Genomic DNA, 57,671 nt, shown 5'->3' on the forward strand with positions numbered 1-57,671 from the left:
CAAATGGATGATATCATAAATTGTTTCTTCCTCGATATTATCATTCAATAAATCTTTCAATCCGTCTTTCGAAAAGAATTCTTCTCCATTGAAAATAATTTTCAATCCTGGATTTAAGTAAACATAGTTTTTCAACATTTTGTCTACATATTCTTTTCTGAATTTAAAATTCAAGAAAATCGATTTATCTGGGATAAATGTAATTTTAGTTCCTTTTCGTAAAGATGTTTCTTTTTCATCTTCTTGATTTGCTAAAATCCCTTGCTCAAACTCTGCAATACGTGTTTTTCCATCTCGAATAGATTGCACTCGAAACGATGTTGACAACGCATTTACAGCTTTTGTACCAACACCATTTAAACCAACCGATTTTTTGAAAGCTTGTGAATCATATTTACCACCTGTATTCATCTTAGAAACGGCGTCAACCATTTTTCCAAGCGGAATTCCACGTCCATAATCACGAACCGTTACCTCATCTTCGCGCAGATTAATTTCGATTGTTTTTCCTGCACCCATCACAAATTCATCGATACAGTTATCTACAATCTCCTTCAACAAAATATAAATTCCATCATCTTGAGACGAACCATCTCCCAGCTTCCCAATATACATCCCAGGTCGCATGCGAATATGTTCGCGCCAATCAAGGGTTTTGATATTGTCTTCCGTATAATTTACTTGTTGATCTAATTCTGACATTTGAGTTGTTGAGTGTTAAACGAGTTTTACAAAAATAAGAAAAAATTTCCTAAAAATATTAAGGTTCATTGTTTTGATTTTGAGCAAAAACGACCTAATTTACCAATATGATAAAATCTAAACTACCCAATGTTTCGACAACCATTTTTTCGGTAATGAGTCAATTGGCAAATGAACATCAAGCGATTAATTTAGCGCAAGGTTTTCCTGACTTTAATGCAGATTCTGAATTAATTAGTCGTTTAAATTATTATTCAACACAAAATTACAATCAGTACGCGCCAATGACTGGCGTCGAAAAATTGCGTGTATTACTTTCAGAAAAATATTCTAATCTTTATCAATCTGATTACGATTTTCAGAATGAAATTAACATTACGAGTGGTGCAAGTCAAGCGATTTTTAATGTTGTTTCTACATTAATTCATCCAAATGATGAAGTAATTATTTTTGAACCTGCTTACGATTTATATCAACCAACGGTTGAATTATTTGGAGGAAAAATTGTTCCAATTCAGCTAAAATATCCTGAATATTCTATCGATTTTGAAGAATTGAAGAAAAAAATTAATGATAAAACGAAATTAATTATCGTTAATAATCCGAACAATCCAACAGGAAAAATTTTATCCGAAAATGATTTGAAACAATTTGAACAAATCCTAAAAGATTCAAATTGTTATTTACTTGCAGATGAAGTTTATGAGCATATTACATTTGATGGAAAATCGCATCAAAGTTTCGCAAAATTGAAATCGGTAAAAGACAAGATTTTCATCGTAGGTTCTTTCGGAAAATTATTTCACATAACTGGTTGGAAAATCGGTTATATTTTAGCCGAAAAAGAATTGATGAAAGAGTTTAGAAAATGTCACCAATTCAATACTTTTTCTACGCATACACCATCACAATATGCAATTGCAGATTATTTAGAAAAACCTGATCATTACTTGCATTTGAATGATTTTTTTCAACAAAAAAGAGATTTATTTGTTAAAGGTTTAGCTTCAACAAATTTTGAAGTTTTGCCTTGCGAAGGAACTTATTTTGTAAGTGCAAATTATGCTAAAATAAGTGATTTATCTGATGATGAGTTTGCAAAACAGTTAACCATCAAAAATAAAGTTGCGACGATACCAATTTCAGCATTTTACCATGATAAAACAGATAACAAAGTAATTCGATTTTGTTTTGCTAAAAAGGATGAAACACTTTTAATGGCTTTAGAAAATTTGAAAAGTTTGTAGAAAAATAAAAGCTCAATCTTTCGATTGAGCTTTTTATATAGATATAATTTAAATCTTAAACATTAAACAAGAAATGCATGATATCACCATCTTGTACGATGTACGCTTTTCCTTCTACGTTTAATTTTCCTGCTTCACGACATTTAGATTCTGATCCGTATGTAATAAAATCCTCAAATTTGATTACCTCTGCACGAATAAATCCTTTTTCGAAATCTGTATGAATAACTCCAGCCGCTTGTGGTCCTGTAGAACCTTTTTTGATTGTCCAGGCACGAACTTCTTTTACACCTGCTGTGAAATAAGTTTCTAAATCTAACAGTGTGTAAGCAGAACGAATCAAACGATTAACGCCTGGCTCTTCTAATCCTAATTCTTCTAAGAAAATTTGACGTTCATCAAACGTTTCTAATTCATTGATATCAGCTTCAATTTGTGCCGCTAAAATCAACACTTCAGCATGCTCATCTTTTACAGCTTCTTTTACTTTTTCTACCCACTCGTTTCCGTCTTTTGCAGCAGATTCGTCTACATTACATAAGTACAAAACTGGTTTAGAAGTAATTAATTGTAACGAATCTACAATTTCTTGCTCTTTTTCGTCCAAATCCATCTCACGAACATTTTTCAACTCTTCTAAATGAGCGATTACAGCTGTTAAAACTTCTACAACTTTTTGTTCGTCTTTATTTCCCGCTTTTGCTGCTTTTTTAGATTTATCGATACGTTTTGTAACTGTATCCAAATCTTTCAATTGCAACTCAATATCAATTGTTTCTTTATCACGCAATGGATTAATAGAACCATCAACATGTGTAATATTTTCGTTTTCGAAACAACGTAAAACGTGAATAATTGCATTACACTCGCGGATATTTCCTAAAAATTGATTTCCTAAACCTTCTCCCTTACTTGCTCCTTTTACTAAACCAGCAATATCTACAATTTCTACAACCGCAGGCACAACGCGCTCTGGATTTACAATTGCTTCTAACTGATTTAGACGAGTATCTGGTACAGAAACTGTTCCTACATTTGGTTCAATTGTACAGAAAGGATAATTCGCCGATTGCGCCTTTGCATTCGACAAACAGTTAAATAAAGTAGATTTACCAACATTAGGCAATCCAACAATTCCACATTTCATATATGTTGTCTCTTTTTTTTTAATGATTGAATATTAGAACGATGTTCTAATAATTTTGTGCAAAGATAATGATTTCCATTAAATTTATTTAACCGAAGAAACTCTGTTCAATTTTATATTTAATACATTTCCAGAATATGATTTCATTTCACCATAAAAACAATCGCAAGTCGCATTATAAGTTAAATCATAATAATTAGAAGTTTTATCAAGATTTATTTTTCTGAATTTGAGTTGAGGAAAATTAAACACAACAGAATCTGTCACATCTTTTTCATAATCGTCATGAAAATCAAATTCTATTTTTAATTTTGATTTATTTCTTGAAACATCCATAATCGCATCACTTTTCGACAAAGGAACTTCTACCACTTTCGATTTATAATCCAAAAAATCTTGTTTCCATTTTCCTTCAATTGTTTTTATATTATTGGATGCGCAACTCACAAGAAATAGCAAAAAGATAAATCCTAAAAAATGTTTCATAAGTGTTAATTTTTTATTGAAAATACAATTATTTATTTACATTTACTTAAATACTTATTACAATGAAATTAAAAGCCTTAATCGTAAGTTTTATGATTGCTTTCGCAGGAATCGTAAACGCGCAAACAGCAACAGAAATATTAACAAAAGCTCAAAACCAAGCGAAGGTTGAAAATAAAAATGTCTTTTTAATTTTTCATGCTTCTTGGTGCGGATGGTGTAAAAAGATGGAAAAAAATATGGACGATCCAGCTGTGAAACCATATTTTGATGCGAATTATGTCAAAACATTTATTACTGTACAAGAACGTGCAGAGAAGAAAAATTTAGAAACTCCTGGTGGAGATGCTGTCAATGAGAAATTAGGAGGAAAAAATCAAGGTTTGCCTTTTTGGGTAATTTTAGATTCGACTGGAAAAGTTTTAGAAGATTCTCGCGTAAATGGAGAAAATCTTGGTGGTCCAGCTTCTGAAGAAGAAGTAAATCACTTGATTGCAAAACTTGAAAAAACAACGAAAAACGATAAAGTTGATCCAGAAAAAATCAAAGAAGTTTTTATCTTGAAAAAGAAATAATTCACAAAAAAATCCGCTCAATGAGCGGATTTTTTTATTGTGTTAAAACATGAAAAGCTTCTTCCAAGTTTTTATATTGTCCTTTAAATTCTTCTATCGCTTGATCGGCTACAATTTTTCCTTTATTCAAGAGGATTACACGCGAACAAAGCGCTTCTACTTCTTGCATAATATGTGTCGAAAGTATCACCGTTTTTTCTTTTCCAATTTCTTTAATTACCTCTCTAATTTCAATAATTTGATTTGGATCCAAACCATTTGTAGGTTCATCTAAAATCAAAATTTCTGGACTCGAGATAATCGCTTGCGCCAATCCGACACGTTGTTTATATCCTTTTGATAATTGATGAATTTTCTTATGTTTCTCAGGCGATAAACCTACTTTTTCGATGACTTCATCAATTTTTGATTTAGGCACATTTCGAATATTTGTGACAAATTCCAAATACTCTCTTACATACATATCCATGTACAATGGATTATTTTCTTGCAAAAATCCAATCAACTTTTTCGATTCAATTGGTTGCGTCGAAACATTAAAATCATTCACAGAAATTTCACCAGAATCTGCATTTATTGCATTGGTAATACTTTTCATCAATGTCGATTTTCCTGCTCCATTTGGTCCAAGTAAACCAACAACTTCGCCATTATTTATAGAAAACGAAACTTTGTCTAAAGCCATCTGTTCACCGTATTTTTTTACTAAATCTGTAATGATTATTCCCATTTGATGAAAAATTTTCGATAAAATTAGCAAAAAAGATTTGGATAACTGAAAAATTATTTTTTAGATTTGTAGAACAATTAGAAAAACGAAATGGCAACATTCAATTATTTTAACGCATTCTTTTTTTACTTTTTTGGATATTATCCAGGAGAGCAGGGACTGCGTTGTCAAAATTGATTGTTAACATTCATAATAAGATAATATAAAGTCCCGCAATTTGTGGGACTTTTTTTGTGGAAAAAAATGAAAGAAAGAGTTGCAATACAAGGTTACATTGGTTCATATCATCACGAAGCTGCCAATAATTATTTAGGAAATGACATCGAAATTGTAGAATGCGACACATTCAAAACTTTAGCAAAGTCGCTTGCAAAGGGAAAAGTTGAAAAAGCAATCATGGCAATTGAAAACACAATTGCTGGGGCAATTTTACCAAACTATGCATTGCTAACGAAATATAATTTGAAAGTTGTTGGAGAAATTTATTTATCAATTCAACATCAATTGATGGTAAAAAAAGGACAAACTTTAGATGATATAAAAGAAGTTCGTTCGCACCAAATGGCATTGTTACAATGTGATAAGTTCCTTGAAAAACATCCAACATGGCGCGTTGTAAATGATATCGACACTGCATTAACAGCCAAAGATATTATTGAGCAAGATTTGAATGATGTTGCTGCAATTGCCTCAAGAAAAGCGGCAGAAGTATATGGATTAGACATTTTAGCTTCAAGTATTCAGACGTTTCAAGATAATTTTACTCGCTTTTTTGTATTGCAACGCGAGCACAACGATTACGAAGATTTCAATAAAGTTTCGATGCGTTTTTCTGTTCCACATAAAGCTGGTGCTTTAGTAGATGTATTAAATCAAATTGCAGAATGTGGAATAAATATGGACAAAATACAATCTGTTCCGATTATTGAAAAACCTTGGGAATACTCTTTCCATATTGACATTACGTTCGAGCAAAAAGAACAATATTATGAATTGCTTGGAAAAATTGCAAGAAAGTTAACGGATTTAGAAATATTAGGCGAATATAAACTGGGGAAAAAATGATAGCAGAAGCCCAACGATTACAAAGTGTTCAAGAATATTATTTCTCGAAAAAATTACAAGAAATAGCGAACATGAAAACCGACATTCCAATCATTTCATTAGGAATTGGAAGTCCAGATTTACAACCTCATCCAGATGTGATCGAGGAATTAATCAAAAGTTCACGAAACGGAATCAATGGCTATCAAAGTTATCGCGGAATTCCAGAAATGCGCGAAGCAATGGCAAGTTTTTACAAAAACAAATTTGATGTAGACGCCAATCCTTCAACAGAAATTTTGCCACTTATGGGCTCTAAAGAAGGAATTATGCACATTTCGATGGCATTTTTGAATGAAGGTGATAAAGTTTTAATTCCAAATCCTGGATATCCAACTTATTCATCTGTTACAGAATTAGTGCAAGCAGAACCTTTATTCTACGATTTGAAAAATGAAAATGATTGGCTTCCAGATTTTGATCAGTTAGAAAAATTAGCCGAGCAAAAACCAAAAATTATGTGGCTCAATTATCCACATATGCCAACCGGAGCCAAAGCCCCAAAAGACGTTCTTAGAAAATTAGTAGAGTTTGCAACTCGTCACAATATCTTAATCGTAAATGATAATCCGTATAGTTTTATTTTGAACGATGAACCGACAAGCATCTTAGGAATTGAAGGTGCAAAAGATGTTTGTATCGAACTGAATTCATTAAGCAAAACCTTTAACATTGCAGGTTGGCGAGTAGGAATGGTGATTGGAAAAGAAAGTTTTATTAATTCTATTCTAAAAGTAAAGTCAAATATGGATTCGGGAATGAATTTTGCGATACAAAAAGCCGCGACAAAAGCTCTTTTAGTTGATGATTCTTGGTACGATGAATTAACAAAAATTTACGCAGAAAGACGAAGAATCATTTGGGAAATCGCTGATATTTTAAATGTAAAATATAATCCCAATGCAGCAGGAATGTTTATTTGGGCGAAGCTTCCAGAAGGAAAAGATGATAAAAAATTTATTGATGAAATTTTATACAATAAAAAAGTATTTATTACACCAGGAAGTATTTTCGGAAGCAATGGTGAAGGATTTATAAGATTTTCACTTTGCGCACCTGTCGAGAAGTTGATTGAAGTAAAGAGAATATTAGAAGCATGAAAATAATTTCAGTAATCGGTTTAGGATTAATCGGAGGTTCTTTTGCTTTAGCATTAAAAAAAGTTGGTGTTGCCGAAAAAATAATCGGTGTTGATCAAAATATTGAACATCAAATTCAAGCTTTAGAATTAGGAATTGTGGATGAAATCGCTCCTTTGAATGAAGCACTTTCTCAATCAGATTTAGTAGTGATTGCCGTTCCTATTAATTCTATTCAGAAAGTTTTACCAGAGATTTTAGATCAAATTAATGATAAAACGATTGTTATGGATATGGGATCAACAAAAGCTGGAATTTGTAAAAAAGTTGCAAATCATCCCAAAAGAAAACAATTTGTTGCCACACATCCAATCGCAGGAACGGAAAATTCTGGACCAAAAGCTGCTTTTCCTGAGTTGTTTTTAAACAAAGTTGCGATTTTGTGTGATGTTGAAGAAAGCGAAAAAGAAGCAGTAAAAAAAGTAAGAAAAATTTATCAATCGCTCTGGATGAATGTTAAAACAATGACTTCGGAAGCGCATGATGCGCACATTGCGTACGTTTCTCATCTTTCGCACATTACTTCTTTCGCCTTAGGACAAACAGTTTTGGAAGAAGAAAAGAATGAAGATGCAATTTTTGACATGGCTGGATCTGGTTTCGAATCTACGGTTCGTTTAGCAAAAAGTTCTCCTGATATGTGGACACCAATTTTGATTCAGAATCGAGAAAATTTACTCAATGCTATTGATGCTTATCAAACACAAATTTCGAAAATCAGAAAAATGATCGAAGAAAAAGACGCCGAAGATATTCATCAATATTTAAAAAACACAAACGACATACGTCGAATATTAAATAAATAAAGTCATTCTGAACTTGTTTCAGAATCAAATCAAAAATAAAAGTTGAACTAAATTAAGTTTGACAAGAAAATAGAAATAATTACTCTCAAATAAAATAAATATTAAATCTTAAATTTGTAAATGTTATGGAAAACAATAACTGGATAAAAGAATACGATAAACCAATGATTATCGCTGGACCTTGTAGTGCAGAAAGTGAAAAACAAATGATGACAATCGCTGAAGATTTGGACAAAGATTATGTGCAAGTTTTCCGTGCGGGAATTTGGAAGCCTCGTACTAAACCAAACTGTTTCGAAGGAGTTGGTGCAATCGGATTAAACTGGTTGAAAAAAGTAAAAGACGAATTCGGAATGAAAATCGCAACTGAAATCGCCAATGCAAATCACGCAAAATTAGCGTTAGAATATGATGTTGACGTTTTATGGATTGGTGCTCGTTCTACGGTAAACCCTTTTACAGTACAAGAAATTGCTGAAGCTTTACGTGATACAGATAAAACAGTTTTGGTTAAAAATCCTGTAAATCCAGATTTAGATTTATGGATTGGTGCTTTGGAGCGTTTAGAAGGTCAAGGAATCAAAAACTTAGGTGCTATTCACCGTGGTTTTTCAACGTACAAAAAGACAAAATACCGTAACAATCCACAATGGCAAATTGCGTTAGATTTCAAAAACAAATTGCCAAACGTGCCAATTATTTGTGATCCATCACATATTTGCGGAAACAGAACAGGATTGTTCGATGTTGCGCAACAAGCCTTCAATTTCGAATACAATGGATTGATGATCGAAACGCATAACAATCCTGATGAAGCTTGGTCTGATGCAGCTCAACAAGTAACACCAGCTCGTTTATTAGAAATCTTAAAAGATTTAGAAATTCGTGTTTCTGATGATCCAGATGCAATTTACAAAACTGGAATTCAGAATTTACGTCATCAAATTGATGAATTAGATAACTCTATTTTAGATGCAATTGCTCAACGTATGAAAGTTGCAAACTCTATCGGAGAATTGAAAAAAGAACATAATGTGGCAGTTTTTCAGCCAGATCGTTGGAAACAAATCAAAGATAATTCTGTAAAAGCAGGAGTTTCTTTAGGTTTATCTGAAGATTTTGTTGACAAATTATTGCAAGCAATTCACCAAGAATCTGTTGCGCAACAAAACCAAATTATGGTAAAAAAAGAAGAAAAAATTTAAACAATATTGAAAGGAATTGTCATAAAATCTACTGGTAGTTGGTATCATCTTTTAACCGAAGATGGTATAACCTATCAGGCAAGAATTAGGGGAAAATTTAGAATAGCCAATATCAAACATACCAATCCAATTGCTGTTGGAGATGAGGTTGAGTTTGAGATTGACAAAGATGATATTGCTGTCATTACAAAAATTCATGATCGCAAAAATTACATCATTCGAAAATCTGTTAATCTATCCAAAAAAACGCACATTATTGCATCTAACATTGACGTTGCTTTTTTGGTTGTAACGCTTTCTAATCCCAAAACTTCGTTTGGTTTTATTGACCGTTTTTTGATTACTGCCGAAGCTTATCATATTCCTGTTGTAATTTTATTCAACAAAATGGATTCGTACACAGAAAATGAAATGGCTGAGTTAGAAATTTATAAATCAATTTACAATTCTATCGGTTACGAAAGTCTAGATATTTCGGCTGAAACTGGTCTAAATTTAGATCTTGTAAAAGATCGAATGAAAGATAAAGTAAGTTTGGTTTCGGGACATTCTGGCGTTGGAAAATCAACGTTGTTGAATACTTTAAATCCTGATTTAAACTTAAAAACGCACGAAGTTTCTGATTTTAATAGCAAAGGACAACATACCACAACTTTTGCACAGATGTACGAATGGCCTTTTGGAGGTTTTATTATCGATACGCCTGGAATTAAAGAATTTGGTTTGGTTCATATCGACAAAACCGAATTACAAGGTTATTTTCCTGAAATTTTAGATTTAAAACATAATTGTAAATTTGATAATTGTATACATGTTAACGAGCCAAAATGTGCCGTTCGAGATGCAGTAGAAAATGGTGAAATAGCAGTTTCTCGCTACGAAAATTATCTCACTTTTTTAGAAGAAGATATTTATACCGAAAAATAATTAAAAGCCATTTCTTTCGAAATGGCTTTTTTATTTTTTCAAATTACGGTTTCACGTAAAAATAATTCAACTTCTCATTTTATTTTTGTTAAAATTAATTGAATGAGCAATTTATCCGTACAAATCGCTTTAGATTTTGTGGAATGTACAAAGGAACAAAAAGAAAGATTTTTATTGCATTTAGAAGATTTAAATTGGAAACCATTAAATCCAAATAAATTGTGGACTGCTGAATTCGATAATTCTAAAAACAAAGAAAATAAACTAAAAAATATAGAACAAGAACTAATTAATGCAAAACAAATATCGAAGCTCTATGAGCTAGATTATGTGATAATTGCAGATGAGGAAATCTATTTTAACCAACTAACTTAAACCTATAGCGATTGCTTTCTAAACTTAAATTACAACAAGCGTTATAACACATCTAAAAGATGAGTTGTAACGCTTTTTTATTTGTTAATAATTTCTTAAATTTCAATCAATTTAATACCGATTAAAACAATATTTATGCGAGTGATTTTACAGCGTGTGCAACATGCTTCTGTAATGGTGGATGGAGAAATAACTGGAAAAATAGAAAGTGGAATTTTGACCTTGGTTGGCTTTGAACCTGATGATACGAAGGAAGATTTTGAATGGATTTCGAAAAAAATAATTCAACTTCGAGTTTTCAATGATGAAAATGATGTGATGAATTTAGATGTGCAACAAACAAATGGAGATATTTTGGTTGTTTCTCAATTTACGTTACATGCCTCTACGAAAAAAGGAAATCGTCCGTCATATATCAAAGCGTCAAAACCAGCTGTTGCAAACGAACAATATGAAACATTTTTGAACGTTTTAGAATCAAATTTCAAACCTGTACAAAGAGGAATTTTTGGTGCAGATATGAAAGTCGAATTGTTGAATGATGGTCCTGTAACCATTTTTATCGATTCAAAAAATAAAGAATAACTTGATTAACAGATATTGAATGAAACAAACTCTACTTTTTTCAACTTTTTTTATTAGTTCATTTTCTTTTGCGCAAAACTATGCAGTCGATCAAATTCCAGCCGATTTGATAAAAGATGCTTATGCTGTTGTACGAAAAAATGAAGAAAAAATAGAACTTCTAAAAGTTGATGAATTAAAATATACGGAAGACGTTGTCGTAACGGTTTTGAGTAAAGCGGGCGATAATTATGTTGGTGCGCAAGCGAATTATGATGCAAATACAAAAATTGACTTATTCGAGGCAACTTTGTATGATGCAAATGGAAAAGAAATTAAAAAATTCAAGACCAAAGATTTTGGTGACCAAAGTTATGTAACAGGTGGACAAATGTACACGGATGATCGTATAAAATATTTGAATTACACACCAACAAATTATCCTTACACGATACATTATAAAATTATTACAACGAACAAAAATACACTTTGGATTCCGCGTTGGTCACCTATACGAGCAGCGAATTTATCAATCGAAAAATCGTCTTATCAATTTGTAAATAAAACATCTTCAACTATTCGATTGAAAGAAGATAATTTTAAAGGTTTTGACATTGCAAAAACAGGAGATAACAATAATTTGAGCTATTCATTAAACAATGTTTTGGCATTTAATGAAGAAGATCAAATGGTTGGAAGTCAAAAAATATTTCCTCGCGCTATTTTAGCTTCAAATCAAATTAATATCGATGGTGTTAAAGGAAATTTTGACAATTGGAATGATTACGGAAAATGGACTTTTGATAATTTAATTCGTTCAAAATTAGATTTTACTCCATCTCAAAAATCAACTTTTCAAAATATGGTAAAAGATGCAAAATCGGACGAAGAAAAAGTTCAGATTTTGTACAAATATTTGCAAAATAAAGTTCGATATATTGGCGTACAACTGGGAATTGGAGGACTTTCGCCTTTTCCAAATTCTTATGTTGAGAGCAAAAGTTATGGCGATTGCAAAGCCTTATCTAATTATATGATTGGAATGTTAGATGCAGTGAATATCAAATCGTATCACACCATATTATTTGCTGGAAATCCAATTGATATTGATGAACAAATGATGTATCAACAAGGAAATCACATGATTGTTTATATACCTCTAAATGGAAAAGATATTTGGTTAGAAGCAACAAGTCAAACAGCTCCTTATAATTATTTAGGTGATTTTGCAGGAAATAGAAAAGTATTAATTGTTGATGAAAAAGGCGGAAAAATTATTCCTTCGCAACAATTCAAAACAGAAGATAATCAATTATTCGTCAATGGAAATGCAACACTTTTAGCAGATGGAACATTAAATTTTGATTTTTCTGAAACTTCCAAAGGTTTGATTTATGAGAATTTTGCAAGATTTAATCAATTAAGCGAAAAAGATCTTGATGTTCGTCTAAAAAATCGTTTTTCTTATTTGCAAGGAATATCATTCAAAAAGAAAGAATTTAATAATGATTGGAAAAATGCTGTTTTTACTTCAAATTTCGAGTTTTCAGCACCAAATTATGCTAAAATTCAAGGAAATAACATCATTCTGAATATTATTCCAGTAAATAAAGAAGAGACTTCTGTCAAAAAAATGAAAGACAGAAAGTTTGATTTCAACATCGAAACAGGATATGTTGACGAAGTTTTCTATACATTGACGCTTCCTTCTGGTTATAAATTGCCACAAAAATTTGATGCAATTACCGTGAAATCTGCTTTTGGAGAGTATCAATTAGAAATCAATCCAAAAGAAAATAATACATTCGAAATCAAACGAATTTACAAACAATTTTCTGGAACTTTTTCGAAAGAAAAATACAACGAATATGTAGAATTTAGAAGACAAATTTCGGGTTACGACAACACAAAACTAATTTTAGAAAAATTATAACACTATTTATGAAAACAATATTTACAATTGTTGCTACTGTTGCAACCGTTTCGAGCTTTGCACAAGATGTGAAATTTGGAAAACTCTCAAAACAAGATTTCGAGAAAACAAAAAGCTCAATTCAAGCTGATGCTCCTGCTGAAGTTTTATATGCCGACGGAAATTATAAAGTCACTTTTAATACCAGTCAAGGAGGTGTTGAGCAAACAAAGAAAGTTTTTTATAGAATAATTGTATTTGATAAAGATAAAACACCAGATGATGTTTTGAAAGTTGAAATTCCTCTTTACAAAAGTTCTGGCTCTGATCAAGATAAATTAATCTCCTTAAAAGCTATTACTTATAACTTAGAAAATGGTAAAATTGTTGAACAAAAAGTTGAGAAAAAAGATATTTTCTTAGATAAAGTCCATCGTTTTATGGATAAACAAACGTTTACATTTCCTAATGTAAAAAATGGATCGATCCTAGAATATACGTACGAAATTATTTCCCCTTTCTATGGAAATACTGATACGTGGTATTTTCAAGGATCTATTCCTGTAGTTACAAGTAATTTTACGTTCCAAAATCAGGAATACTTTAATTATCAACAAGATTTGAGAGGTGGATTTGCTCCGAAAATTTCAAAAAATTCAAAGGAAGATACGTTTACAAGTACTTCATTTGGACAAAGAGGAGCTACATTTAACGGAGGTATTGGTAAACAAGGAGCCACAACAGAAAATATAAAATTAAAAATCAATACACTAACCTATTCATTAACTAATTTACCTTCTTATTCTCGCGAAGCATATGTACTTAATCCAAGAAATATGTTAGCAAGTGTACAGTTCGAATTAGCTTCTTTTATTGCACCAGGAAGAACTTCAGAAAATTTTTCTACAACATGGGAACGTATTGGTAAAGATTTGATGGATCATGAAGAGTTTGGTCGACAATTAAATGGGAATAATTTTTTAGATGAAACTGTAAACGCTACAATTGTTGGAAAATCTACAAATATTGAAAAAGCTCAAGCAATTTACAATTATGTAAAAAACAACATGGCTTGGAATGATTATTTAGGTCAATATACAGATAAAGGAATCCGAAAAGCATTTAACGAAAAATCTGGAAATTCAGCGGATATCAATCTTATGTTAACAGCTATGTTGCGTAAAGCCGGATTAGACGCAAATCCAATTGTTTTGAGTACGTTGCAAAATGGTTTAATCAATTATTCGTTTCCTTCACGTAGCAAATTGAATTATGTAATTGTTGGAGCAACAATAGATAATGAATTTTATTTAATGGATGCAACTGATAAAAATGCTCAAATTAATTTATTACCAATTCGAGCAATTAACGATCGTGGATTTATGGTAAATGACAAAGGAATAAAAGAAGTTCCTCTTCGTAATTCGGTTATGACCAATGATAAAATATCAATTACGGCAGATTTAAAAGCAGACGGAACATTAACTGGAATTTTTTCGAATGTTCGCGATAATTATTTTTATATGTTTGATAAAAGTGAAATCGCAGATGATCCAAAAGCGTTCGAAAAAGAATTTGTAGAAGATTATAATTTTGAAATTTCAGAATTTAAAACACAAGATAACAAACAAAATGTAATTCGTCATCAATTCAAATTTGATGATGTAAAAGTAGATGTGGCTGGAAATAAAATATTATTCAATCCATTTTTATTTGTTGCGAATACAAAACATAATTTAAATCTAGATCAACGTAATTACAATATTGAGTTTGGTGCACCAACTACGAATACAAATACAGTTAAAATTAAAATTCCAGAAGGTTACAAAGTCGAATCTTTACCAACTGAAAAGCAATTTACAATGCCCGATCAAGCTGGTGGATATGCATATAAAGTAATTGAAAAAGATGGTTTTATTATCGCTCAAGCCCAAAAAGTTATTCCATACAGTATTTTACCTGCACAATACTATAAACCATTGAAAGAATTTTTAACAAATATTATTAATGCAGAAAGTCAGCAAGTGATTTTGGTAAAACAATAAAAAATATTCTAAACATCGAATAAAGCCAACTCCAAATACGAGTTGGCTTTTTATTTTTGTACCTTTAACTTTTAAAATTTAAAATAAGATGAGCCTTAAACAAGCACAAACAGACGTTGATAATTGGATAAAAGAACATGGTGTTCGTTATTTTAACGAATTAACAAATATGGCACAATTAACTGAAGAGGTAGGAGAAGTTGCACGTATTATTGCGCGTCGTTACGGTGAACAATCGGAGAAAGAATCTGATAAAAACAAAGATCTTGGCGAAGAATTGGCAGATGTTATTTTTGTAGCGCTTTGTTTGGCAAATCAAACAGGTGTTGATTTAGAATCAGCTTTTTACAAAAAATTAGATTATAAAACAAAACGTGACCACGATCGTCATCAAAATAATGATAAATTAAAATAAATATGATTGAAATTTCTGCTCTAAAATCTCCGATAAACAATCAATTAGCCATCACAGGTTCTAAAAGCGAAAGCAATCGTTTGTTGTTATTAAGTCAATTATTTGAGAATGTTTTGACATTAGAAAATGTTTCAAATTCTGAAGATTCTCAATTAATGCAAAAAGCGTTAGCGAACAAAAGTGATTTAGTTGATATTCACCACGCGGGAACTGCCATGCGATTTTTAACGGCTTATTTTTCTATTCAAGATGGACGAAAAATAACGTTGACAGGTTCTGAAAGAATGAAACAACGTCCAATAAAAGTTTTGGTTGATGCCTTGAATGAGCTGGGTGCAGAAATTTCGTATCAAGAAAACGAAGGTTATCCACCTTTATCGATTGTTGGAAAAAAAATAACGAAAGATTCTATTACAATCCCTTCTAACATTAGTTCTCAATATATCTCTGCTTTATGTTTGATTGGAACGAAATTAGAAAATGGATTAACGATTAATTTGGATGGAAAAATTATTTCTATTCCTTATATTCAAATGACAATTCAATTATTGAATAAAGTTGGAATTAATGCAATTTTCGAAGGAAATACAATCAAAATTCCTTTTACTGAAAACATCAAAGCTAAAACTTTACAAGTAGAATCTGATTGGAGTTCAGCTTCATATTATTATAGTTTGATTGCTTTATCGCAGAATTCTGAAATTAAAATCTCAACTTATTTCGAAGATTCTTTACAAGGAGATTCAGCTTTGCAACATATTTATGCAGAAAATTTTGGTGTAATTTCAACTTTTGAAAATGGAGTTTTAACATTGAAAAATGAAGATAATTTCATACCAAAATCTATCATCGAATTAAATTTAATCAATACTCCAGATATTGCACAGACAATTGCTGCAACTTGTGTGGGATTGAAAACAAAATGTCATTTAACTGGTTTAGAAACACTAAAAATCAAGGAAACCGACCGTTTAATCGCACTTAAAAATGAGTTGGAAAAATTTGGAGCAATTATAACAATTACAAACGATTCATTAACGATAGAAGGTTATAATAATTTTGAAAAAACGCCTACTTTAGCAACATATAACGACCACAGAATGGCAATGTGTATGGCGCCTTTGTCGCAAATTTACCCAATTCGAATTGAGAATGAAATGGTCGTAGAAAAATCTTATCCAACATTTTGGGAAGACTGGAAACAATTAGGTTTTGAAATTAAATCGATTTAAAATATAACAAAAAAATCCGCTTAAAAGCGGATTTTTTTTAGTTTGTATATACTTCATTTATTCAAAATTCTGCATATTTACCAAATTGGCATAAACACCTTTTTTCTCAATAAGTGAATGATGATTTCCTTGTTCAATAATTTTACCTGCTTCCATTACTACAATTTTATCCGCATTCTGAATTGTTGATAAACGGTGCGCAATAACCAAAGAAGTACGATTTTGCATCATATTATTCAAGGCAACTTGTACCAATTTTTCAGATTTCGTATCCAAAGCAGAAGTTGCTTCATCCAAAACCATAATCGGTGGATTTTTATAAACCGCACGCGCAATACTTAAACGTTGTTTTTGTCCACCAGAAAGCTTGCTACCTCCCTCTCCTACTGACTCTTGATATTTTTCTGGCATTTTTACAATAAACTCTTCCGCATTTGCAATTTGCGCAGCATATTCTACTTTTTCCAAATTTGGAGATTTATCACCTAATGAAATATTATTAAAAATTGTATCATTAAACAAAATAGAATCTTGCGTAACCAAACCAAATAACAAGCGATAATCATTTAATTTTATATGTTTGATATCAATTCCATCAATCAAAATTTGACCTGATTTCACATCCCAAAAACGAGTAATTAAATTCGCCAAAGTCGATTTTCCAGAACCAGATTGCCCAACTAAAGCAACGGTTTCTCCTTTATTAATTGTTAAATTAAAATTCTCGATCACATTATGTTTTCCATAAGCAAATGTGACATTTCTAAACTCAATTTTATCTTCAAACGCATCAATTCCTTTAGCATCTGGAACATCTTTTATCGAAACATCAGCATCCAAAACTTCAAAAATTCTCTTTGCAGAAACTTCTCCTTTTTGTACATCTGATAATGCTTTCGAAAAGCGTTTAATCGGATCTAATAATGTATAAAATGTTGCGATATAAAAAATAAATTGTGATCCTGTTAAACCATTTCCTTCTAACGATAATTTACCACCAAAAAAAACAATTAATCCAATTGTAACAGCACCTAAAAATTCACTTGTTGGTGAAGCCAAAGCACGTTTTTTCATTACTTTTTGAAGATATTTTCGATAACGATTAATCGATTCATCAAAACGACCTTTTACTTGATCTTCTGCGTTAAAAATTTTGATAATCTTAAGCGAAGAAAGTGTCTCGTCTACATAAGTAATAATGTTAGATAATTCGTCTTGCGCATGAGCAGCAGCTTTTTTCAGACTTTTTCCAATCAACGAAATAATTGTTCCCATAATCGGAAAAACCAAAATAGCGAAAATTGTTAATTGATAGCTAACTGTAAATAATACTACAACGAAAACAATAATCATAATTGGCGAACGAACAATCTCTACAATTGAATTTAAGATGTTAGATTCTACTTCGTTTACATCGCTTGAAATACGATTAATCATATCTCCTTTTCGTTTTTCAGTAAAATAAGCAACTGGCAAATCAATAATTTTGTTATGAATATCAACACGTAAATCACGTGTCACACCCGAACGTAAGTCTACCAAACAAGTTTCTGAAAGAAAACTGAAAATATTTCGAAATAAAAATGCAATAATAAATATCACACACGAAATCGCTAACACATAAACTGGTCCTTGAGTTTGAGAAAGCTCATTCATATAATAAGCTGAATAATCTGAAAAAAATTGTTTCAGATTACCCAAATCACCAGAATAAATAGGTTTTGCGATAACTCCAGGTGATTTTTCACCAAACAAAACACTCAAAATTGGCATCATAAAAGCCAATGCAATTACATTGAAAAGTGCATAGAGTAAATTGAATATAATCGCTGTAACAAACGAAGTTCTATATGGTTTTGCGTACGAGAACGCTCTTTTAGTTAAACTCATTGATGTATTTTAGAAAATCAAAACCTTAGTTTTGAAGTTACAAATTTACGTAAAAAAAATAATGACTATTCTTTTAGAAATAGTCATTATAGAGTAAAATTTTGTGGGTTTGATTACTCAGAGTAACCTTTTCGTTTTTGTTTTGATTTTTATTTAACTCGTTGCCAAGTTTGCGTTCTTCCTACAAGAGAAATCCCGATAAAACCTCTTACGTCTAATTTATCATTTCCGTTAAGAGACATTTTTGCTTTGTATTCCTTTCCACTATTAGGATCAATGATTTTTCCACCATTCCATTCTTTTCCATCTTTTTTAAGACCAGAAAGAATTTGCATTCCTAAAATTGGTTTATTTTTTAATGCGCCTGAACAATCTGTACATTTTGCATCTTCTTTTCCTTTTGTTAAAATCTTAGTGACTTTACCATAAAGTTTTCCATCTTTTTCGAAAATCTCTACGTAAGACTTCGCCTGTTTTGTCTCATCATCAATTGTTTTCCAAGTTCCAATTGGTGATTGCGCATACATTAAAGATGTCAACATAAAGAATAATCCGAATAAAATTGATTTTTTCATATTTTTATCCTTTAAAATTTATTTCACTAAAATAACTATTTTTTAGTGTAAATAAAACACTATGCTTTATTTTTTATAAAAATAATCTTTTTTAAACACATAAACCCTTTTATAATATTGATTACTAGTTATTTAATTTGATAAATAATTTTAAATAAATAAAAATAGATTTTATTCATAAAAGTCAAAACAGTGTGTTATTATGCTTACATAGCAATAATAAAAGAGAAAGCATTTTTATGGGTTTTGTCATTTTTTCGACAATTTCTTCTTCAAGAATAAAAAAATGAATACATTTGTCTACTATTTTTATAGAGTTTATAGATTTAAGAATGAATCAGCTTACGAAATACAGTTTACCATTTAGAAAACAAGAAGTAGAACCTTTGATAGAATCCATTATTTATGATGAGATTTTTCAACAACCAAATCCTTTGTACAAGAAAGAAGATTTACTCAATCAATTCAATTCTATTTTGTTAAAAATTGTTCCTGAGGAGAAATCGAATCAAATTAGTTTATATTTTTTTGAACAATTTGCACAACTTAGACAAGAATTAGAGGAACTAATTTTTGTTTTTTATGCAAATGATCCTGCATCTAAATCGGAAATTGAAATCATTTTAGCCTATCCTGGTTTTTTTGCAATTGCAATTCATCGTTTAGCACATATTCTCTACAATTTAAATACGCCTATTCTTCCTCGTTTTTTTTCCGAATATGCACATTCTAAAACTGGAATTGATATTCATCCTGGTGCTTCAATTGGAAAAAACTTTTATATCGATCATGGTACAGGAATTGTCATTGGAGAAACAACATTGATTGGTGATAATGTGAAAATTTACCAAGGCGTAACATTAGGAGCGTTTTATGTTTCGAAGAATTTGGCTAATAAAAAACGTCATCCAACAATAGAAAATAATGTCACAATTTATGCTGGAGCAACTATTTTGGGAGGAACAACAATTATTGGAAAAAATTCTGTAGTCGGCGGAAATGTTTGGATTACAGAAAGTATAGAAGAAGATTCTGTTGTCTATCAAGAGAATCAACCACAAATAAAAAAACAAAAAAAAGAACAACATATCAATTATATCATCTAAAACCTTACAACAATGATTTACAATAATGTATTAGAAACCATAGGAAATACACCAATTATTAAACTGAATAAATTATTTCCTAACCATAACGTTTATATTAAAGTAGAAAAACAAAATCCGGGTGGATCAATAAAAGATCGTATTGCTTTGGCAATGATTGAAGATGCTGAAAAAGCTGGAATTTTAAAACCTGGAGGAACAATTATAGAACCTACTTCGGGTAATACAGGAATTGGCTTATCATTTGTTGCGGCTGTAAAAGGTTACAAAATGATTATCACAATGCCAGAATCGATGTCAATTGAACGTCGTAAAATTATGGAAGCTTATGGTGCTGAATTTGTTTTAACTCCAAAAGAATTAGGAATGAAAGGCGCTATTGCAAAAGCACAAGAATTAGCCGAAACAATAGAAGGCGCTTGGGTTCCGCAACAATTTGAGAATAATTCGAATCCGACAGTCCATTACAATACAACAGCAAAAGAAATCCTTGAAGATTTTCCACAAGGAGTTGATTATTTAATTACAGGAGTTGGAACAGGCGGACATCTTTCTGGAATTGGAAAAGCATTAAAAGAAGTTAACTCTTCAACAAAAGTTATCGCTGTAGAACCAACAGATTCTCCTGTCATTTCAGGAGGAAATCCTGGTCCACACGCGATTCAAGGAATTGGAGCAGGATTTATTCCTACTAATTTAGATACTTCAATCGTTGATTCTTCTACTCAGATTACAAAAGAAGAAGCATTTGAATTTGCAAAAAAAGTGGCTAAAGTAGAAGGTATATTTGTCGGAATTTCTACAGGTGCTTCATTGGCTGCAGTTGCTAAAACTTTGAATGAAGTAGACAAAAACACGAAAATATTAACTGTCAACTACGATACTGGCGAACGCTATTTATCAGTAGAAGGTTTATTTTAAATACTATAAAAATTTTTAAACGAAAGGAGATATTGACAAAATGTCTCCTTTTTTTATTCAACAAAGTCAAAAAGTCAGTTTTTAGGTTTTATTTCTACTTTGGAATTTTTTTTGATGAAATACACCAAACAAAACCAATATAAAAAACTAAAAACCAATGGATTTTAATCAATTTACAATAAAGGGTCGTGAAGCGATTCAAGCAGCGCAGCAAATTGCAGTTGCACAAAAAAATCAAGCAATAGAACCAGCTCATATTTTAGGTGGAATGATAGATGTTGATGAAAACGTGTTATCATTAATCTTAGAAAAACAAGGTGTAAAAATGGATATGTTGAAACCTGAGTTGGATTTAGAAATCAATAAATATCCAAAAATAGAAGGTCAACAAGGAAATCATCTTTCCAATTCATCTAACCAAATTTTGCAATCTGCACAAGAAATTGCAAAAGAGATGAACGATGATTTTATCACCTTAGAGCATTTATTATTAGGTATAATCAAGAATGTATCGCCTGTAAGTCAGTTATTAAAAAATAGAGGTGTAACATTCGACAACACAAAAAAATTAGTAACAGAATTGAGAAACGGAGAAAGAGTAACTTCTGAAAACGCGGAAGGAACATATAATTCATTAAACAAATACGCTAAAAACTTAACAGATTTAGCAAAAGAAGGAAAATTAGATCCTGTAATTGGACGTGACGAAGAAATTCGTCGTGTTTTACAAATTCTATCACGTCGTACAAAAAATAATCCAATCCTTATTGGTGAACCAGGTGTTGGTAAAACCGCTATAGCAGAGGGTTTAGCACATCGTATCATCAATGGAGATGTTCCAGAAAATCTTTTGAATAAACAAATTTTTTCATTGGATATGGGAGCTTTGGTTGCGGGTGCAAAATACAAAGGTGAGTTCGAAGAGCGTTTGAAAGCCGTTGTAAAAGAGGTAACTGCTTCGAATGGAGAAATTATTTTATTCATCGATGAGATTCACACGCTTGTTGGTGCTGGCGGTGGCGGAGAAGGCGCAATGGATGCAGCAAACATCCTAAAACCTGCTTTGGCTCGTGGCGAATTACGTTCGATTGGTGCTACAACTTTGAATGAATATCAAAAATATTTTGAAAAAGATAAAGCTTTAGAGCGTCGTTTCCAGAAAGTAATGGTTGAAGAGCCAGATGAAGAATCTGCAATTTCTATTCTGCGTGGAATCAAAGATAAATATGAGCAACACCATAAAATTGGAATCAAAGACGAAGCAATTATTGCGGCTGTAAAATTATCAACACGTTATATTACAGATCGTTTTTTACCAGATAAGGCCATCGATTTGATGGACGAAGCGGCTTCTAAGTTGAGAATGGAAATGAATTCTAAACCAGAAGATTTAGATAAATTAGATCGTAGAATTATTCAGTTGGAAATAGAAATTGAAGCGATAAAACGTGAAAATGATGAGAAAAAATTGAATCTTTTGAAAGAAGAATTATCTAATCTTCAAGACGAAAGAAATCAATTGAATTCAAAATGGGAAGCGGAAAGAAATCGTGCCGATGAAGTTCAAGATTTAAGAAAATCTATCGAAAATATCAAATTCGAAATTGAGCGTGCAAAACGAGATTACGACTATGCAAAAGCTTCCAAATTAGAGTTTGAAGATTTAGTTAATGCAAAAAATAATTTAGAAGAAGCTGAACATAATCTAGAAGAAAATAAACAAAATAAACTGGTAAAAGAGTTTGTTGATGCGGATGATATTGCAGAAGTTGTATCGAAATGGACAGGAGTTCCGGCTCAGAAAATGATGCAATCTGATCGCGAAAAATTATTGAATTTAGAAAACGAATTACACAAACGTGTTTTAGGTCAAGAAGAAGCAATTATAGCAGTTTCTGATGCCATTCGTCGTTCTCGTGCAGGTCTTAGTGACGAAGGAAAACCAATCGGTTCGTTCTTATTCTTAGGTTCAACTGGTGTTGGGAAAACTGAGTTGGCAAAAGCCTTAGCCGAGTTCTTATTCGATGATGAAAATGCAATGACTCGTATCGACATGTCCGAATATCAGGAGCGTCATGCAGTTTCTCGCTTGGTTGGGGCACCTCCGGGTTACGTTGGTTACGACGAAGGTGGTCAGTTAACAGAAGCGGTTCGTCGCCGTCCTTATTCAGTTATTTTGTTGGACGAAATTGAGAAGGCACATCCAGATGTTTTCAATATTTTGTTACAAGTTTTGGATGACGGACGTTTGACAGACAACAAAGGTCGTGTGGTTAACTTTAAAAATACGATTATCATTATGACATCGAATTTTGGTTCTCATACGATTTTGGATAAATTCTCAAACATTGACGAAAATAATGTGGCACAAGTTTATGATGAAACAAAAGATGTCGTTTTTGAGGAATTGAAACAAAACTTTAGACCAGAATTTTTGAATCGTATTGATGAAATTATTTTGTTCCGTCCGTTGAGCGAAAACCAAATTTCCGGAATCGTGAATATCTATTTAAGCGGAGTTGCGAAGAAATTAGCACAACGCGATATTACATTAGATATTACGCCAGAAGCTGTCGATTATTTAGCAAGAAAAGGCTACGATCCTCAATTCGGAGCAAGACCATTGAAACGAGTTATTCAACAAGATGTATTAAATGAACTTTCAAAAGAAATTTTAAAAGGAACAATAAATGATAATGATGCGGTTTTAATCGATTATTTCGAAGAAAAACCTGGAGATAATAAATTAGTTTTCAGAACTAATCAATAAGTATATTACGATTTTATTCATGTGTAAAAAAATCCGCTCGTTGAGCGGATTTTTTTATTTCTTCTTTTTATAAAGCGGAACAGTGCTACACGCTTCACCAAACATTAACGAACTTACAATTGGTTGTAAACGTTCAATCAACTGAATATAAGCTGATTCTGGTACAGGTTTGTGAGAGCAACCTTTCACAATTATTTTTCCATCAACATAATCTTCATAAGGCAAATGATCTACAATTTCTGTGTACAAAATCGTATCCAAATCTTGTAAACTTCCATGTACAATTCGTTTCGCAATTGGCGACAAATAGGTTGCGACCAACAAATAAGCCCAAGACGGAACAATCGCATCCGCAGTACACGTTAACGCTACATATTTATCTTGATATTGTGTCCAATCATGATTTTTCAGATTTTCTCTAAAATCCTTTTCTCTAAGAATCAATTCTTCATATAACCAATCTTTCAAGTCAAAAACAACACGATCTCCATCAGGATAATAATCTTGTAAATCAATTGTTACTAAACTACTATTGGCAACTTTATTTATAATTTCGTCTGACATTTTTCTTTGTTTGAAAGAGTAAATTTACGCAATAAAAAACATTGAAATCTACTCCACTTATAGATTTCTCCTATCTTTGTAAGAAGAAAAATGATTTCCATTGAAATACTATATCATTGCAGGTGAAGCTTCGGGCGATTTGCACGCATCGAACTTAATGAAAGAATTAAAATTAAAAGATCCACAAGCTAAATTCAGATTTTGGGGAGGAGATTTGATGCAAACGCAAGGCGGAACTTTAGTCAAACATTACAGAGATTTGGCGTTTATGGGTTTTGCTGAAGTTGTAATGAATTTGAGAACGATTTTAGGAAATATTTCGGTTGCTAAAAAAGACATCGAAACTTATCAGCCAGATGCAGTTATTTTAGTTGATTATCCTGGTTTTAATCTCAGAATTGCTGAATTTGTAAAAAGTCTTGGAATTAAAGTTTACTATTATATTTCGCCACAAATTTGGGCTTGGAAAACTGGTCGAGTTCATAAAATCAAAAAAGTTGTAGACAAAATGTTTGTGATTCTTCCGTTCGAAGAAGAATTTTATCAACGTTACGATTACAAAGTAGATTTTGTTGGAAATCCATTATTAGACTCGTTGAATAATCTTCCTCCAATTGATGAACAGCAATTTAGAAAAGATCATAATTTAGACGAAAGACCAATTATTGCTTTACTTCCTGGAAGCCGAACGCAAGAAATTAAAGTCAAATTACCTTTAATGCTTTCTGTTGAAAAAGATTTTCCCGATTATCAATTTGTTGTGGCGGGTGCTCCATCTCAACCAATCGAAAATTATAAAAAAATTGCAGGAAATGATTTGAAAATTGTAGAGAATAAAACCTACGATTTATTGCGCGTTTCTCATGCAGCCTTAGTTACATCGGGAACAGCGACTTTAGAAACTGCTTTACTGAAAGTTCCAGAAGTTGTTTGCTACAAAGGAAATGCTATTTCGTACGAAATCGGAAAACGTGTTGTAAAAAACATTCGTTTTATTTCGTTGGTAAACTTGATTATGGATGAAGAAGTGGTGAAAGAGTTGATTCAATATGATTTAACTTATGAAAATATCAAACGAGAATTAAATTTAATTTTAAATTCTCCTAAACGAGAAAAAATCATGAAAAGCTACGAAGAATTGTATCATAAACTTGGTGGAATTGGCGCTTCAGAAAGAACCGCTTCACTAATTACTGAGGACTTAAAAAAATAATTAAAAAAAAGTAAAAGTTTGACGCAACCTTTTATTGTTTTTTTAATCTTGTAAGCTATAGATGTCATTCAGATCTAATTATTAAAATGTTTCAGGATTGACTTAATTAAAGTTTACACCTATTCTAACAAAGTAATCCTCTTGATTTTCAAGGGGTTTTCTTATTCTATATATTAATTTCTTATTCTTTCACGCAACCTTTTCTAAAATCTATATCTTATTTTTATAACGATTAAAACTCATACAATGAAATTAATGAAAAGATTAAGCATGTTTGCTTTGGTAGGTATTTTAGGTTTATCAACATTTAGTTGTTTAAATAATGATGACTCAGATTATATGAATTATGGTTTTTTAGCAACAACGGCAATTAATGTTCATGAAGACTCTATTCAGCCAGTAGGAAAAACTACAAATATTCGAGTAACGTACGAAAAAACAAATTCTTGTCAAAATTTTATTCAATTTATCTCTTTACAAGGAAGAACAACTTTTAAACACAACATTGGTGTTTATGCAAGTCAAACAAATGGAGCTTCTTGTACACAGGAAACATCTTTAGAATCAAAAACATTAAAATTTACACCTAAAACAGCAGGAGAATATACATTAAGATTCTGGACGGGAAATAAACCAAATTCAACTGAACCAATTTATGACTCAATTGTGTTAAATATCAAAGAAAAATAAAGTCCAATAAGTTTTGAATAGTGACTCTCTTGAAATTTTAATCAAGCAATGTCAAGAACAAAATAGAAAAGCTCAAGAAGAAATTTATATAGAGTTTTCACCTGTTTTGTTCTCGATATGTCTTCGTTATGCCGAAAATTATGAAGATGCGCAAGATATTTTTCAAGAGGGTTTTATTCACATCTTCAATAAAATAAATCAATTCAAATTCGAAGGATCTTTTGAAGGTTGGATGAAACGGATAATGGTAAATCTTAATTTAGAAAAACTAAAAAAGAAGAATAATTTACCTTTTGAAGATTTCGAAAATCTCATTATCACACAGGAAGATGACGACGAAGTTGAAGAAGATTTTGATTATCAACAGTTGTTAGAAGCCGTTCATAATCTTCCACCACAATATAGGCAAGTTTTTAACCTCTACGTTTTTGAAGAATATTCGCACCAAGAAATTGCAGAAATGCTGACCATTTCGGTTGGAACTTCAAAATCAAACTTATCAAGAGCACGAAATTTATTAAAACAAAAACTCAATCAATTAAAAACTGTCACAGAAGATGAACAAATTTGATCAACATATTAAAGATAAACTCTCGCAACCACAACTTCCTCCTTTGGATGCTTGGAAAAATATTCAAGAGAAATTAGACGAGAAAGAAAAGAAAAAACGAATCATTCCTTTATTTTATTGGATTGGTTCTACTGCGGCATGTTTAGTTGCGGGAATTTCTATCTATTATTTTAATCAAAATGATACAATTAACGTTAATCATATGCCGACTAATGAAGTTGTAAAAACAAAATCGACTTCTAAAGAATCTATCAAAAAAGATTGGAATAATATTGAACATACAAATGAAAAGTCTTTTGATAATAAGATTGTTTCTTCTGTAAAAAAATCTTCTAAATCAAATCAAAAAACAATTCAAAGTTCAAGTTCATATTTTGAAAATATAATTGGAGAATCATCTTTATTTTCGAATATAATTCCGGATAAAAAAGAAGATAAAACACAAGAATTATCTCAAACGAATTCAACTCAAAAAGATAATTTTGTACAAAATAATTCTATAAATACTCCAAAAAATGAAGTTTCTGAGAAAGAAGTTAAACCTAACATTTTAGAGGAAAAACCATTAGAATTTGTTCTTCAAGAAGAAGAAAAAAAGAAGGAAAAAGAGAAAATAGAAATCAAACAGAAATCTCCACTTTTGACGGTTTCTTCGTACATCAATCCAACAAAAATGTTAGATTCTAAATCTATTTTAGCGGATGAATTTAACGATCATACTATCAAAAATAATTTGACTGTTGCATACGGTGCAAAGATTTCTGTACGTATAAATGATAAGATAAATGTTCGTTCTGGAGTTGCGAAAGTTGAGTTGGAACAAAATACAACCAATGTCAATTCGGGCATCAACATGGGTGTTTACGCGCTTTCTGCAAGCAATCCGAAAACTGCCAACAACATTACTTATCATAGTAATATTAGAGTTATTCCCCACCAATCATACCAAAATGCTGTAATGACAATGTTGTCTTCTGAAACAAATAATATGGAGCAAAAAGTGCATTATATCGAGATTCCGTTAGAAGTTGAATACAAATTAGCAAGTTTTGATAAATTCAATCTTTTAGCAACTGCTGGTGGAAGTTATTATGTGGTCACAAAAAACACAATTTCTTTGGAAGATGTTAACACAAGATCTCAATATAAATTGGGTGAAGCGAGCAACTTGAATGATATGAGTTATAGCGCGAATGCAGGTGTTAAATTGGAGTATAATTTATCGAATAAATCGAGCATTAATCTTGAACCAAACTATAGATATATGCTAAATCCATTGAAAAATGTTGATGCTAAAAACCCATCTTTATTAGGATTGAATTTAGGTTTTTCAATTAAATTTTAACAAAAAAGACGAAGATTATTCTTCGCCTTTGTTATTGTTTAATTTGATGACAATTGTGTTATTTTCTTCGGTCATTTCTACTTTAGCTTCCTCAAAAGTTGGTTCGCGCAAAATAGGATCCAAGTTTTTCGAAAAACCATAAGGTTCTTTACGAACGCCTAAAAAACTTTTGTCTAACTTTTTGTTATTGTTCGTATCCAAAAAAACTTTTACCGCATAAAATGTTGGTTCAATATCTTTAAAAACCGTTTCATACTTGTCTATATCAGCAACTGGAACGTACAATTTCTTGAATGCATTTTGACCTTTTGTATAATTTTCTACATTTCTATAAAACTCTATCGCCAAATTTCCTTTCATTTTCTTAAGGTTTGTGATTGATAGTTTTACATCGATTTGAGCCATTGCCATTTGCGTAAAAAACAACACAACTAATATAAGAATCTTCTTCATTTCTCTATTTTTTTTAATTAATTCATTTACAAATAATTAAAACCTACTATTTGTAAATAAAATCATAAATTATTAGGATGAAAAAGTATCTCTTTTTTACCCTAACAATTTGTTTCTCAATCGGAATAATTTTATCTGAATTATTAATTCCTGCTACAAATTTACGAATTATATTTTTTTTACTAATTATTCTACTTTTTATCTCTTTGTTAAAAAATAATAATCGTCAAAATATCATCGCTTTTTTGGGCATTTCGATGATTTTAGGCTACTATATTCATCAAAATTATAATCGACATTCAAGAATTGACTTCGAATCTGTTTCAAAAATTCATTTGCTAAAAGTCGTTTATAGTTCTAATTCCTCCGAAAAATACACCAATTACGTTGTAAAAGATATTGAAACGAATGAGCAAATTTTACTTCATATCAAACCTCAACAACAAATTTTATATCCCAATGATGAAATCATAATTTTAGGAGAAAAAAGAGAAATCCAAAAACCGTTAAATCCATATCAATTTGATTATAAACGTTTCTTAAACAGAAAACGAATTTATTCTCAAATCTTTACAAATGAAATTATTTCTATTCACAAAGAAGGAAATGGATTTCGAAATTGGGTTGCCAAATCGAAAGTCAAGATTCGAAAAGAACTAACAGAACAAGGTTATTCCCTTGAAAGTAGAGCGATTATTTCGTCTATGCTTTTGGGTGATAGAACGGAGCTTTCGCAAGAACTCAATCAAAGTTATGTAGCAACAGGAGTTGTGCATATTTTATCCATTTCTGGTTTACATGTGATGATGATTTACATGATTTTACAATTCATTTTACAACCATTATTAAAGCTAAAACAAGGTCGGAAAATTAGAATAATTATTAGCTTAATATTTATCTGGATCTTTGCTTTTTATGTCGAATTACAACCGCCAGTTTTTCGTTCTGCGTTGATGATTACCATTTATTATATTAGCGAATTACTCAACCGACCAAAAAATATTTTCCACACACTTTCACTTTCTGCTTTTATCATTCTAGTTTTTCAACCTAATTATTTGTTTGATGTTGGCTTTCAATTGAGTTTTTCAGCGGTCTTTTTCATTGTTTGGCTCAATCCAATTTTTGAGTATTATTGGAAAGTTAAAAATAGTTTCCTGAAGAAAATCAAGATTATGATTGAAACAAGTTTATCTGCTCAATTAGGAACTTTACCAATTTCGGTCTTGTATTTTAATCAATTTTCAGGATTGTTTTTATTTGGAAATTTAGTCTTGATTCCTGCTTCCTTTTTTATGATTTGTGGCGGTATAATTAGCATTCTTCTCATCATTTTTGATCTTAATATTCCAATCTATACGTGGATTTTCAATCATTTTATCTATTACTCAAATCAATATATTTATTGGTTAGCGAACTTCAAGTTTATTGCAAAAGATGTTTACATCAGTTTATTTACCGCGATTTTGATTGGCGTTATTTTATATGCATCAAAACCATTATTCCTAAAAAAATCTAAACTAGCATTATTTGTTTGTTTAATTTCTTTATTTCTAATTGAATCTGAACGATATTATCAAGTTTATCAACTCAATCATTCGAATGAATTGATCGTTTTTAATCAATATAAAAATAGTATTATCGGAATAAGAAATCAACGAAGTTTAGCAATTTTAAGCGAAAATCCTTTGGATGAAAAAACATATAATTTTACGATTAAACCATATAAAATCCACGAAAGAATAAAAGATGTTAGTTTCTACTCTTATGATTCAGACTTTAAACATCAACATTTTATCAAACATCCAAATTCTATTGAAACGAAGTCATTTAAGCTCTTATTAAATGAAGAACATTCTGATATTCCTTTTTATGTGTTAATTCATCAATCAAGGCTTTATCCTTTCGAAAATAATGAAAATTTAAAAAGGGTAATTGCTGATGCCAGCAACTACCCTTCTATTGTTAGAGAACTTGAAGAAACTTCTGATTCTGTTTTATGGAAAACCTCTCAACAAGGTTATTTCTCGATTAAATTTTGATATCGTTTATGAAATCTGTTGAACTACGATAACCCAAAACGACTTTGTTGATATCTCCTTTTCCGTTCATCAAAACAGTTGCAGGATAACTCAATTGTCCGTTTGTAAAGGCATATGCCATATAATTCGCTTTAGCAGGCGCAATATATGTATACTGAATTCCCATAAATTTTACCATATCCTTTGTTTCTGCATCAAATTTTACCGCAATATAATTTTTGTTTACATAATCTGCGACTTTATTATCTGTAAAAGTTTCTTTGTCCAAACGCTTACAGAATCCACACCAAGTTGTATAAAAATTAATCAATACAGGTTTTTCTGGATGTGCTTTTATTTCCTTTGTTGCTTCGTCTAATGATAACCATTTAATTTCTTGTCCGAAAAGAAATGATGATAAAATTAGGGCAGCGATTGCTAAGCTTGATTTCATAAATTTCAATCTTTATTATTTAACTCCGTGCATCAATTTCTTCATAACTGGATTTAATGCGATAACGATTAAACCTGCTACAATTGGTACAATTGTAAAAATTAAGAAGAAAGTTGATAACGAATATTCTTTTGTAATATTTTCGATTTGACCTCCTAAAATGGCTGCCAATTTGTTACCAATTGCAATTGCAAGGTACCACATTCCGAACATAAATGCAATCATACGTGCTGGAACTAATTTTGATACGTACGAAAGTCCAACTGGAGATAAACAGAGCTCGCCCAATGTATGGAACAAATAAGCTAATACTAACCAGATGATAGAAACGCGAACGCCTTCTGAAATTCCGTAAGAACCGAAAGCTAAGAATCCGAATCCGATTGCCATAATGATTAATCCTAAACCATATTTTACAGAAGCTGATGGGTTGTATTTAGAATCCCAAACACGAGAAACTAATGAAGCTAATGCAATGATGAAGAAAGAGTTTAATGTAGAGAACCAAGAAACGGTAATTTCTACTTGAGAATCTTTAATCTCTGCTACTTTCGCAGGAACAACTTCAGATGGTTTGTTTTGATTTTTATATTCAGTATCTAATTTCACTAAACTTTCTGGAGAAACTAATACAAATTTATCTCCTTCTTTGTGAATGCTAATATCTGAACCTTTTGTTAAAGCGTCTTGAGAAGCTAAATTAATTGTTTCAGTAACAATTTTATCTGTAGAATTTGCAACATAAGAAGCCGTAACTGGTGTTTTATCAAAAACAGGTTGACCTTCTTCGTTCATCACTTGTTTACCAGAGTCGTCTAATTTAGCCGTTTCAATTGCTTGGTAAGAAACATCGTAAGAGTGAGAAGTCCAGTTATAGTTTAACATCCAAATTGCAGCAGCCCAAATTCCTAAGAAAGTAAACGCTAAAACAACATTAGATAAAGCCGCTTTTTTAAATGTTTGTTTTGCTAATAAAATCAATACATACGAGATGAACAATAATGGAACAACTGTTAATAATGTATTGAAAACGTTGAATGCCATTGCAGCACCTCCAATTAAGTTACGTTCTGTATTATCACGCGCAAAGATTACTAATGATGTAGCTCCTTGTTCGAAAGACATCCAGAAGAAGATAACGAAGAAAGCAAAAATAATTACCGCAATCATACGATCACGAACCACTTTTGTATAATTTGCCAAACGACGAATTACCACAAAGAAGAACAAGAATAATGCTACTAAAATAACGACATTTTGTCCTGATAATCCTCCGATAGAGAATGGGAATAAGTTAATTCCACCAATTGCATTTAACGGATCATTGAACGCATATCCTAATCCTAAAAGCGTCATAATAACGATCAATACTTGATCTAATACTGTAAAAGGATTTGGTTTTTCTCCTGGTTCGTATTTTGGTGTATCATCATCAGCAGTAATTTGATTTCCTGTTTTTGAAGGAACCTCACCGATATACCCAAATAATGGTTTTGCTAACCAGAACTGTAATGTTCCTAATAACATGAAGATTCCAGCTAAACCAAATCCCCAGTGCCATCCTACTTTTTCTGCTAAGAATCCACACAACATCATTCCGAAGAATGCACCAGCGTTAACTCCCATGTAGAAAATTGTATAAGCACCATCCTTTTTCTCAGGAAAGTCTTTGTACATTTCTGATAAGATAGATGTCATATTTGGTTTAAAGAATCCTGTTCCGATAACCAAACACGCCAATCCTAAATATAAAAAGATAGGTGTATCAAAAGCCATGAATGCATGACCAAGAGTCATAATAATCGCACCAATTACAACTGCCCAACGATAACCTATGTATTTATCGGCAATAATACCTCCAAAGATGGGCGTAATGTATAATAACATTGCATATGTTCCATATAAAGCAGTTGCTTTTTCTATAGACCATTCCCAACCTGGATTTAACCCAATAACTGCAGCTGTTAAAAACTGAATTAATAAAACGCGCATTCCGTAGAATGAAAAACGCTCCCACATCTCTGTAAAGAAAAGCACGAACAACCCTGACGGATGCCCAAGTACTTTTGAATCAAAGAAATTTTCTGATTTTGAACTCATGTTTGTTTGTTAAAAGTATATCTTAAAAGTTATTTTACGTCTTGCATTAATTTACGAATAAATGGAGACAATACGATGACAATAACACCTGCAACTAAAGAGTAAATTGCCAATTGTTGATAACCATCTGTATAAGCCATTAATTTATCTGTTAAAGATGCTGTTGGACTTGGGTCTGACATTCCAGCTCCTAAGATTCCTGCTAAATATTGCCCGTAAGCAGATGCTAAGAACCATAATCCCATCATCATTCCTCCTAAGTGTTTTGGAGATAATTTTGTTACCATTGATAATCCAATTGGTGATAAACACAACTCTGCAATTGTAACTGCAAAATATGCTAATGCAAATATTTCTAATGATGATAATCCATTTTCGTCAGCAAAAAATCTTAAAGAATAGAAGATATAATAAGCCCCTGCTAACATCAAGAAAGCTAAACCAAATTTTACAACTGTGTTTGGCTCAATTTTCTTTTTCGCCATCCATAACCAAACTAAACCTAATAAAGGTGAGAAAATAATAACATACAATGAGTTTGCACTATTATTCACAATGTTTGGATCTAATGGAACGCTAAATAAAGTTGAATGTAAGTTTTTGTTTGCAAACAAAGCTAAAGAACCTCCTGCTTGCTCAAAAATTGCAAAGAATAAAATAGAGAACGTAATCATGATAAAAGCAGCGATAAACTTACTTTTTTCTTTAGAACTTGGTATTTTATATAATTGAATTAAATAATAAATAATTGCCAATGGTCCTACAATAAACATAAACATATCTGTGTATGCTGTATTATGAATCATGATAAAAATTAAAGGAATACAAACCAATGCTCCTACATATACGGCTACTTCTCTAATTAATCTTTTCTTAGGATCCATTTTTTCAAGTGGAGAATCTCCAATTGGTCCTAGCTCGTTACGGATAAATAAGAATAAAACAACTCCAATTATCATTACGATACCAGCCGCTAAGAAAGCATAATTCCAACCAACTTGTTTACCTAAATAAACACAAACTATACCTCCTAAAAATGCACCTATATTAATCCCTGAATAAAATAAACCGAATCCAGCATCACGTCTTGGATCATCAGCTTTGTACAGTTCTCCAACCATCGAAGAAATATTTGGTTTGAAAAAACCTGTTCCAATAATACTTAATGTAATTCCGTAATAGAAAAATTGATGAGGATCTGTTGCAATTAATAAGTTTCCTGCAACCATTACCAACCCTCCGAAGATTAATGATTTTTTGAATCCTAAGATTCTATCTGCAAAAATACCTCCGATAAAAGTAAATGCATAAACAAAAGCTTGGATTGCTCCATATTTTAAATTTGATTCTGCATCCGTTAATCCCAACATATCTACCATAAAAATGGCAAGAACTCCTCTCATTCCGTAGAAGCAGAAACGCTCCCACATTTCTACCATAAACAAATGCCAAAGCTGTTTTGGGTATTTCCCTTCAAAGTTTTGAATTTGCTCTAAAGTTAATTTTTGACTCATAATTTCTTTAACTAAGCGCTAATATATCATTTAGATTTTATTAGCAATCAACGAAAATAAAAAAAACCTCCGACAATGCAGAGGTTTTTTTTATTTAATGTATGATTTTTGTCAATTTGAATAATGTTTCATCTTATTCATTGGCGTATTCTAATAAATACAGCTTTTTTCTTACAAATTCTTCTTGATAAAGTTTGTCATTTTACGGTAAAGCTGAATACGCGTGTTTCCACCATAAATCCCGTGATCTTTATCGGTATAAATTGCCATATCAAAATCTTTGTTCGCTTGTACCAACGCTTCCGATAATTCGAATGTGTTTTGTGGATGCACATTATCATCAGCAGAACCAGAAATTAATAAGAAATTACCTTTTAAGTCATTTGCATAATTAATTGGTGAATTATCGTCATAACCAGCTGCATTTTCTTCTGGTGTACGCATAAAACGCTCTGTATAAACAGAATCATAATAACGCCAATTCGTTACAGGAGCAACTGCAATCGCCGCTTTGAACACATCATTCCCTTTGAATAATACATTCGAAGCCATGAATCCTCCGTAAGACCAACCCCAAATTCCGATACGAGATTTATCTACATAAGGTAAATTACCAATCTCTTTCGCCGCAGCAATTTGATCCTCTACCTCATATTTCCCTAATTGCAAATATGTTTGTTTCTTGAAAGCTTCTCCTTTGTATCCCGTTCCACGACCGTCAACACAAAAAACGATGTAACCTTCTTGCGCCAACATCATGTGCCAATAATCATTCGAGTTGAAATAAGCATTGTTTACATTCTGAGAACCTGGTCCAGAATATTGATACATCAAAACTGGGTATTTTTTGTTTGGATCAAAGTTTTTTGGTTTGATTACATACGCATTCAATTCATTTCCTGCTGCAGTTTTCAACACAAATAATTCTTTTGTTCCAATATTATCTGTAGTCAATTTATCTTTTAAAGAAGTATTGTCAACGATAACACCCAAATCTTTTCCAGATTTAGATTCTACTAAACTAATTGTTTTTGGAGTTGTTGTATTCGAAAAAGTGTTAATAAAATACGTAAAATTCTTACTGAAAGCAGCCGAATTTGTTCCATTATTTTTCGTCAACATTGTAGTTTTCTTACCATCTAAACTAACCGAAGAAATTTGTCTTTCTGTCGAAATACGTTTTCCATTATTCGAGTTAGATTGATAATAAAGTGTTTTATTACCAGGATTATACCCATAGTAATTCGTTACCTCCCAATCTCCTTTCGTCACTTGATTGATTAACTTTCCGCTATCTGCATAATGGTAAATATGGTTATTTCCATCGCGCTCAGAAGTCCATAAGAACGAATTATCTGCTAAAAATTCTAACGTTAAATTATCCGTTTCAATCCACGCTTTATTTGTTTCTGTAAATAATTTATTTACTTTTTTGGTGTTGATATCATAAAATGAAACATCTACATTATTTTGGTGACGGTTAGACGTTACAACCGTTAATAAATTCGCTTTTGTAGAGAACTTAATTTTCGGAATGTAATAATTCTGAACTCCGCCTAAATTAACATTTGCAGTTGAGTTATTCTTCGTATCAAAAACATGTAACGAAACTTCCGAATTGTCTTGTCCTGCCTTTGGATATTTGTAACGTAATTCTTGTGGATAAAGATTATTGTGGTAAATCGGAATATTAATTTCTTTCACTTTCGATTCGTCAAAACGAACATAAGCCAACGAAGTTCCATCAGCATTCCAATCAAAATTTCTTACGAAACCAAACTCTTCTTCATAAACCCAATCGTTGATCCCGTTGATAATATTATTCTTTTTACCATCAGTCGTAACTTGAGTTACTTTGTTCGATTTAAGATCTTGAATATATAAATTATTCTCAAAAGCAAAAGCTACTTTAGACGCATCTGGTGAAAACAAAGGCTCTTGAATTCCTTTTCCATCAAATAACAATACTTTCGATTTTGTTTGCGTATCATACACTTCAAACTTTGCAGTAAACGAATGACGATAAATTTGATGCGAATTCGTTTGTAATAAAACGTAACGCTCATCAGAACTAAATTCATAGCCTTCAAACTTTCCAGGAACGACAACTACATCAGAAGTCTGACCTTTTTTCAATGTCGATTCGTACGAACGTTTTACCAATCCGTCTTTTGTCAAGATTGTATAATTTTCTCCATCGTTCAATGAGTTCACTCCGTACAATGTATTTTCGCGGTATTTTCCGCCATATATCCCTTCAATGGTTATTTGTTGTGCATAAGAATAAGCGCCCATCGCAAGGACAGCCAAACTTAAAATAAATTTTTTCATATTAATTTTCTAATCATGTGAGTTCAAACAATCAAATATAAACAATTCTATTTTCTCAAATAACACATTTCCTCGAATAATCCATTATAATCGTTCATATAAACGAAAAACTCTTCACTATTTTATATTTTAAACAATTTACAGATAATCGTATTTCATCATTTTTATCAAGAATATTATTAATTCAATCAAAACAATTTAAAATAATCAAATATTTGTAATATAATCATTTAAACAATACAAATTACATTTTTCACAAAAAGTGACCACAAATGTCCGGTTTTGTCCACATTTGTCCACTTCTGTCCTCCAGTATTTTTATCAACAATATGTTTTAGTTAATTGAAACTCCTATACAAACCTCTGTATATCTATGTTTCACATCATATCGAAAAATAGCTCATTTTACTCTTGTTCGACCATCGTTCGACCTTTGTTCGACCGTCCTTCGACGAACTTGCGGAAAAATGCACCTTTGCGAGGACAATGGTCGAAGAACGGTCGAAGAAAACACGAATAAACTCTATAGAGAGTTATAAAAAAAATAATAACGTTGCAGTAAAAAATTAGTACGAAAGAAAAATAATTTTGTCTGATATGAATACCTTCACTCAACGATTAAATGCTTCTTTCAGAGCATTTTAAATTACAAACTTGTTTGTTCAAAACTGCACTCTCACAATATCAAAGTTTTAAGCCATTTCAAAAAGGTGTATAATATTGATTATGTTTAGTAGATGATTAATTAAAAAATAATTTTCAATATTTTGTTATTTAATTCTTTCTTACTATTATTGAGTTAATTAACATTAATCAAACTACTTATGAAAAAATTATTATTATTTATTATAGTGTTATCTCTCAATTTTATTACTTCTTGTGTAGAAGAAGATAATTATACTAAACAGATGAGTTCAGAAAAAGAGCTTTTAAAAAGAGAGGTGATTTCATTATCGGCCATGAATAAACAGCTTTCTCAACAAAATTTTACATCACCTGTTTTAGCTAATAAAAATAATTTAGATTCTTTTATAACTGAAATGGACACTCTGAATATTATTAAATTTTCAACGGATTCAATAACTTCTTATACAATAAAAATTAAAACAAAAGAAAGTTCCAATTCAATATTTAGTAACTTAATTATAAAAGTAAAAAATAATAAAATAAACGAATATATAGTCAATTATTCACCTTCTGAAAATTGGTTAAATTCTTACAGAAATGGTATAAAACTTCCATATAAAGGTAACATTGAAATCACAGATAAAAATGGTAATAAAACAGCAAGTAAAGCCAGTGAGAATTGCACTTGGCACTTAGAAGCAGTTATTGCAAATGACTGTGGTTGTCTTGGTGCTGATTATATTGCTGGTTATGTTTTAGTCATTACATGTCCTGGCGGGAGTGGTGGAGGAACTGGTTCAGGAGGCAGCTCTGGAGGAGGGATAGGCTCAGGCGGTAGCTCTGGAAGTGGTGATGGTTCAGGAGGAGGAACAGGAGGCGGTGGTAGTATAATACCTCCTGATGGTTTACCTACAGAGCCTATATTTTATAGTATAGACACTCAACGACTTGCTACATATATTTATCTTGATGATTTTGAAAAACAATGGTTAACCGATAATCCAATAATTACAGATATATTATTACAATTACTAAAACTAAATAATTATTCTGATCAATCTAAAAACCAAATAAGATGGACTATATCTTATTTAACATCAAATTATGATGCTGGATTATATTTTAGCCAAAATCCACAGGATTTACCAATTTTATTTTCATTGGGTACAGATTTCTTTAATCAAAATCCTAATATTAGTTGGGATTATTTAGAAAATTGGTTTTTCAAAAAACAATTAGAGACAGAGAGCCATCCTGTAATAAATCCAGATTTAATTACTTTTGACACTCCTATTCAACAAGCTTCATTACCTAGTTTTAATACTTTTTTAAGTAACTTTCCCAAAAATGGAACTTATCCAAATTACACTGAATTATTAACTTCTGACGCGTATAAACTAGCTGGAGGATCTCTTTGGGATAGTCATTTAAACCAGAGAGAAGCATATAACAATGCTTGTGCTATCAGAGGTTCTAGAGGTTTATTATATTCAGGTTTTGATATTCCTGTACTTCGTTATAATGGAACACAAAGAACTCAAAAAGGAGGAGATGGGAAAAACTATATATTAGATGCGGTTTCTTTCAATAAATTTATGATTCAAAAGTTCGGAGATACACCTCATAAATTAGAAGGAGCTGATGCTAATGATCCCAAAAAAGTAGCTGATTTACTAAAAAATAAAAATGGTATATATGTAATTATAAACGACAAGTACCCTTCTCAAATCCATTATTCTGGTCATGTTGATACTATCATAAATGGTAAATGTATAGGAGGCGCTTATACTACTCCTAATGGAGGTGTTAAATCAATAAGAATTTGGGTTTTAAATTAATTTTTTATGAAAAATCTAATATTTTGTTTTTTTATTTTATTTTTCTTCCTTTTTATAAAAGGAAATGCTCAATGTAATTTAGAAAAGTTTACTTTAATACGTACAGATACTATTGCTTCGGAAAACTATACTTTGGTTGCGGAAGATGGAATAATAAAAAAACTAGATCCTAATAAATACATTGTTAGTCTCACGTATCATGAAAATTCATATTTTGCTACTTTTTCAATAAAAGGAAAAAAAGGATGGAATGCTATAGATTTTAATGAAAATATTCTATTTGAAGTATATAATATTATTTCTAATGAACCTTCGCCAGATTATTTAATTGAAAATAGAATCAGAATTATTGGAAAAAATAAAAAAATAGGTTTTGCAAACGATTGTGGTAAAATTATTATAAAACCTATTTTTGATTATGCTACAAGCTTTAATAATGGTTATGCTATTGTAGGTAAAAAATGTCCTGATTCCAGTAATAAATGTAATCAATATGGATATATAAATAAAAATGGCAAAATCATTAAAATAGGTAACTATACTTTTGACCAAATACAAAAAGAAATTAATTGGAAAGACATCAATCAAGATTAATTTCTAAAATCTTATAACACCTTTTATGTTAAGTAAAAGGTGTTTTTTATATTTTAGAATATCAATTTTCAAGTGGATATTTTCTTCAAAAAGTTATAGTACAATAACTAATTCTACATTTATTGTGTTTAACCAAATCCACTACTCTACTAAATCGTTAAAAATTAATCAAAAAACAGAAGAAGTATCTTATAACATTCAAAACGTTTGTACTTTTGTCTTATAAAAAAATATCCAATATGAAGCATCAAGCAGTAGAAGGTTTTTCGAAATTATCGAAAGAAGGAAAAATTGAATGGGTTGTCAATGAATATTTGAATGGCGATGAAAAAGCAATTCAAATCATGAAACAATATTGGAATGATGATGCAGATTTACAAAAACTGCACGACGAATTTTCAGAAAATACAGTTTCTAATTTCTATATGCCGTTTGGTTTAGCACCAAACTTTTTAATCAACGACGAATTATATGCCATTCCAATGGCTGTTGAAGAGTCGTCTGTTGTTGCTGCGGCTTCTAAAGCTGCGAAGTTTTGGCAAACACGTGGTGGTTTCAAAACAACTATTTTATCCACAACAAAATTGGGTCACGTTCATTTTATGTACGAAGGCGACAAAGAAAAGTTACAAAATGCATTTGAAACAACGATTAAAAATCAATTAATCGAAACGACAAATGATATCACCAAAAACATGCGTGCGCGTGGTGGTGGTATTTTAGCTTTGGAATTAATTGATAAAACTGCTGATTTAGAAAACTATTATCAAATAAAAGCGTCTTTCGAAACAATGGATTCGATGGGTGCAAACTTTATCAATTCTTGTTTAGAACAATTTGCCAAAACATTACGCAACGAGATAGAAGCTGATTCTACTTTTACAGATGATGAAAAAGATTCAGTTCAAATCGTGATGTGTATTTTATCGAATTATACGCCAGATTGTATTGTTCGTGCAGAGGTTTCTTGTCCTGTTGAGCAATTGGCAGAAGGAAATGTAACGTCAGAAGAGTTTGTAGAAAAGTTTTCGCGCGCTGTTCGCATTGCAGAAATAGAACCATATCGTGCAACAACGCATAACAAAGGAATTATGAACGGAATTGATGCAGTTGTCATTGCAACAGGTAACGATTTCCGTGCTGTAGAGGCTTGTGCGCATACGTATGCCGCAAAAGATGGTCAATATTCTTCATTAACACATTGCGAAGTAAAAGATGGTATTTTCCGTTTTTGGATTGATTTACCAACTGCTCTTGGAACAATTGGTGGATTGACAGCTTTGCATCCTTTAGTAAAATTAGCGATGGGAATTCTTGGAAAACCAAATGCTAAAGAATTGATGGGGTTTGTTGCTGTTGCTGGATTAGCGCAAAACTTTGGTGCGTTGCGCTCTTTGGTTACAACTGGAATTCAGAAAGGTCACATGAAAATGCACTTGATGAATATCTTAAATCAGTTAGAAGCAACAGAAGAAGAAAAGAAATATTTTGTCAATTATTTTAAAGATAAAACGGTTTCACATCACAATGTTATCGAAGAATTTTGCAGATTACGTGGTGTAAAAAATGTAGAAGATATTAAAAAAGATAAATAATCTAACAAATGCGAATTTGGTCTGTTCATCCGAAGTATCTCGATGCAAAAGGAATTGTAGCGCTTTGGCGCGAAACGCTTTTGGCAAAAAATGTTTTGGAAGACAATACAAAAGCCGTTATAAAAATCATCCGCAATTAATTCGCTTCAAAGCTGTCGAAAAACCGCTTGAAGCGATTAATCAATATTTGACAGAAATTTGGGACGAAGCCACAAGACGAGGATATAATTTTGACCGAAATAAAATTGATTTTGATTTTACAAAGATTAAAATTGAGGTTACAACAGGTCAAATGCAATATGAATTCAACCATTTATTAAAGAAGTTAGAACAAAGAGATCCTGAGCGATTCAAACAATTTGAAAACCTCAAAATGGTTGATTGCGCGGAGATTTTTGAAGTAAAAGAAGGAGAGATAGAAAAATGGGAGATCATTTCTTAGAAGAATATTTTGCGAAAGCAAAAGAAAAACAACTCGAACACAAAAAGTTTTTGGAGAAGTTGAAGAAGAAACCACCTAAAAACTTGGATCAGAAAATGGAAGAAATCCACGAAGATGTTTTCAATCGTATTGATTGTCTTTCTTGCGCGAATTGTTGCAAAACAACTGGTCCACTTTTTACACAAAAAGATATTGAGCGTTTAGCGCATGTTTTTCGAATCAAACCAAGTCAATTTATTGATAAATATTTACGAATTGATGAAGATAACGACTACGTTTTACAGCAGTTGCCTTGTCCTTTTTTGGATAGTGATAACTATTGTTTGGTGTACGAAGATCGTCCGAAAGCATGTCGAGAATTCCCACATACCGATCGCAAAAAGTTTTATCAAATAAATCATTTAACGATAAAAAACACATTGATTTGTCCAGCAACTTATGAAGTTGTCGAACAAATGCAGAAAGAAATAAAAGTATAAATGGATACACTCTTAAAAATAATCGCATTTATTATGTTGATATTTCCGACAATTTATCAAGGAATTGCTGGATTTAGAACCAAAGATGCTACTGTTGTAAAAAAAATTGCTTGGCGCGCCGTTTTGATGCAAATCATGGGAACGCTTTTGGCTTATTTTATCTTCATAAAAATTGGTCAAGACAAACAAGTTGCCATTTATGTTGGCTTTATGTTTTTTACGTCGCTTGCAATTTTAGTGCTGATTCAAAACATTTTGATTTACTTAAAAAATAATAGTAATAATTAAAACGTCGTCTATGAGCGACGTTTTTTTAATATCATTAAGCTAATAAATTAACGTATTGTTCTGCTTTTTCGGTTAGTTTAGTTTTTACTTGATCATAATTTGAATCAAAAAAACTTCGTAATCTGAACTTTGATTTTTTGGTTTGAATAGTTAGAATTTGATTGCGATTCAAGCGAAAAATGTCTTCTTCTTCGTACAAATAATAAATTGCTCGATATGGAATTTCATCTTTTTTGAAAATTGTTCTGATTTCGAACGTTTCTTCTTTTAACGTAAATAAGGTCAAATTAAACGTTAAATCGTATAAAATAGACATCGATGCAAGTAAAGAAATCATGAAAACGCCAATGCGTAAAAAAGGTTCGTCTATCCAAAAATTTCCTCCAAACCAAAAAGCTTTGACAAACGTGAAGTTAACCATCATTAATAATAGAAAAATGATGACGAGAAGAAGTGTTTGCCAACTAAGTTTAGATTTTACCATCTCTCATTGGATTTGTACTAATTTACAATTTTTTTGAACAGGTTTAGAAAATTTTTCTACAAATAAGAAACCTCAGATAAATCTGAGGTTCATTATATTAAAAAAAATGTTATGTTATAAAATTTCAATACTAAAACTATGATTGAGATAATTGTTATAATCCAAGATTTATGCCAAACTGAATCATTTTACGATTATCAAATGTGTTATCTTTAAAATAATTGTTCAAATCTTTTCTTACAAAAACATCAATCAATCCTAAACCAATTGTTATTTCAGCTCCGTAGATAAAATTATTCACATTATAATTTCCACGTTCTTTGTTGCGAACACCATCTCCTTTGTAAATATTATTCGATGATAACAACGTTCCTCCATACATATATGCTGCGATATAGTGTTTTCCTTGCGGACGATATGCAAAATCTTCGGTAATATTTTTGACTTTCGAAAAGTTGTATTTAAATCCAACTGGAACCATAAAATAAGCCGAGCGCAACTTCGATTTGTCTAACGATTTGTCATGTTTTATTAAACCAACATCTCCATTTTCATCACGATTAAAACGCATATCATCGTCAATTCTGTAAGTTCTCCAAGAGAATAGTGCTCCTGCTAAAAAGTTAACTGGACTCGTTAAGGATAATTGTCTTTCGTACATTAAACCTGCCGTAATATTACTTGAAAACTTTTCGTGTTTGTTCAATTCTTCGTCTTTTTTACCTGTAAACGCCATGTATCCAAAAGAAGCATAACCGTTAATTTGATTCGCAATTCGGTAACGTTTCGTCACATCTTGTTTTGTTTTTGGCGTAATTGGATCTTCGCCATTCATAATCGAAAATGCAACTTGTTGTTTGATGATATCATCTAAGTTAAAATTCACTTCCTGAATACGATCATTTATCGTTCCCGAATACACATTTGCAATCGCTTCTTTCTTCGCTGTAGCCTCAGAAGCATTCAGTTTTCCTTCTGCTAATTCTTTGTCAACTGCCGCAATTTTCTTTTCCATTGCAGATTTTTCTTCCTGCACAATTTGACGAATCACTAACGTAAATTCGCTGATGCGATCTTTTACAATTGGACTGATTTTTTCGTCATTTTTATCATTCAAATCAAATGTAAATTTTTGAGCATATAGTGATGTAGCTGATAAGCATAATAATCCTGCTACGATAAGTTTTTTTATCATAATCTTGCTAATTTTGGGATATTAATGTTTTACTTGAAGCCGATAGAAACCACGCGCGATTGGTTTGACTCCTTTAGATTTTCCTTATTTTCGATCGAATACAACAACATATTTGGATCTACAAAATTCTTCTTCTTTTTGTTCACTTTTACAGAATCTAATGTTGTGTTAGCTGCAATATTTTTCTTTGGTTGAGCTTCTGATTTTAAATCTTCTTTCTTCTCTACAATAGGTTCTTTCTTCGTTGGAAAAGCCATTTCAACTTGTTGAGATTCTTCGTTTATTGCCACTTGAACTTTACCATGCTGAATTGGTTTCTTCTCTTCTTGTGGTTGGGCTTCAATTTCTTTAGAAGAATCAATCTTTTCATTATTCGCTAAAATAGATTCTGAAGAGTGAATTGTATTCGAATCTAATTGAACTTTTTCAGAATTACTTTTTTCTTGATGATTTACCAATTCTTTTGGTTCATCATTTTTAGATTGATTCGTAAATAAATAAACAGACGTAGTAACTGTAAATAACGCCACAACCGCAGCAGATAACCACCATTTGTAGTTTGATTTTTGTGGTGATGGAGCGACATCCATACGAGCCTGAATTCTGTCCCACGCATCGTGCGAAGGTTTTAGCTCACGATTTTCTAAATCGTTTTTTATATAGTTTGATATTTTATCGTTGTTTTTCATTTGTCATTTTCTTTTTACTTAGAACAATTTCTTTCAGTTTTGCCTTTGCTCGAAACAATTGCGTTTTGCTGGTCGATACCGAAATATTGAGCATTTCTGCAATTTCTTGATGCGAATAATCTTCGAGAATATGAAGATTAAACACCAGTCTATAAGGTTCTGAAAGTTGATCTAACACGTCTTGCACATTAAAATTTAACCATGTTTCTTCTACTTCTTCATCTGCTTCATCATAATTAGAAACTCTTACATCATCAACATAAATCAATGTTTTATTTGCACGTAAAAAAGTTAAACATTCGTTGACCATAATTCGACGCATCCAACCTTCGAAACTTCCTTTATTTTGAAATTTCTCGATATGATTAAAGACTTTACAAAAACCGTTAATCATACAATCTTCTGCATAATGCATGTCTTCGATGTAACTTCTACAAACGCTCAGCATCTTTTTGGAGTTTTGTTCGTAGAGTTCTTTTTGCGCCAAAGCATCGTTCTTTTTTAGTCGTTCGACTAAAATTTCTTCTTTACTTTTTCGATTTAGTACAAATAATTTCACGTGTGTTAATTGCTTTCTTACTTAATAGACTCAAGGTTTGTAAAAAGGTTACAGAAAATTAAAAAAATATTTAAAATATTTAATAAAAAAAATCGTTCTCAGAAACAACAAGTTATAATAATGAATCTAAAAAAATTAGATTATTTCCTTATTTTCCTCAATATACTCATTATTCTTTTTATACCGTTTCTATTATCTAATGGTGGAATTGGAGAGGATTTTAATTATTACATCAATTTAGCTGATAAACTTCCTGCAGTAGAAGATAATTTATTTCCGTTAGGATTTCCATTGTTTCTACGTTTATTCAAAGAAATAACAAACGAATATTTTTACAGCTCGATACTTCTCAAGCTCATTTGTTTCTTATTTATTCTTTGGCATTCTTATAAAAAACAATTTTATTTTAGAGAAGTTCTTCTACTGATGTGTTTAAAATCTACCACTTGGATTTTTATATACCAATGTTCAGAATATATTGGTTTACCTTTTTTATACTTGTTTATTTATTCTATTCATCAATTGTTTTCTGATAAAATATCGAGTAAAAAATTTTTCATTACTGTTTCAATTTTAGGTTTTATCTTGTGCACAATTCGATATGCTAATGTATTTATTTTCATTTCTTCTCTACCATTTGTTTTCTTTTTAAAAGGTTATTCAGAAAGAATAAAATTTACCTTATTTAGCACAATTGTATGTATAGGAATGTTACTTTCTATTTATTTACTTTTTAATTATTTACATATTGGATCATTTGCTTCGGAAAGTAAACGAATAAATAATGAAACTGATCATTTTTGGAAAGACACTTACGTTGATTTCATTGGATTTATTAATCTTTCGAATCCTTTCTTTTATCTCAAAACTTTTGACTATACTACAAAAACAAAACTATTTCTTTCATTTATCTTTATTATAATCGATTTTATCTTTTGGTATATTAGTTTTCGATTACTTAAAAAAACAAAAAATATCTTCGTTAAATATTTAGTTATTGTAGCTATTTTAAATGGAATTATTACTTTTTTTGCTGCAATGGCTCAAGGAATCGAACCATTAGGAATTCGAATTCTTTTTAACTCTTCCTATTTGTTTTATTTTGCTTTGTTAATTGTTATTCGTGAAAACAACGTTTTATCAGATAAAATTTTATTTATCATTTGTTTATTAAGCTTAGTTTATAATTGTTGTTTTATTGTTAAAATTCCATCTAATTTTCTATTCTATAAACATGCTGTAGAAAAGGTTGCTCAAAACAAATCATCTCTTCCTAAATATTATTTTGATGATGACGAAAAAGTAATCGAAACAGTATATACAATTCCAATTATTAATAAAACATTTTATTATACACATGAGAATAAACAACCTAACTATATTTACAAGGCTATTCTAAGACTAATCAATCCTTCTATTATATTTTTAGACAAAGCCCCTCAAGAAAATAACTCTGAAATTATTTATAGTTCGGAGATAAACAATTTTATTGAACATAAAAAATCCGCTGATTGAGCGGATTTTTTAACTATTTCTGAAACGAATCTTTATTCAATTCGTATAATATTTTAAGACCTTTTATCGTGTGTAAACGATCATCAATATCAATTTTATCTGTCAACGATTTGTAAACACCGCCAACTCCTCCTGTCGAAATCACATAACATTGTTCTCCTTCTTCGGCATTGATACGATCGATCATTCCTTCAACCATACTCAAAAAGCCATAAACCATTCCTGATTGCATGCAAGATTCTGTATCAGATCCTAAAACAGTTTTAGGCGCTTTCAGTTCTACTGTTGGTAATTGAGCCGTTTCTCCTACCAATGAATTTAAGGCAGTTATAATTCCAGGAGCAATCACTACTCCACCGACATTTGCCGATTCGTCAATCCCTAAAAAAGTTAACGCAGTTCCAAAATCAATGACAATTTTTTTACCTTGATAATTTTGATAATGTGCAGCTACCGCATTCGCATATAAATCTGTTCCAATTTGGTTTGACTTATGCTTGATTGCTGATGGTGTATTACGATCCACAACCATTGGTTTGAACTTGTGAATTTTTTGTAAAGCAATCTTAACACTTGCTGTAAGTGGTGGAACAACCGAACCAATCACAATATCTGTAATATCATATTTCTCAATTCCGAAAGGTTCGTACATGTTCGAGAATTTTGCAAAAAATTCGTATTCGGTACGATAAGGTTTTGAATTGATTGTCCATGTAATAATCTCCGTTTCACTTTTGAAAACCGCGAAACGAAGATTAGTATTTCCAATATTTACTGCTAATAACATTATTTTGTAAATACGTTATTTTTATCATTTACATCTGCCAAACGTTTTGTTGGATCGATGGTAACTTGTTTAACTTCTTTTGAAACTTTAACGTCATATGTTGGTTTTGTCCAGAACCAATCTTCTAAAATCGTTCTTTTAGCACCTTGATATTCCACTAAATTTTCTGCTGGTTTTTCTCCACGCATTTCACGTAAAGGAATGTAAAATAATTCTTTCGAACCATCTGTATATTCTACCAATAAATCAATAGGCATTGCAAAATCTGATTTGTTTGCAATTGTGATTGTGTTTCCGTTTACAGCTTCTACAGCGTAATCAATTTTGCGTGTTGTGTTCAAGAATAAATTAAAATACCATTTAAGATTAATTCCAGAAACTTCTTCTGCTACACGTTTGAAATCATTCCCTGATGGATGTTTGAATTTCCATTGTTTATAGAATTCTAGGAATGTTTTGTTTAAATTATCATTTCCAATAATATATCCCAATTGAATTGCTAAAACTTGACCTTTGTAATACGCTTCTAAAGAGTATGCATAATTTGTATTATAATAGTCTGCTAATAAACTTGCAGGTTCTTCTTTACCAGAAAGTGCTAAATTAATATATCCTTTGTAGGCATCTGGATTTGGATTTGAAGGCATTACTTTTAATTTATCTACAACATTAAGGTGCGCCATTTGCTCTACATATGATGTAAAACCTTCGTCGAACCACTCGTTGTATGTTTCATTGATACCAAATAATTGTTGGTACCAAGAGTGAGCTGCTTCGTGGAAAATAGTTCCGATTAAGCTATTTAAATTACTTCCTCCAGCAATTAAAGTTGCAGTACCATATTCCATACCACCGTCACCACCTTGAATAATTGAATACGTTTTCCAAGGATATTCGCCAAAGTGTTCAGAATTATAATCGAAGAAACCTAATGCGTAAGGCATTGCTTGTTTCCATGCAGAAGATTTATCATTGTCTTGGTAAACTAAATATACTTCAACACCATGCTTTGATTTTGCATGTTCTACAATAAATTCTTTATCCGCAGCCCAAACAAAATCGTGAATATTTTCAGCTTTGAAATTCCAAGCTACTTTTCCATTCTTTGTTTTGATTGTTGGATTTTTTACATAACCTTTTACACTATTAGGGTCTTGTAATTCTCCCGAAGCTCCCACAACATAATCTTTATCGATGTTGATTGTAACATCAAAATTACCAAAAGGAGCAAAAAATTCGCGACCAACATATTCATCTAAATGCCAACCTTCAGGATCGAATTCTGCCATTTTTGGATACCATTGCGCCATAGAAAATTCTACACCATCTTTCGAATTACGTCCAGAACGACGAATTTGTTCAGGAACTTGCGCATTCCAAATCATATCGAAAGTAGAAGTTTGTCCTTCTGCAATTGGTTTTGCTAAAGTAACTTCTAAGATTGTTCCATCAACTTTATACGAAACGGCTTTACCGTCTTGCTTAAGAGAAGTCACTTTTTGATAACCGATTTGATCTGGTTTTAATTCAGAAATACGGCTAACATATTTTGGATTTTCTTTTGTTCCGACATTCGTTGCCATTCGTTTATCAGGATCTGGAATGTTTTGCAAACGATTATCCATCATACTTCCTGGTTGAAAAGCATTAAAATACAAATGAAAATAAACTTTATTCAGGCTTTGTCCTGAATTGTTCGTGTATTTCAATTGCATTTTTCCATCGTATTGATATGCTTTTTCTTTCATATCAACATCAATCTTATAATCTACCTTTTGTTGCCAATATCCTTTGCGTTGCGCAAAAGCAAATTGTACCAAACAAAGGCAAATTAGTAAAGTAAATTTTCTCATTTCTAACTAATCATTAAACTTTAATCTCTCAAAAATACGAAAAAGCTTGAAACAAGTCAGTTTTGTTTCAAGCTTTTGATTACTTTAAACAACCAAACTCTAATCTTATCAAATCTAATAATTCTTTTATCGATATTAATTCATCAACATTTGGATAATATTCGAGATAGTTCTCTGGATTATAATAATGAATCGTATTTTTTTTATTGTTACTATTAATCAAAATGTAATAACTTACTCCATCAAGAATCGATGTTTTCTTTTTCGTGTTTACGATACTTCCTTCTTCTATAGAATATTGATTTGATTTATTTTTTAGCTTATAGCTTATTTTATCAAAATCTGGCAAGTATAAAATATCTGTATCTAAAATTTTAAACCAAATTAATTCAAGATTACTCAAAGAGTTTAATTTCTCTTTAACAATTCTAATTTTAGTTACATTATCAATTGTTCCTGCTTTTGTTTGATACAGTTCTGCTTTCCAATAATCATCTTTAACATTATAAAGACGAAACATTTCTAAACCTGTCGATGTAGCGTATTTTTTATAAATTCTAATTTCATTTTCATGCAATTTCAATGAATCAATTTTCAATATTCGATTTAATTCTTCAATTTGTTGAGAGAATAATATTGAATGCAAACAAAATACTATAATCGATAAAGTTATCTTCATAAAATTAATTGAACATTTTAGAATGTTAATATACTAAAAAAAGCTCGTGTCAAGTACTTGACACGAGCTTTTAAATAATAAATAATAAAAAACTATATAATAATCATTCTACAATTACCACATTGGCGTTTGCAAAAACGAAGATAATATTCCTGGAAAAATTCCCATCACAATTAAGATAACCATTCCGATGATTAAAAGGAAATTCGTTAATCCGTCTTGTGTTTTTAATTTGTTTTTTCCTTTTTTGAAATACATATAGTTGATGATTTTGAAGTAATAATACATACTCAAAACTGCCATAACCAATGCAATTACAATCAAAAATAGGTTTTTATCGTTTGTTCCTCCAATACTTAATGCCATAAATTTAGCGAAGAAACCTCCTGTTAATGGAATACCTGCTAACGAAATCAAAGAAATTGTCATCGCTGCAGCCAGAACTGGATTTGCTTTTCCTAAACCAATGAAACTTTCAAATTTTGGATTTTTGAATTGATCAATCGTATAGAAAATAATGAAATTCGCAACCGAATAAGCAATCGTATAGAACATCAAAGCCTCTTTAGATGATGAATTGATGTTAAACAAAACAAATAACATGAAACCTGCTTGCGCGATTGATGAATAAGCCATCAAACGTTTGACAGATTTTTGAGAAATTGCTCCGAAGTTTCCGATAAATAACGTCAAAATGATGATTGACGCAAATAATAAACGGTAATATTCGGCATATTCTACATTTGTTGGGAATGATTTTAAGACTAAAATAAATCCTAAAAACGACCCTCCTTTGATGATTGTCGACATAAACGATGTAAACACAGTTGGTGTTCCGTCGTAAACGTCTGGTGTCCATGCGTGGAAAGGTGCCGCAGAAACTTTGAAACAAAATGCAAAGATGATTAGACACCATCCTGCGTAATAAATTGTTTCGAAATCTTTGTTATAGTTCACCAATTGATCAACCATAAAAGTTCCTGTTGCGCCATACAAAAATGTTACACCTAACATCAAAATTCCTGTTGAGAAAGCTCCCATCAAGAAATATTTTACAGAAGCTTCTGTACTTCTAAGACTTTCTTTGTTTGTTCCTGCAATAATGTACATTGGAATTGACATTAATTCGATTCCTAAGAACATAATTACCAAGTTGTGGAATTGTGCTAGAACTGCGATTCCAACGAAAGAGAAGAAAATTAAGGCATAATATTCCGCCACATGTTTTCCTACTTTTCCAAACGAATCTTTGTTCAACAATAAGTAAAAAATTGCCAATCCCGCCAATGCGATAAAGAACGAAACGCCGTAAAGCGACTGTCCAATCATGTTATCGAATTTTCCTGCGAACATTGAGCAACCTTTCAAATCGAAAATTCCTCCTACAATCATTCCGAAAAACAGAACAACAGAAAGTATATTTAAGGCACGATTATTTTTGATGTAGAATCCACTAAACATCAAAATAATACCTGAAAGTGCTGATAAAATAATCGTATTCATATCTATTTATTCAAAAATGATTAATGTGCTAATAAATTAAAAATTGGTGTTGGATAAACTCCTAAAATAATCACGATGATTGCGATTACTGATAAAACTGCAATTGGTCCAAAACCTCCTTTTTGAGCATCTTTTTGTTTGATGTTTTTCACTTCTCCAAACAATAATGCGCTTGATAATCTCAACGTATAAACGGCAGATAAAATAACACCTAAACAAGCTACTACACATAAAACTGGATTGTGTGTAAATAATGCTGAAAGCATCATAAACTCTCCAATGAATGAACTTGTCAATGGTAATGCTACGTTTGCTAAACCGAATATCATGAATAAGATAGATAATGTTGGATCAACTTTCGCTAAACCACCAATCGATTTAATATCTGTCAAATCATATTTTCTTTCCATAATATCTACACATAACCATAATCCTAAAACAACTAAACCATGTGAAAACATTTGAAAATAAGCTCCTGTTACACCATTTGCTAATTCTGAAAATATAGAAACAAAAATTAAAGCTAAGTGAGCAATCGAGCTATATGCAATAATTTTCTTTACATTTTTTGCACTCAAAGCGATTAACGAAGCATAAACTAATCCGAAAATTGCGATGTACGTAATGTATTTGAACAATTCAGAAATCGTTGGGAACATTCCTAAATACCAAGTAACCACTGCAAATAATCCCATTTTTGCCATCAAAGCTGAAAGTACAACTGTTAATGGAGTTGGAGATGTTTTGTAGATGGTTGGTTGCCATGTGTGAAATGGAAAGATTGGAATTTTAATCACAAAAGCGATTAAGAATAACAATGCCAACGCTGTATTTGTTGAATAATGCGGTCCTGTAACTTGTACAACATCTGTTAATAAAAATGATGCTGGTTGTAAGAAAAATCCGATGTAAATAATTCCTCCTAACATAAACATCGATCCTAAAATCGTATATAAGAAGAATGTCATATTTGCGCGAATTTTGTCTTTTCCAATTCCAAATAATCCGATTAAGAAATAAACTGGAATTAAGACAACTTCCCAGAAGAAATAGAATAAAATTAAATCTTCTGCTAAGAAAACTCCGTTTAATCCTGCTAAAGTGATTAACAATAATCCATAGAATGTATTGCTATATTTTTGTTTTGTTGTTGATAAATAAACAAAAAGAGCTAAGTAAGTAAGGTTAGTTAATAGAATCATTAATCCTCCCAAACCTTGAGCATTTAACGCGAAATAAGTTTTAACGCTGTTGAAATTGAACCATTGTGTTTGAAACGTTAACTCGTTGTTTCCACCTTTGCAAGTGATAAACAAGTACAACGCCAACAACGCTCCACCAACGAATGCTCCTAACCATCTTTGTGGTTTTTGACCTTGCATTAATAGCATAAAAACTCCTACTATTAATGGTAAAATGATAAATAAAGATAAAAGCATTACTAACCTATTTTGAAATTAAATACCCCATAAAAAAGATTGCGATACCTGCCACGATTCCTACAACCATTAGCATAATATAGAATCCTACATTTCCGTTTTGTAGCTGACGTACATTTTTTGATGCGCGACCAGAAACAGTTCCAACTCCTAAAACAAAAGCTGCAATTCCTGCTTTTTCTACATATTTTTTCAAGACATCACCCAACTCGAACAATGGTTTTACAATTGCATTGTCATATAACTCGTCGATGTACCATTTGTCTTCAAAGAATTTTGCAATTCCTGTTGCTTCACCATCTACATGGTTTGTGTATTTCTTGATTGCATAATAAATTGCACCAAGTACACAAAGTAATAAAGCTCCCATCATCATCCATTCTGTTGCATGAGAAACATGATGAGCTTCTCCGATTGATACAACTCCACTTAAGAAAGTTTGAAGTTTATGTCCGTCTTGCATAAACAACGCTGGAATTCCGATATAACCTGCAAAAACAGAAAGAACTGCTAAGATGATTAATGGAATTGTCATTGCAGCTGGACTTTCATGCGGATGAGCTTCTTTATCTCTTAAATCTCCTAAGAAAGTCATTGCATATAAACGGAACATATAGAATGCTGTCATCACAGAAACGATAAATCCGATTCCGTAAACAACTGGATTAGAAACAAACATTCCTAATAACATTTCGTCTTTCGAGAAGAAACCTGATAAACCTGGAATACCAGCGATTGCCAAACATCCAATCAAGAAAGTGATATGTGTAATTTTCATGTATTTGCTCAAACCTCCCATTTTGCGCATATCTTGCTCGTGGTGCATTCCGTGAATTACAGAACCTGCCCCTAAGAATAATAATGCTTTGAAAAATGCATGCGTCATTACGTGGAAAACTGCTGCGATATACGCTCCAGATCCAATTGCTGCGAACATTAATCCTAATTGAGAAACTGTAGAATAAGCCAATACTTTTTTGATATCGTTTTGACGCATTGCAATCGTTGCAGTAACAAAAGCTGTTGCAATTCCTACGTACTGAATAACTTGTAATGTGATTGGCGCTGCCGAAAATAATTCGTTGCAACGTGTAATCATAAAGATACCTGCCGTTACCATTGTTGCAGCGTGAATAAGTGCTGAAACTGGCGTTGGTCCTGCCATCGCGTCTGGTAACCAAGTAAATAATGGTAATTGAGCCGATTTACCTGTTGCTGCTAAGAATAACAATAATGTGATTCCTGTTAATACAAAACCTGTAAATGCAGATGGATCAATTGCTAATTGGCTGAATACTTTTACATATTCTAACGTTCCAAATTCTTTAAAAATCCAAAACATTGCCAATAAGAATCCAACATCTCCAATACGGTTCATGATGAAAGCTTTCTTTGCTGCTTTGATATATTCTGGATTTGTAAACCAAAAACCAATTAATAAGAATGAACAAAGTCCAACTCCTTCCCATCCAATAAACATCATTACGAAATTGTTTCCCATCACAAGAATCAACATGAAGAAGATGAATAAATTTAGGTAAGAAAAGAATTTTGCAAATCCTTTGTCTTCGCTCATGTAAGCCGAGCTGTACACGTGAATTAAAAATCCAACTCCTGTAATAATTAACAAAAACAAACTCGTTAATGCATCAATTTGAAATGCAAACGGAACTTGTAAAGTTGGAATATTGATAATATCAAATGCCTTAAAAATTAATGGTTGTGCATCTGCTCCTGATGGAACTGACATAAAAACCATGATTGATAAAATGAAACTTGCCAAAACTGCTCCACTTCCGATGAAAGTCACTAAGCTTTTAGAAAGTACATTTCGTCCTAAACCGTTAATTAAAAATCCGATGAATGGAATCAAAGGAATTAACCATATATACTGCTCCATTCTTAACCTTTTAAACGATTTAACACATTAATATCTACCGAGTATACTTTGCGGAACAATAAAATTATCACTGATAATCCTACAGCAACCTCAGCCGCAGCCACAACCATAATAAAGAATACTAAAAGTTGTGCATCTGTTCCTTTTTCTAATGCTGGATTTGCGTGATAGTGCATTTTTGAGAACGCTACTAACAACAAATTCACAGAATTTAACATCAATTCTATACACATAAAAATGACAATTGCGTTACGACGAATCATTACGCCAGCCATTCCTATTCCGAATAGGATTAATGATAAAGTAATATAATAACTGATTGGTAACATCTTTTACTTTTTATATTTAATCCAATAATTCTTCGTCCTTTTTCGATAACATCACCGCTCCAATCATTGCAGAAATAAACAAAATACTGCTCAACTCGAATGGTAAAACATATTCTGAATACAACAATGATCCTAAGTTGTGAATCAATCCTAAATCACCTGTTCCCATTTCTACAGCTGTGTTTGCAGAAGCTTGATTTTGTGAGAAAATACCAATTGTCAAGGCAACAAATAACAAAGAGATTAAACTCGCTGCTAATATTTTTGCTGGTCGACCAAATGATTTCTTTTCACTATTCAAGTTCATCAACATCACCACGAATAAGAACAATACCATAATTGCTCCGGCATAGACAATGACATTTACAATTGCCAAAAACTGTGCGTTTAGCAATACATAATGTCCGCTGATGCAGAAGAATGTTACGATTAAATATAAAATGGAATGTACAGGATTTTTACTGAACACCATTAGTAGCGCACTTAACACCGTTAAGCTCGACAAAACATAGAATAAAATGATAGGTAATTCCATTAATTTGTAGCTTTTTTCGGGATTAATAAATCTTCTTTCGAATAGATAAAGTTTTGACGTTTGAAACTTGCTGGTGGAACTGTTTGCGATAAATAAACAGCATCTTTTGGACAAGCTTCTTCACAGAATCCACAGAAAATACAACGTAACATGTTAATTTCATATTTCGCTGCATATTTTTCTTCGCGGTAAAGATTTTCTTCACCAGGAAGTCTTTCTGCTGCTTCCATTGTAATCGCTTCTGCTGGACAAGCCAAAGCACAAAGTCCACAAGCCGTACAATTTTCGCGATCTTCTTCATCTCTATTCAAAACGTGTAATCCTCTAAATACAGGACTAAACGGTCTTTGTTTTTCTGGATAACTAATTGTTGCTTTCTTCGAAAAGAAGTGCTTCAATGTAATCATCAACCCTTTTGCGATAGAAATCAAATAGATACTTTCCCAAAAAGTAAGGGGTTTACGTTCTACTTGTTTTACTCTATTTGTAATTGGTTTCATACTTTTAATGATTTTGATGATTCTACTTGTTTAATAATAAAATCACTAAGCCTGTAATTAACATATTGATTAATGCTAAAGGCAATAATTTTTTCCAACCTAAATCCATTAATTGGTCATATCTGAAACGAGGAATCGTCCAACGCACCCACATATAGAAGAAGATGAAGAAACAAGCTTTACCGAATAATGAAAGGAAATTAAGAATTGCCGTTCCATTCACTCCGATAGAGTTTACTAATGTTGCATCGTCTACAAATGGGATATCGTATCCACCAAAATATAAGGTAGAAATTACTACAGAACTGATAAACATGTTGATGTATTCTGCGAATAAGAAGAATCCCATCTTCATCGAAGAATATTCTGAGTGATAACCTCCAATTAACTCATTTTCTGCTTCTGGTAAATCGAACGGAGTACGGTTAGTTTCTGCGAACGAACAAACCAAGAAAATAATAAATCCTAATGGTTGTAATAAGATAAACCACGCATGCTCTTGTTGATAATGTACAATATCACTCAATTTTAAAGAACCTGTCATCATCAAAATTGTGATTAACACTATTCCCATCGGTAATTCGTACGAAATAATCTGCGAAGCTGCACGCAAACCTCCCATTAAAGAGTATTTGTTGTTCGATGCCCAAGCACCAATCATAATTCCATAAACACCTAAACTTAATACACCTAAAATGTATAAAAATCCGAT

The 57,671-nt window shown here is 31.5% G+C and carries 54 protein-coding genes (2 of these 54 running past the window's edge); 28 read left to right on the forward strand and 26 right to left on the reverse strand.

Annotation, left to right across the window (positions count from 1 at the left end):
- A protein-coding gene (locus N5D03_RS00580; protein ID WP_125348938.1) for a DNA topoisomerase IV subunit B crosses the window boundary here: on the reverse strand, positions 1-702 show its start. Its footprint begins 1,149 nt before the window's first position; only the first 702 of its 1,851 coding nucleotides appear in the window; its start codon is at positions 700-702; its stop codon lies off the left edge, out of view.
- A 107-nt stretch (positions 703-809) separates the two neighbouring features.
- Between N5D03_RS00580 and N5D03_RS00585 the strand changes: the two genes are divergently transcribed.
- Positions 810-1,949 (forward strand): methionine aminotransferase, encoded by a 1,140-nt coding sequence (locus N5D03_RS00585; protein WP_114998290.1) that lies wholly within the window; start codon positions 810-812, stop codon positions 1,947-1,949.
- 55 nt (positions 1,950-2,004) lie between these two features.
- On the opposite strand, the gene ychF is transcribed toward N5D03_RS00585, so the two are convergent.
- Positions 2,005-3,096: a redox-regulated ATPase YchF gene (ychF, locus tag N5D03_RS00590; RefSeq protein ID WP_125348936.1), complete on the reverse strand. Its 1,092-nt coding sequence runs from the start codon at positions 3,094-3,096 to the stop codon at positions 2,005-2,007.
- An 84-nt stretch (positions 3,097-3,180) separates the two neighbouring features.
- A complete protein-coding gene (locus N5D03_RS00595; RefSeq protein WP_280050663.1) occupies positions 3,181-3,582 on the reverse strand; it encodes a hypothetical protein in 402 nt (133 codons plus the stop codon).
- A 62-nt stretch (positions 3,583-3,644) separates the two neighbouring features.
- Here N5D03_RS00595 and N5D03_RS00600 point away from each other — a divergent pair, with 62 nt between their 5' ends.
- Positions 3,645-4,157: a thioredoxin family protein gene (locus N5D03_RS00600; protein WP_125348934.1), complete on the forward strand. Its 513-nt coding sequence runs from the start codon at positions 3,645-3,647 to the stop codon at positions 4,155-4,157.
- 34 nt (positions 4,158-4,191) lie between these two features.
- On the opposite strand, the gene N5D03_RS00605 is transcribed toward N5D03_RS00600, so the two are convergent.
- Positions 4,192-4,887, reverse strand: coding sequence for an ATP-binding cassette domain-containing protein (locus N5D03_RS00605; protein WP_219034021.1), 696 nt, complete (start codon positions 4,885-4,887; stop codon positions 4,192-4,194).
- A 243-nt stretch (positions 4,888-5,130) separates the two neighbouring features.
- On the opposite strand from N5D03_RS00605, the gene N5D03_RS00610 reads away from it, so the two are divergent.
- From N5D03_RS00610 to N5D03_RS00660, 11 genes are all read left to right on the forward strand, one after another.
- Positions 5,131-5,952: a prephenate dehydratase gene (locus N5D03_RS00610; protein WP_219034020.1), complete on the forward strand. Its 822-nt coding sequence runs from the start codon at positions 5,131-5,133 to the stop codon at positions 5,950-5,952.
- Complete coding sequence (locus tag N5D03_RS00615) at positions 5,949-7,091, forward strand: aminotransferase class I/II-fold pyridoxal phosphate-dependent enzyme (RefSeq protein WP_280050664.1); 1,143 nt, start codon at positions 5,949-5,951, stop codon at positions 7,089-7,091. The genes N5D03_RS00610 and N5D03_RS00615 overlap by 4 nt, the downstream gene beginning before the upstream one ends.
- The gene (locus N5D03_RS00620; RefSeq protein ID WP_219034018.1) at positions 7,088-7,936 is read left to right on the forward strand and encodes a prephenate dehydrogenase; all 849 of its coding nucleotides are present in this window, start codon (positions 7,088-7,090) and stop codon (positions 7,934-7,936) included. Before N5D03_RS00615 ends, N5D03_RS00620 begins: the two co-directional genes overlap by 4 nt.
- A gap of 125 nt (positions 7,937-8,061) precedes the next feature.
- Entirely contained in the window at positions 8,062-9,141 is a 1,080-nt protein-coding gene (locus N5D03_RS00625) for a bifunctional 3-deoxy-7-phosphoheptulonate synthase/chorismate mutase type II (RefSeq protein WP_115002148.1), read from the forward strand.
- A gap of 6 nt (positions 9,142-9,147) precedes the next feature.
- Positions 9,148-10,068, forward strand: a complete 921-nt coding sequence (rsgA, locus tag N5D03_RS00630) for a ribosome small subunit-dependent GTPase A (RefSeq protein WP_038333226.1) — start codon at positions 9,148-9,150, stop codon at positions 10,066-10,068.
- A 102-nt stretch (positions 10,069-10,170) separates the two neighbouring features.
- Positions 10,171-10,443, forward strand: coding sequence for a hypothetical protein (locus N5D03_RS00635; RefSeq protein WP_038333228.1), 273 nt, complete (start codon positions 10,171-10,173; stop codon positions 10,441-10,443).
- A gap of 135 nt (positions 10,444-10,578) precedes the next feature.
- The gene (dtd, locus tag N5D03_RS00640) at positions 10,579-11,028 is read left to right on the forward strand and encodes a D-aminoacyl-tRNA deacylase (RefSeq protein WP_038333231.1); all 450 of its coding nucleotides are present in this window, start codon (positions 10,579-10,581) and stop codon (positions 11,026-11,028) included.
- A 19-nt stretch (positions 11,029-11,047) separates the two neighbouring features.
- Positions 11,048-12,940, forward strand: a complete 1,893-nt coding sequence (locus tag N5D03_RS00645; RefSeq protein ID WP_280050665.1) for a DUF3857 domain-containing protein — start codon at positions 11,048-11,050, stop codon at positions 12,938-12,940.
- 8 nt (positions 12,941-12,948) lie between these two features.
- On the forward strand, positions 12,949-14,964 hold the full coding sequence (locus N5D03_RS00650) for a DUF3857 domain-containing protein (RefSeq protein WP_280050666.1): 2,016 nt from the start codon (positions 12,949-12,951) through the stop codon (positions 14,962-14,964).
- A gap of 88 nt (positions 14,965-15,052) precedes the next feature.
- Positions 15,053-15,379, forward strand: a complete 327-nt coding sequence (locus N5D03_RS00655) for a nucleotide pyrophosphohydrolase (protein ID WP_038333238.1) — start codon at positions 15,053-15,055, stop codon at positions 15,377-15,379.
- 2 nt (positions 15,380-15,381) lie between these two features.
- Complete coding sequence (locus tag N5D03_RS00660) at positions 15,382-16,611, forward strand: 3-phosphoshikimate 1-carboxyvinyltransferase (RefSeq protein WP_038333240.1); 1,230 nt, start codon at positions 15,382-15,384, stop codon at positions 16,609-16,611.
- 57 nt (positions 16,612-16,668) lie between these two features.
- Here N5D03_RS00660 and N5D03_RS00665 read toward each other — a convergent pair whose 3' ends face one another.
- Both N5D03_RS00665 and N5D03_RS00670 read right to left on the reverse strand, forming a co-directional pair.
- Complete coding sequence (locus N5D03_RS00665; protein ID WP_180905440.1) at positions 16,669-18,501, reverse strand: ABC transporter transmembrane domain-containing protein; 1,833 nt, start codon at positions 18,499-18,501, stop codon at positions 16,669-16,671.
- Positions 18,502-18,650: 149 nt separating this feature from the next.
- Positions 18,651-19,076 carry a DUF2147 domain-containing protein gene (locus N5D03_RS00670; RefSeq protein WP_038333244.1) on the reverse strand — a complete coding sequence of 142 codons (426 nt, stop codon included), beginning with the start codon at positions 19,074-19,076 and terminating at the stop codon, positions 18,651-18,653.
- 332 nt (positions 19,077-19,408) lie between these two features.
- On the opposite strand from N5D03_RS00670, the gene epsC reads away from it, so the two are divergent.
- The 3 genes from epsC (at position 19,409) to clpB (ending at position 23,873) form a co-directional block, all read left to right on the forward strand.
- Positions 19,409-20,182 carry a serine O-acetyltransferase EpsC gene (gene epsC, locus N5D03_RS00675; RefSeq protein WP_125348924.1) on the forward strand — a complete coding sequence of 258 codons (774 nt, stop codon included), beginning with the start codon at positions 19,409-19,411 and terminating at the stop codon, positions 20,180-20,182.
- A 12-nt stretch (positions 20,183-20,194) separates the two neighbouring features.
- Positions 20,195-21,103 carry a cysteine synthase A gene (gene cysK / locus N5D03_RS00680; protein ID WP_038333247.1) on the forward strand — a complete coding sequence of 303 codons (909 nt, stop codon included), beginning with the start codon at positions 20,195-20,197 and terminating at the stop codon, positions 21,101-21,103.
- A gap of 157 nt (positions 21,104-21,260) precedes the next feature.
- Positions 21,261-23,873 carry an ATP-dependent chaperone ClpB gene (gene clpB, locus N5D03_RS00685; protein ID WP_180905441.1) on the forward strand — a complete coding sequence of 871 codons (2,613 nt, stop codon included), beginning with the start codon at positions 21,261-21,263 and terminating at the stop codon, positions 23,871-23,873.
- Between the two features lie 54 nt (positions 23,874-23,927).
- On the opposite strand, the gene N5D03_RS00690 is transcribed toward clpB, so the two are convergent.
- Complete coding sequence (locus N5D03_RS00690) at positions 23,928-24,437, reverse strand: DUF2480 family protein (RefSeq protein WP_221855726.1); 510 nt, start codon at positions 24,435-24,437, stop codon at positions 23,928-23,930.
- 100 nt (positions 24,438-24,537) lie between these two features.
- Here N5D03_RS00690 and lpxB point away from each other — a divergent pair, with 100 nt between their 5' ends.
- The 4 genes from lpxB (at position 24,538) to N5D03_RS00710 (ending at position 28,256) form a co-directional block, all read left to right on the forward strand.
- The gene (gene lpxB, locus N5D03_RS00695) at positions 24,538-25,650 is read left to right on the forward strand and encodes a lipid-A-disaccharide synthase (protein ID WP_280050667.1); all 1,113 of its coding nucleotides are present in this window, start codon (positions 24,538-24,540) and stop codon (positions 25,648-25,650) included.
- A 246-nt stretch (positions 25,651-25,896) separates the two neighbouring features.
- Positions 25,897-26,340: a hypothetical protein gene (locus N5D03_RS00700; RefSeq protein WP_280050668.1), complete on the forward strand. Its 444-nt coding sequence runs from the start codon at positions 25,897-25,899 to the stop codon at positions 26,338-26,340.
- Positions 26,341-26,353: 13 nt separating this feature from the next.
- On the forward strand, positions 26,354-26,911 hold the full coding sequence (locus N5D03_RS00705) for a sigma-70 family RNA polymerase sigma factor (RefSeq protein ID WP_280050669.1): 558 nt from the start codon (positions 26,354-26,356) through the stop codon (positions 26,909-26,911).
- Positions 26,898-28,256: an outer membrane beta-barrel protein gene (locus N5D03_RS00710; protein ID WP_280050671.1), complete on the forward strand. Its 1,359-nt coding sequence runs from the start codon at positions 26,898-26,900 to the stop codon at positions 28,254-28,256. The genes N5D03_RS00705 and N5D03_RS00710 overlap by 14 nt, the downstream gene beginning before the upstream one ends.
- 15 nt (positions 28,257-28,271) lie before the next feature.
- On the opposite strand, the gene N5D03_RS00715 is transcribed toward N5D03_RS00710, so the two are convergent.
- The gene (locus N5D03_RS00715; protein WP_244957980.1) at positions 28,272-28,709 is read right to left on the reverse strand and encodes a DUF2141 domain-containing protein; all 438 of its coding nucleotides are present in this window, start codon (positions 28,707-28,709) and stop codon (positions 28,272-28,274) included.
- A gap of 77 nt (positions 28,710-28,786) precedes the next feature.
- On the opposite strand from N5D03_RS00715, the gene N5D03_RS00720 reads away from it, so the two are divergent.
- Positions 28,787-30,751, forward strand: a complete 1,965-nt coding sequence (locus N5D03_RS00720) for a ComEC/Rec2 family competence protein (protein WP_280050672.1) — start codon at positions 28,787-28,789, stop codon at positions 30,749-30,751.
- Here the strand turns inward: N5D03_RS00720 and N5D03_RS00725 are convergent.
- The 4 genes from N5D03_RS00725 to N5D03_RS00740 form a co-directional block, all read right to left on the reverse strand.
- Positions 30,741-31,184: a thioredoxin family protein gene (locus N5D03_RS00725; RefSeq protein ID WP_125348917.1), complete on the reverse strand. Its 444-nt coding sequence runs from the start codon at positions 31,182-31,184 to the stop codon at positions 30,741-30,743. The genes N5D03_RS00720 and N5D03_RS00725 overlap by 11 nt on opposite strands.
- A 15-nt stretch (positions 31,185-31,199) precedes the next feature.
- Positions 31,200-33,284, reverse strand: a complete 2,085-nt coding sequence (locus N5D03_RS00730) for a peptide MFS transporter (RefSeq protein ID WP_280037725.1) — start codon at positions 33,282-33,284, stop codon at positions 31,200-31,202.
- A 29-nt stretch (positions 33,285-33,313) separates the two neighbouring features.
- Entirely contained in the window at positions 33,314-34,798 is a 1,485-nt protein-coding gene (locus tag N5D03_RS00735; RefSeq protein ID WP_219034009.1) for a peptide MFS transporter, read from the reverse strand.
- A 171-nt stretch (positions 34,799-34,969) separates the two neighbouring features.
- Positions 34,970-37,129 (reverse strand): S9 family peptidase, encoded by a 2,160-nt coding sequence (locus N5D03_RS00740; protein ID WP_280050673.1) that lies wholly within the window; start codon positions 37,127-37,129, stop codon positions 34,970-34,972.
- 824 nt (positions 37,130-37,953) lie between these two features.
- On the opposite strand from N5D03_RS00740, the gene N5D03_RS00745 reads away from it, so the two are divergent.
- The 6 genes from N5D03_RS00745 (at position 37,954) to N5D03_RS00770 (ending at position 42,992) form a co-directional block, all read left to right on the forward strand.
- Complete coding sequence (locus N5D03_RS00745; protein WP_280050674.1) at positions 37,954-39,594, forward strand: type VI secretion system amidase effector protein Tae4; 1,641 nt, start codon at positions 37,954-37,956, stop codon at positions 39,592-39,594.
- Positions 39,595-39,600: 6 nt separating this feature from the next.
- The gene (locus tag N5D03_RS00750; protein ID WP_280050675.1) at positions 39,601-40,188 is read left to right on the forward strand and encodes a WG repeat-containing protein; all 588 of its coding nucleotides are present in this window, start codon (positions 39,601-39,603) and stop codon (positions 40,186-40,188) included.
- A gap of 239 nt (positions 40,189-40,427) precedes the next feature.
- A complete protein-coding gene (locus N5D03_RS00755; RefSeq protein ID WP_038333300.1) occupies positions 40,428-41,783 on the forward strand; it encodes a hydroxymethylglutaryl-CoA reductase in 1,356 nt (451 codons plus the stop codon).
- A 64-nt stretch (positions 41,784-41,847) separates the two neighbouring features.
- Positions 41,848-42,225 (forward strand): pyrimidine dimer DNA glycosylase/endonuclease V, encoded by a 378-nt coding sequence (locus N5D03_RS00760; protein WP_280050676.1) that lies wholly within the window; start codon positions 41,848-41,850, stop codon positions 42,223-42,225.
- On the forward strand, positions 42,207-42,704 hold the full coding sequence (locus N5D03_RS00765; RefSeq protein WP_280050677.1) for a YkgJ family cysteine cluster protein: 498 nt from the start codon (positions 42,207-42,209) through the stop codon (positions 42,702-42,704). The genes N5D03_RS00760 and N5D03_RS00765 overlap by 19 nt, the downstream gene beginning before the upstream one ends.
- Positions 42,705-42,992: a hypothetical protein gene (locus N5D03_RS00770; protein ID WP_280050678.1), complete on the forward strand. Its 288-nt coding sequence runs from the start codon at positions 42,705-42,707 to the stop codon at positions 42,990-42,992.
- Positions 42,993-43,026: 34 nt separating this feature from the next.
- On the opposite strand, the gene N5D03_RS00775 is transcribed toward N5D03_RS00770, so the two are convergent.
- The 4 genes from N5D03_RS00775 to N5D03_RS00790 all read right to left on the reverse strand — a co-directional run bounded on the left by N5D03_RS00775 (position 43,027) and on the right by N5D03_RS00790 (position 45,919).
- Positions 43,027-43,476, reverse strand: a complete 450-nt coding sequence (locus N5D03_RS00775; protein WP_147280029.1) for a hypothetical protein — start codon at positions 43,474-43,476, stop codon at positions 43,027-43,029.
- 154 nt (positions 43,477-43,630) lie between these two features.
- The gene (locus N5D03_RS00780; protein WP_280050679.1) at positions 43,631-44,671 is read right to left on the reverse strand and encodes a PorT family protein; all 1,041 of its coding nucleotides are present in this window, start codon (positions 44,669-44,671) and stop codon (positions 43,631-43,633) included.
- Positions 44,672-44,700: 29 nt separating this feature from the next.
- Complete coding sequence (locus tag N5D03_RS00785; RefSeq protein ID WP_280050680.1) at positions 44,701-45,360, reverse strand: hypothetical protein; 660 nt, start codon at positions 45,358-45,360, stop codon at positions 44,701-44,703.
- Positions 45,344-45,919, reverse strand: a complete 576-nt coding sequence (locus N5D03_RS00790; protein ID WP_221854706.1) for a sigma-70 family RNA polymerase sigma factor — start codon at positions 45,917-45,919, stop codon at positions 45,344-45,346. The genes N5D03_RS00785 and N5D03_RS00790 overlap by 17 nt, the downstream gene beginning before the upstream one ends.
- Positions 45,920-46,039: 120 nt before the next feature.
- Here N5D03_RS00790 and N5D03_RS00795 point away from each other — a divergent pair, with 120 nt between their 5' ends.
- Positions 46,040-47,434 (forward strand): hypothetical protein, encoded by a 1,395-nt coding sequence (locus tag N5D03_RS00795; RefSeq protein ID WP_125348906.1) that lies wholly within the window; start codon positions 46,040-46,042, stop codon positions 47,432-47,434.
- Between the two features lie 13 nt (positions 47,435-47,447).
- On the opposite strand, the gene N5D03_RS00800 is transcribed toward N5D03_RS00795, so the two are convergent.
- The 10 genes from N5D03_RS00800 to nuoH form a co-directional block, all read right to left on the reverse strand.
- Positions 47,448-48,221 (reverse strand): type III pantothenate kinase, encoded by a 774-nt coding sequence (locus N5D03_RS00800; RefSeq protein ID WP_038333330.1) that lies wholly within the window; start codon positions 48,219-48,221, stop codon positions 47,448-47,450.
- Positions 48,221-50,074 carry a M1 family metallopeptidase gene (locus N5D03_RS00805; protein ID WP_280050681.1) on the reverse strand — a complete coding sequence of 618 codons (1,854 nt, stop codon included), beginning with the start codon at positions 50,072-50,074 and terminating at the stop codon, positions 48,221-48,223. The genes N5D03_RS00800 and N5D03_RS00805 overlap by 1 nt, the downstream gene beginning before the upstream one ends.
- Positions 50,075-50,153: 79 nt before the next feature.
- Positions 50,154-50,753, reverse strand: a complete 600-nt coding sequence (locus tag N5D03_RS00810; protein WP_180905455.1) for a hypothetical protein — start codon at positions 50,751-50,753, stop codon at positions 50,154-50,156.
- A 114-nt stretch (positions 50,754-50,867) separates the two neighbouring features.
- On the reverse strand, positions 50,868-52,256 hold the full coding sequence (locus tag N5D03_RS00815) for an NADH-quinone oxidoreductase subunit N (RefSeq protein WP_280050682.1): 1,389 nt from the start codon (positions 52,254-52,256) through the stop codon (positions 50,868-50,870).
- A gap of 20 nt (positions 52,257-52,276) precedes the next feature.
- A complete protein-coding gene (locus N5D03_RS00820; protein ID WP_038333343.1) occupies positions 52,277-53,695 on the reverse strand; it encodes an NADH-quinone oxidoreductase subunit M in 1,419 nt (472 codons plus the stop codon).
- A 7-nt stretch (positions 53,696-53,702) separates the two neighbouring features.
- Complete coding sequence (gene nuoL, locus N5D03_RS00825; RefSeq protein ID WP_125348901.1) at positions 53,703-55,595, reverse strand: NADH-quinone oxidoreductase subunit L; 1,893 nt, start codon at positions 55,593-55,595, stop codon at positions 53,703-53,705.
- A 2-nt stretch (positions 55,596-55,597) separates the two neighbouring features.
- A complete protein-coding gene (gene nuoK / locus N5D03_RS00830) occupies positions 55,598-55,924 on the reverse strand; it encodes an NADH-quinone oxidoreductase subunit NuoK (protein WP_026357457.1) in 327 nt (108 codons plus the stop codon).
- A gap of 16 nt (positions 55,925-55,940) precedes the next feature.
- Positions 55,941-56,459 carry an NADH-quinone oxidoreductase subunit J gene (locus N5D03_RS00835; protein WP_038333350.1) on the reverse strand — a complete coding sequence of 173 codons (519 nt, stop codon included), beginning with the start codon at positions 56,457-56,459 and terminating at the stop codon, positions 55,941-55,943.
- Positions 56,459-56,959: an NADH-quinone oxidoreductase subunit NuoI gene (gene nuoI, locus N5D03_RS00840; RefSeq protein WP_038333352.1), complete on the reverse strand. Its 501-nt coding sequence runs from the start codon at positions 56,957-56,959 to the stop codon at positions 56,459-56,461. Before nuoI ends, N5D03_RS00835 begins: the two co-directional genes overlap by 1 nt.
- A gap of 22 nt (positions 56,960-56,981) precedes the next feature.
- Positions 56,982-57,671 carry the 3' portion of an NADH-quinone oxidoreductase subunit NuoH gene (gene nuoH / locus N5D03_RS00845; protein WP_038333358.1) on the reverse strand. The gene runs 360 nt beyond the window's last position, so only the last 690 of its 1,050 coding nucleotides appear in the window; the start codon falls outside the window, past its right edge — the gene reads right to left on this strand; its stop codon occupies positions 56,982-56,984.

The sequence above is a fragment of the Empedobacter sp. GD03861 genome (genome assembly GCF_029840885.1).
Classification (GTDB): Bacteria; Bacteroidota; Bacteroidia; order Flavobacteriales; family Weeksellaceae; genus Empedobacter; species Empedobacter falsenii_B.

Coding starts and splice junctions, on each gene's coding strand:
- N5D03_RS00585 (WP_114998290.1), top strand. CDS start 810: ATGATAAAATCTAAACTACCCAATGTTTCGACAACCATTTTTTCGGTA.
- ychF (WP_125348936.1), bottom strand. CDS start 3,096: ATGAAATGTGGAATTGTTGGATTGCCTAATGTTGGTAAATCTACTTTA.
- N5D03_RS00595 (WP_280050663.1), bottom strand. CDS start 3,582: ATGAAACATTTTTTAGGATTTATCTTTTTGCTATTTCTTGTGAGTTGC.
- N5D03_RS00600 (WP_125348934.1), top strand. CDS start 3,645: ATGAAATTAAAAGCCTTAATCGTAAGTTTTATGATTGCTTTCGCAGGA.
- N5D03_RS00605 (WP_219034021.1), bottom strand. CDS start 4,887: ATGGGAATAATCATTACAGATTTAGTAAAAAAATACGGTGAACAGATG.
- N5D03_RS00610 (WP_219034020.1), top strand. CDS start 5,131: ATGAAAGAAAGAGTTGCAATACAAGGTTACATTGGTTCATATCATCAC.
- N5D03_RS00615 (WP_280050664.1), top strand. CDS start 5,949: ATGATAGCAGAAGCCCAACGATTACAAAGTGTTCAAGAATATTATTTC.
- N5D03_RS00620 (WP_219034018.1), top strand. CDS start 7,088: ATGAAAATAATTTCAGTAATCGGTTTAGGATTAATCGGAGGTTCTTTT.
- N5D03_RS00625 (WP_115002148.1), top strand. CDS start 8,062: ATGGAAAACAATAACTGGATAAAAGAATACGATAAACCAATGATTATC.
- N5D03_RS00635 (WP_038333228.1), top strand. CDS start 10,171: ATGAGCAATTTATCCGTACAAATCGCTTTAGATTTTGTGGAATGTACA.
- dtd (WP_038333231.1), top strand. CDS start 10,579: ATGCGAGTGATTTTACAGCGTGTGCAACATGCTTCTGTAATGGTGGAT.
- N5D03_RS00645 (WP_280050665.1), top strand. CDS start 11,048: ATGAAACAAACTCTACTTTTTTCAACTTTTTTTATTAGTTCATTTTCT.
- N5D03_RS00650 (WP_280050666.1), top strand. CDS start 12,949: ATGAAAACAATATTTACAATTGTTGCTACTGTTGCAACCGTTTCGAGC.
- N5D03_RS00655 (WP_038333238.1), top strand. CDS start 15,053: ATGAGCCTTAAACAAGCACAAACAGACGTTGATAATTGGATAAAAGAA.
- N5D03_RS00660 (WP_038333240.1), top strand. CDS start 15,382: ATGATTGAAATTTCTGCTCTAAAATCTCCGATAAACAATCAATTAGCC.
- N5D03_RS00665 (WP_180905440.1), bottom strand. CDS start 18,501: ATGAGTTTAACTAAAAGAGCGTTCTCGTACGCAAAACCATATAGAACT.
- N5D03_RS00670 (WP_038333244.1), bottom strand. CDS start 19,076: ATGAAAAAATCAATTTTATTCGGATTATTCTTTATGTTGACATCTTTA.
- epsC (WP_125348924.1), top strand. CDS start 19,409: ATGAATCAGCTTACGAAATACAGTTTACCATTTAGAAAACAAGAAGTA.
- cysK (WP_038333247.1), top strand. CDS start 20,195: ATGATTTACAATAATGTATTAGAAACCATAGGAAATACACCAATTATT.
- clpB (WP_180905441.1), top strand. CDS start 21,261: ATGGATTTTAATCAATTTACAATAAAGGGTCGTGAAGCGATTCAAGCA.
- N5D03_RS00690 (WP_221855726.1), bottom strand. CDS start 24,437: ATGTCAGACGAAATTATAAATAAAGTTGCCAATAGTAGTTTAGTAACA.
- N5D03_RS00700 (WP_280050668.1), top strand. CDS start 25,897: ATGAAATTAATGAAAAGATTAAGCATGTTTGCTTTGGTAGGTATTTTA.
- N5D03_RS00710 (WP_280050671.1), top strand. CDS start 26,898: ATGAACAAATTTGATCAACATATTAAAGATAAACTCTCGCAACCACAA.
- N5D03_RS00715 (WP_244957980.1), bottom strand. CDS start 28,709: ATGAAGAAGATTCTTATATTAGTTGTGTTGTTTTTTACGCAAATGGCA.
- N5D03_RS00720 (WP_280050672.1), top strand. CDS start 28,787: ATGAAAAAGTATCTCTTTTTTACCCTAACAATTTGTTTCTCAATCGGA.
- N5D03_RS00725 (WP_125348917.1), bottom strand. CDS start 31,184: ATGAAATCAAGCTTAGCAATCGCTGCCCTAATTTTATCATCATTTCTT.
- N5D03_RS00730 (WP_280037725.1), bottom strand. CDS start 33,284: ATGAGTTCAAAATCAGAAAATTTCTTTGATTCAAAAGTACTTGGGCAT.
- N5D03_RS00735 (WP_219034009.1), bottom strand. CDS start 34,798: ATGAGTCAAAAATTAACTTTAGAGCAAATTCAAAACTTTGAAGGGAAA.
- N5D03_RS00740 (WP_280050673.1), bottom strand. CDS start 37,129: ATGAAAAAATTTATTTTAAGTTTGGCTGTCCTTGCGATGGGCGCTTAT.
- N5D03_RS00745 (WP_280050674.1), top strand. CDS start 37,954: ATGAAAAAATTATTATTATTTATTATAGTGTTATCTCTCAATTTTATT.
- N5D03_RS00750 (WP_280050675.1), top strand. CDS start 39,601: ATGAAAAATCTAATATTTTGTTTTTTTATTTTATTTTTCTTCCTTTTT.
- N5D03_RS00755 (WP_038333300.1), top strand. CDS start 40,428: ATGAAGCATCAAGCAGTAGAAGGTTTTTCGAAATTATCGAAAGAAGGA.
- N5D03_RS00765 (WP_280050677.1), top strand. CDS start 42,207: ATGGGAGATCATTTCTTAGAAGAATATTTTGCGAAAGCAAAAGAAAAA.
- N5D03_RS00770 (WP_280050678.1), top strand. CDS start 42,705: ATGGATACACTCTTAAAAATAATCGCATTTATTATGTTGATATTTCCG.
- N5D03_RS00775 (WP_147280029.1), bottom strand. CDS start 43,476: ATGGTAAAATCTAAACTTAGTTGGCAAACACTTCTTCTCGTCATCATT.
- N5D03_RS00780 (WP_280050679.1), bottom strand. CDS start 44,671: ATGATAAAAAAACTTATCGTAGCAGGATTATTATGCTTATCAGCTACA.
- N5D03_RS00785 (WP_280050680.1), bottom strand. CDS start 45,360: ATGAAAAACAACGATAAAATATCAAACTATATAAAAAACGATTTAGAA.
- N5D03_RS00795 (WP_125348906.1), top strand. CDS start 46,040: ATGAATCTAAAAAAATTAGATTATTTCCTTATTTTCCTCAATATACTC.
- N5D03_RS00800 (WP_038333330.1), bottom strand. CDS start 48,221: ATGTTATTAGCAGTAAATATTGGAAATACTAATCTTCGTTTCGCGGTT.
- N5D03_RS00805 (WP_280050681.1), bottom strand. CDS start 50,074: ATGAGAAAATTTACTTTACTAATTTGCCTTTGTTTGGTACAATTTGCT.
- N5D03_RS00810 (WP_180905455.1), bottom strand. CDS start 50,753: ATGAAGATAACTTTATCGATTATAGTATTTTGTTTGCATTCAATATTA.
- N5D03_RS00815 (WP_280050682.1), bottom strand. CDS start 52,256: ATGAATACGATTATTTTATCAGCACTTTCAGGTATTATTTTGATGTTT.
- N5D03_RS00820 (WP_038333343.1), bottom strand. CDS start 53,695: ATGCTTTTATCTTTATTTATCATTTTACCATTAATAGTAGGAGTTTTT.
- nuoL (WP_125348901.1), bottom strand. CDS start 55,595: ATGGAGCAGTATATATGGTTAATTCCTTTGATTCCATTCATCGGATTT.
- nuoK (WP_026357457.1), bottom strand. CDS start 55,924: ATGTTACCAATCAGTTATTATATTACTTTATCATTAATCCTATTCGGA.
- N5D03_RS00835 (WP_038333350.1), bottom strand. CDS start 56,459: ATGGAATTACCTATCATTTTATTCTATGTTTTGTCGAGCTTAACGGTG.
- nuoI (WP_038333352.1), bottom strand. CDS start 56,959: ATGAAACCAATTACAAATAGAGTAAAACAAGTAGAACGTAAACCCCTT.